At 49.6% G+C, this 42,003-nt stretch carries 38 protein-coding genes and 2 tRNA genes; 3 read left to right on the top strand and 37 right to left on the bottom strand.

Annotation, left to right across the window (positions count from 1 at the left end):
• Positions 1–304: 304 nt before the first annotated feature.
• The 27 genes from BZG74_RS14345 to rlmE form a co-directional block, all read right to left on the bottom strand.
• A complete protein-coding gene (locus BZG74_RS14345; RefSeq protein ID WP_158020667.1) occupies positions 305–916 on the bottom strand; it encodes an OmpA family protein in 612 nt (203 codons plus the stop codon).
• A 13-nt stretch (positions 917–929) separates the two neighbouring features.
• The gene (locus tag BZG74_RS14340) at positions 930–2,288 is read right to left on the bottom strand and encodes a TadE/TadG family type IV pilus assembly protein (RefSeq protein ID WP_077773211.1); all 1,359 of its coding nucleotides are present in this window, start codon (positions 2,286–2,288) and stop codon (positions 930–932) included.
• 3 nt (positions 2,289–2,291) lie between these two features.
• Entirely contained in the window at positions 2,292–2,849 is a 558-nt protein-coding gene (tadF, locus tag BZG74_RS14335) for a tight adherence pilus pseudopilin TadF (RefSeq protein WP_077773210.1), read from the bottom strand.
• Positions 2,830–3,342 (bottom strand): pilus assembly protein, encoded by a 513-nt coding sequence (locus BZG74_RS14330; protein ID WP_235605776.1) that lies wholly within the window; start codon positions 3,340–3,342, stop codon positions 2,830–2,832. Before BZG74_RS14330 ends, tadF begins: the two co-directional genes overlap by 20 nt.
• The gene (locus BZG74_RS14325) at positions 3,339–4,220 is read right to left on the bottom strand and encodes a tetratricopeptide repeat protein (protein WP_077773209.1); all 882 of its coding nucleotides are present in this window, start codon (positions 4,218–4,220) and stop codon (positions 3,339–3,341) included. Before BZG74_RS14325 ends, BZG74_RS14330 begins: the two co-directional genes overlap by 4 nt.
• Positions 4,213–5,082, bottom strand: a complete 870-nt coding sequence (locus tag BZG74_RS14320; RefSeq protein ID WP_077773208.1) for a type II secretion system F family protein — start codon at positions 5,080–5,082, stop codon at positions 4,213–4,215. Before BZG74_RS14320 ends, BZG74_RS14325 begins: the two co-directional genes overlap by 8 nt.
• Positions 5,083–5,097: 15 nt before the next feature.
• Positions 5,098–6,015: a type II secretion system F family protein gene (locus BZG74_RS14315; RefSeq protein ID WP_077773207.1), complete on the bottom strand. Its 918-nt coding sequence runs from the start codon at positions 6,013–6,015 to the stop codon at positions 5,098–5,100.
• A complete protein-coding gene (locus tag BZG74_RS14310) occupies positions 6,012–7,295 on the bottom strand; it encodes a CpaF family protein (RefSeq protein ID WP_101494715.1) in 1,284 nt (427 codons plus the stop codon). Before BZG74_RS14310 ends, BZG74_RS14315 begins: the two co-directional genes overlap by 4 nt.
• On the bottom strand, positions 7,292–8,542 hold the full coding sequence (locus BZG74_RS14305; RefSeq protein ID WP_077773206.1) for an AAA family ATPase: 1,251 nt from the start codon (positions 8,540–8,542) through the stop codon (positions 7,292–7,294). Before BZG74_RS14305 ends, BZG74_RS14310 begins: the two co-directional genes overlap by 4 nt.
• 14 nt (positions 8,543–8,556) lie before the next feature.
• The gene (locus tag BZG74_RS14300; RefSeq protein WP_077773205.1) at positions 8,557–9,060 is read right to left on the bottom strand and encodes a hypothetical protein; all 504 of its coding nucleotides are present in this window, start codon (positions 9,058–9,060) and stop codon (positions 8,557–8,559) included.
• Complete coding sequence (locus BZG74_RS14295; protein WP_077773204.1) at positions 9,057–10,385, bottom strand: type II and III secretion system protein family protein; 1,329 nt, start codon at positions 10,383–10,385, stop codon at positions 9,057–9,059. The genes BZG74_RS14300 and BZG74_RS14295 overlap by 4 nt, the downstream gene beginning before the upstream one ends.
• Positions 10,386–10,394: 9 nt before the next feature.
• Positions 10,395–11,198 (bottom strand): Flp pilus assembly protein CpaB, encoded by an 804-nt coding sequence (gene cpaB, locus BZG74_RS14290; protein WP_077773203.1) that lies wholly within the window; start codon positions 11,196–11,198, stop codon positions 10,395–10,397.
• A 162-nt stretch (positions 11,199–11,360) separates the two neighbouring features.
• The gene (locus BZG74_RS14285) at positions 11,361–11,804 is read right to left on the bottom strand and encodes an A24 family peptidase (RefSeq protein WP_235605778.1); all 444 of its coding nucleotides are present in this window, start codon (positions 11,802–11,804) and stop codon (positions 11,361–11,363) included.
• A 32-nt stretch (positions 11,805–11,836) separates the two neighbouring features.
• Positions 11,837–12,082: a Flp family type IVb pilin gene (locus BZG74_RS14280; RefSeq protein ID WP_077773201.1), complete on the bottom strand. Its 246-nt coding sequence runs from the start codon at positions 12,080–12,082 to the stop codon at positions 11,837–11,839.
• A gap of 438 nt (positions 12,083–12,520) precedes the next feature.
• Entirely contained in the window at positions 12,521–12,790 is a 270-nt protein-coding gene (gene rpsO, locus BZG74_RS14275; RefSeq protein WP_077773200.1) for a 30S ribosomal protein S15, read from the bottom strand.
• A gap of 155 nt (positions 12,791–12,945) precedes the next feature.
• Complete coding sequence (gene truB, locus BZG74_RS14270; RefSeq protein WP_077773199.1) at positions 12,946–13,902, bottom strand: tRNA pseudouridine(55) synthase TruB; 957 nt, start codon at positions 13,900–13,902, stop codon at positions 12,946–12,948.
• Positions 13,903–13,905: 3 nt separating this feature from the next.
• A complete protein-coding gene (gene rbfA, locus BZG74_RS14265) occupies positions 13,906–14,298 on the bottom strand; it encodes a 30S ribosome-binding factor RbfA (RefSeq protein WP_046075120.1) in 393 nt (130 codons plus the stop codon).
• 86 nt (positions 14,299–14,384) lie between these two features.
• Entirely contained in the window at positions 14,385–17,126 is a 2,742-nt protein-coding gene (infB, locus tag BZG74_RS14260) for a translation initiation factor IF-2 (RefSeq protein ID WP_077773198.1), read from the bottom strand.
• 21 nt (positions 17,127–17,147) lie between these two features.
• Positions 17,148–18,635, bottom strand: a complete 1,488-nt coding sequence (nusA, locus tag BZG74_RS14255; RefSeq protein ID WP_077578313.1) for a transcription termination factor NusA — start codon at positions 18,633–18,635, stop codon at positions 17,148–17,150.
• Positions 18,636–18,656: 21 nt separating this feature from the next.
• Positions 18,657–19,112, bottom strand: a complete 456-nt coding sequence (rimP, locus tag BZG74_RS14250; RefSeq protein ID WP_077773197.1) for a ribosome maturation factor RimP — start codon at positions 19,110–19,112, stop codon at positions 18,657–18,659.
• Positions 19,113–19,547: 435 nt separating this feature from the next.
• A tRNA-Met gene (locus tag BZG74_RS14245) sits at positions 19,548–19,624 on the bottom strand.
• 63 nt (positions 19,625–19,687) lie between these two features.
• Positions 19,688–19,774 (bottom strand) — tRNA-Leu (locus BZG74_RS14240).
• A 7-nt stretch (positions 19,775–19,781) separates the two neighbouring features.
• Positions 19,782–20,120 (bottom strand): preprotein translocase subunit SecG, encoded by a 339-nt coding sequence (gene secG / locus BZG74_RS14235; RefSeq protein ID WP_069362133.1) that lies wholly within the window; start codon positions 20,118–20,120, stop codon positions 19,782–19,784.
• Between the two features lie 177 nt (positions 20,121–20,297).
• Positions 20,298–21,635 carry a phosphoglucosamine mutase gene (gene glmM, locus BZG74_RS14230; protein WP_077773196.1) on the bottom strand — a complete coding sequence of 446 codons (1,338 nt, stop codon included), beginning with the start codon at positions 21,633–21,635 and terminating at the stop codon, positions 20,298–20,300.
• Positions 21,635–22,486, bottom strand: a complete 852-nt coding sequence (folP, locus tag BZG74_RS14225; protein ID WP_077773195.1) for a dihydropteroate synthase — start codon at positions 22,484–22,486, stop codon at positions 21,635–21,637. The genes glmM and folP overlap by 1 nt, the downstream gene beginning before the upstream one ends.
• A 60-nt stretch (positions 22,487–22,546) precedes the next feature.
• Positions 22,547–24,496, bottom strand: coding sequence for an ATP-dependent zinc metalloprotease FtsH (gene ftsH, locus BZG74_RS14220; protein ID WP_077773194.1), 1,950 nt, complete (start codon positions 24,494–24,496; stop codon positions 22,547–22,549).
• A 51-nt stretch (positions 24,497–24,547) separates the two neighbouring features.
• The gene (gene rlmE, locus BZG74_RS14215) at positions 24,548–25,177 is read right to left on the bottom strand and encodes a 23S rRNA (uridine(2552)-2'-O)-methyltransferase RlmE (protein ID WP_077578311.1); all 630 of its coding nucleotides are present in this window, start codon (positions 25,175–25,177) and stop codon (positions 24,548–24,550) included.
• 205 nt (positions 25,178–25,382) lie between these two features.
• Between rlmE and yhbY the strand changes: the two genes are divergently transcribed.
• A complete protein-coding gene (gene yhbY, locus BZG74_RS14210; protein WP_077773193.1) occupies positions 25,383–25,679 on the top strand; it encodes a ribosome assembly RNA-binding protein YhbY in 297 nt (98 codons plus the stop codon).
• Positions 25,680–25,782: 103 nt separating this feature from the next.
• Here the strand turns inward: yhbY and greA are convergent, their stop codons facing one another.
• Complete coding sequence (gene greA, locus BZG74_RS14205; RefSeq protein WP_046075110.1) at positions 25,783–26,256, bottom strand: transcription elongation factor GreA; 474 nt, start codon at positions 26,254–26,256, stop codon at positions 25,783–25,785.
• A gap of 277 nt (positions 26,257–26,533) precedes the next feature.
• On the opposite strand from greA, the gene dacB reads away from it, so the two are divergent.
• Positions 26,534–27,976 (top strand): serine-type D-Ala-D-Ala carboxypeptidase, encoded by a 1,443-nt coding sequence (gene dacB / locus BZG74_RS14200; RefSeq protein ID WP_077773192.1) that lies wholly within the window; start codon positions 26,534–26,536, stop codon positions 27,974–27,976.
• A 52-nt stretch (positions 27,977–28,028) separates the two neighbouring features.
• Here dacB and carB read toward each other — a convergent pair whose 3' ends face one another.
• From carB to murJ, 9 genes are all read right to left on the bottom strand, one after another.
• Positions 28,029–31,256: a carbamoyl-phosphate synthase large subunit gene (gene carB, locus BZG74_RS14195; RefSeq protein ID WP_077773191.1), complete on the bottom strand. Its 3,228-nt coding sequence runs from the start codon at positions 31,254–31,256 to the stop codon at positions 28,029–28,031.
• A 15-nt stretch (positions 31,257–31,271) separates the two neighbouring features.
• Complete coding sequence (gene carA / locus BZG74_RS14190; RefSeq protein ID WP_077773190.1) at positions 31,272–32,411, bottom strand: glutamine-hydrolyzing carbamoyl-phosphate synthase small subunit; 1,140 nt, start codon at positions 32,409–32,411, stop codon at positions 31,272–31,274.
• A gap of 466 nt (positions 32,412–32,877) precedes the next feature.
• Positions 32,878–33,681: a 4-hydroxy-tetrahydrodipicolinate reductase gene (dapB, locus tag BZG74_RS14185; RefSeq protein WP_077773213.1), complete on the bottom strand. Its 804-nt coding sequence runs from the start codon at positions 33,679–33,681 to the stop codon at positions 32,878–32,880.
• 135 nt (positions 33,682–33,816) lie between these two features.
• Complete coding sequence (ispH, locus tag BZG74_RS14180; protein ID WP_077773189.1) at positions 33,817–34,761, bottom strand: 4-hydroxy-3-methylbut-2-enyl diphosphate reductase; 945 nt, start codon at positions 34,759–34,761, stop codon at positions 33,817–33,819.
• 10 nt (positions 34,762–34,771) lie between these two features.
• Entirely contained in the window at positions 34,772–35,203 is a 432-nt protein-coding gene (gene fkpB / locus BZG74_RS14175) for an FKBP-type peptidyl-prolyl cis-trans isomerase (RefSeq protein WP_077773188.1), read from the bottom strand.
• 44 nt (positions 35,204–35,247) lie between these two features.
• Positions 35,248–35,757 (bottom strand): signal peptidase II, encoded by a 510-nt coding sequence (gene lspA / locus BZG74_RS14170; RefSeq protein WP_077773187.1) that lies wholly within the window; start codon positions 35,755–35,757, stop codon positions 35,248–35,250.
• Positions 35,757–38,582, bottom strand: coding sequence for an isoleucine--tRNA ligase (gene ileS, locus BZG74_RS14165; protein WP_077773186.1), 2,826 nt, complete (start codon positions 38,580–38,582; stop codon positions 35,757–35,759). The genes lspA and ileS overlap by 1 nt, the downstream gene beginning before the upstream one ends.
• Positions 38,583–38,612: 30 nt before the next feature.
• The gene (gene ribF / locus BZG74_RS14160; protein ID WP_077773185.1) at positions 38,613–39,554 is read right to left on the bottom strand and encodes a bifunctional riboflavin kinase/FAD synthetase; all 942 of its coding nucleotides are present in this window, start codon (positions 39,552–39,554) and stop codon (positions 38,613–38,615) included.
• Between the two features lie 91 nt (positions 39,555–39,645).
• Positions 39,646–41,217: a murein biosynthesis integral membrane protein MurJ gene (gene murJ / locus BZG74_RS14155; protein WP_077773184.1), complete on the bottom strand. Its 1,572-nt coding sequence runs from the start codon at positions 41,215–41,217 to the stop codon at positions 39,646–39,648.
• Between the two features lie 285 nt (positions 41,218–41,502).
• Between murJ and rpsT the strand changes: the two genes are divergently transcribed.
• Positions 41,503–41,763: a 30S ribosomal protein S20 gene (gene rpsT / locus BZG74_RS14150; RefSeq protein ID WP_046075100.1), complete on the top strand. Its 261-nt coding sequence runs from the start codon at positions 41,503–41,505 to the stop codon at positions 41,761–41,763.
• Positions 41,764–42,003: the final 240 nt, after the last annotated feature.

Genomic DNA, 42,003 nt, shown 5'->3' with positions numbered 1-42,003 from the left:
AGAGCAGGTCGAAAAGCGGGTAGGTTATCTTGGCACTCTGGCGGTTATCATCAACGGCGCTGAAGTAGTCTTTAAATGTATCGATATCCACGGTATCTATCCCGAACTATTTTAGAATCGGCCTATATGATCACAGCCAGAGGTGATCGTCAAACCGATCCTGTTTTGGTCAAAAAACGTTCGCGATCTCGCCCTGGTGTAAGTACACTTCCGAAAACAAAAAGCCCTAAATTGGGTAGAGCTGCTTGCTTAAAAAGCAGCCACTCCTTCTTTAGTAATAAAATGACTTTCGGCATAAAGGCTGCTAAAAAACATCAATCTCGACACGGCGATTAATAGCACGCCCTTGCTGGGTGTGATTGGTCGCAGCAGGCCGTGTTTCACCTTGGCCGCTTAGCGTCACTGTGTTGCGATCATCCGACGAAATAAAGGGGACAACCGCGTCCGCCCGTCGTTGTGACAGTTGCTGATTATAGTGTGCACTGCCGATATTATCAGTATGACCGGTGACCGAGATCTGTGATGGGTGTTTTGCTAACGCCTGCGCTAAGCGTTGCAGAATCGCTTGGCCTTGGGAAGAGACACGCGACGTATCAAAGTCAAAATGCACACGCGCTACCGGCGAGTTGGGCGCTTGGTGCCAATAGGCATGACTTTTAATAAAACTGGCACACTGTGGCGACACATCAAGTGCATCAATTTGTGCTACCAGCCACTGGTGATTGGCGGTGGTTTGGGGGGCAACCGAGAGTAGTTTATTACCCTGATAGGTGCGCGCGATGACGCCTTCACCGGTCGTCACCTGATAATGTGCAGACCCTTCTTGCATGACGCAGTAGGTATCAAATAAGGCGTCATTCGCCCACACGATATTGGGAAAGCTCAGCACGAGTGCAATATTGATCCATTTAATCATTGGATGCTCCTTGTTATGGGGCGAGATGGCCGATTTCTTCAGTAATAAGCTCGAGGATTTTATTGACAATCGCGTCTTTGTCCTGGGCTGAGAAAACATTATCTTTTCCAACACAAGATTCCATTTGAGGTGGAATAGTTTCACTCTCAGCGAAGCCTACTGCAGTCATCCTGGCTTTAACTGGCTCCCCATCTACATTTAAGCTGTTTAGGTGAGCAAAAATCTTACTACACATACCGGCTTCAATTAGTTTATCTGTTGTGTCAGAGTAAGAGTCTTGTCCATCGGAGAGTAGAATAACCAAACGCCTTGGGTTATCTCCTTGGGCTGCAATTTGGGCACCACGAATTATTCCCGAATAAGATGCAGTACCACTAATTTGGCTACCCGTGATATAGAATTGCGAAACCTTAGAGTTAATATCATCAAAATCACTTGTTAAATAGATATCATGGAATTTCGAAACATTCCAATCATTAAATTCAGAAGGCATTTCCATTGGCTGGTGGGCCGCATGACTATAATTAAAAATACTGTTAGTACTTGCTGCGTAGTCAACAGGTTGGTATTGATCTCCAGGTTTAACCCAAACACTCTGGCGACACCCCCACCAACGCCATGAAAGGCATTTCTTATAAAAGCGACAAGGGGAACCACTACAAATAAGGTGATTAAAATAATCTAAGCTTCCGCCTGTGTCTCGAGCAGTAAAATAATCAAATCCAACAACAGCAAGTTTGTTTTTTTTGGCTGTTTTTATATTATCATTAAAATTTTCCAGTTCATCAGAGATAGTTCGAATAATATCTTGCATTACGACATAACGAATCTCACCAGTTCCGTCCTCCCCACTCCATGGCCAGGCCATCGAGCCAGAGAAGTCTGCCACCAAGACTACATCAACCGTTTCTGCATGGTATTTCCTACTTACCGCACCGCTTGCTACATCATAGTTCTCTCCAAAACCAACAATGGCCTCGTTACCTGGGAACCATGTAGGCTGGTGAATTTTGGCTGATACTTGATACTCAAAAAAACGCTGCTCCGAGCCCTGACAAGCCGCGTTATTTTCGCAATTTATTTTGCGAATAGTTATATCGCTATCGTTGACTTCCGAGTAGGGAAAATAGTCCTGAATATAAGCCTTGGCCAATGTCTTATCATCCGACCCTGCTCCTGCAACAGCCAGGCTTGCCACTTCAACCGCCTCTGCCAGACGCGCCTTGTCCTGCACTGCTCGTGCTCCATCTGTCCCTAGGGTGAAAATACCAAACAGTATTGGAATAAATAGAGCGAATAGAATGGCCGCATGCCCTTGCTGCTGACGGTAGTAACCCGGGGCTGAATGAGCAAAACTTGGTTGTGAGCGCATAAACTATCTCCCCATTACTACGGCGCGCGACGATACCCGTGAGAAGTCTTCGCCAATCAGATTACCGTACCAATTCTCGGTGTCGTAGCACAAAGTCACTTGATATAAGGTAGCTGGCCGCCCAAAGGTGGTGGTAAAGCTGAGATCTTTACTCGGCGGCGCTGCCTGGCACAGAGTTCCAGAAGGTGCCGACCATTGGCTAATAATCTTGGTTTGGTCGTCTTCGTCCGTCTCTCCGACCCCTTGACGAACATGAAGCGCAAATCCGAACTTGGTACTGTCAAAGTTACTCATGGTGCGCGTGAGGGAGTTTTTGACAATGGTGTAAGCTTCTTCGGCTTGAGCACTACCCACTTCAAAATCGTCCTCACCAAACAGCTCTGTGCGCTCTTTAATGATATTGGCCGCAGATACAGTCATACGCTCGAGCTTACCTTTAACACTCAATTTAATGATGATATCGGCACTGAACACCAACAGCAGCGCAAAGAAAACCCCGACGATAGCAAATTCGACGGTAAAGTTGCCTTGCTGATGAGACTTAAAGCGCAAAGGTTTCACGTTGGTATTCCTGTATCACTATCATTTCACGGGAAAAAAGGGTGTTTTTATCCAAAAATAAGTTAAAGATAGGTTGATAGTCATAACTGACGTTATAAATAGCAATCGGCGCTTGCTCAGGTTCGCCACACACGGCTTCTCTATCGTCTTCATCTTCAGGCTCACACCCCTCAGTGATCGTGGCCAGTGTATTGTATTCATTCACATAATGGACACTGATCCGATAATTATCGACATCGATCAACGCATGCCAAAGGCTACTATCATCATTAAGGGTTTGTTGAAATACGGTCAGAAAATCTTCAGTTTTTTGTTTTTTCGCATGCTGTGCGGCTCTTGAGATAGCTAAATCCCCCAAAGCAGATACATACGACATAAAGCTCATTTCCACCCAAGCAGCACACATTAGCCAAAACGCAAAAAAGCCGCCAACAAATTCTATCGTTGCGACGCCAGAGTGCCGGTTGGGAGCGTTTCGCTTTGGTAACATCATTGATTAGCCTCTACCCCGTGCCTAGAGCGATCCGTCGGTGCTCCAGTGATCACGTCTGTCACTGCTTTATGAGGTGTCTTTACCGAACTATAATTCGCATTATCCCCAAGAATCGCCGGAAAATCCGCGACGGGAAGTGCTTGCAGTTGTTGGTAAAGCGATACACGATCACTCTCGGCCATATTGTCTGTTAACACCTCAAATGCCGAATATTGATCAGTTTTAGCATAGATCAACGATAGCGTAACACGTGTTCTATCTGACAATTGTCTCAAATCTGGTACAGGCTGCAGTCGGCGTAAAGCCTCTGTATAGCGTTCCTCAAACACATCAAGTAGCGCTAAATTGTTTTTGATAGTACGGTCATCCGCCATATTGCTGCGCGCATGGTTAAACCACTCTCGTGCAACCGTAAAGTTTCCCTCTCGAGCAGAGAGTATGCCAAGAAGGTTCGCTGATTCACTATTCGAGGGCGCAAGTTGCTGAACCTTGGTTAAGTGCTTTCTTGCCTCAGCCCACTGTTCTAGCCCCAGTGAAACCTTTCCAGCGAGTAGTAACACATTGCTAGCAGTTGGGTCTTTTGCGTCAAACTGTTGAAGAAGCGGTGCGAGGTAGAAGCGAGCCGAATCATAATCTTTAATCTCTAGATATCGCTTTACCAGCTTTATCCTCACTTCCTCCGATTCTTTTTCTTTCAGCTGGTTTTTGTACAAATCAATGATTTCAAGATCATTACCACTACTCTCCAGAACTTGCTCATTAGTTAATGTCTTTTCCTGAGGTGGGGCACTCCCCACACACCCTGCTATCATAAAAGCAAGGCTGAGGACCAGTAGCCGTAGAAATGGAAACGATCTCAATACGAAAAGGTTAAGCATTCGCTAACATCCTCATAATTCCTGGCGCTGCAATGAGAATAACTATCGGTACCATAATAAATACAATTAAGGGGATCGACATTTTTGCAGCCAATTGACCAATTTTTTCTTCTATTCGGAGCAATTGCACTTCGCGAATATCCGATGAAAGTGTCGTTAGCACACCATAAATAGACGTTCCATATTGCAAACTCTGGTTGAGAGTCATCACGAAGCTGCGCATTTCATTGGAGGGAACACGCATATAGAGCTCTTCTAGCGCTTGCTCTAGACCCACTATTCTTGAGCGTTCATTCACTCTTGTGAGTAAGAAACTCAGATCGCGGTCAAAAGCTGCCATTTCCCGCGATAAATAAGTAATAGATGCTTCAATCGTCATCCCAGTTTGTACACAGACCGCCATCAGGTCTAACATGTACGGAAGTTTGTTTGAAATCGCTTTTACCAATGCCTTTTTTCGAATATTCAAATAGGCATCAGGACCAATAATCGTCACCACAAGCCATAATATTTCTACAATGAGTAGCCATTTACTTGGCCACTGTTGCAATTGTCCAATTAGATATATTGCTGATGCACCTGCTATTAATAGCATATATTTAGCAGGCATAAAAAACTTGCTCAAGCGTGTGTCGTAGATCCCTGCCGCTAGGAATTTTTGCTCCATATCTTGCTTATCACTTGAGACAAGCTGACTAAGGATAGCTCCAAAGCGCTCCCAGAAATCAAACTTTTTCTCATCAGCCGAGTTTACGTTGAAATCTCGAAAACGCTGTTTTTTCATTGATTGGCGCAAACCACGAAGCGCTATTACACAACCGATTAGTATTAACGCCAAAAAAAGCCATTGCTGCTGTAGCATAGTTACTGCCCTGTATTAGCGAACGCTTTTCATTAATCCCCACACAATGGCAATGCCAATTGCTTCACTGATCAACACATAGTAAAGAATGACTTTTCCATCCGGGTCGAACATGACAAACTCAAAGTTTTCTGGGCTAAGGTACTGCAAAATAAAAAGAAAGAAAAAAGGAATCGCAGCCACTATTTTGGCGGATGTTCTCGCCTCAGAAGTGAGTGCATATTTTTTCTTCTCTATAGAGCGAGCATTAAACATCATGCGGTTTAACCGCATCATGATCTCTTTCAGCTGTCCACCCCTTTGCATATTGGCACGCAAGGTAATAACAAAAAAGTAAAAGGATGGGTAAGGGTAACGTCGACATGACTTGCGAAAAACCTCATCCGGCGACTCACCTAACTGTAAGCGCTTGCCCATTATACGAAACTCGCGGCCAATATCACCTTCCAGCGTATTTCCTACATATAAGATTGCATGCATAATGCTCTCCCCCGCTGACACAGCACTCGTCATCATATTGAGCGCGTCAGGGAATTCAGTTTCGAACATTTTGCGCTCTCGACCTTGTAACCAGCGATAGAAAACCAACATGCCCACTAGCACAATAACAGGCGTGACAAGCCATAGAGGCTCACGCAAAAACTGGCGATTAAAATAAACGGAGGCGAAAATGAGTCCACAAAGTAACGCCGCCAGCTTTAAAATTGGTCGGGCTCCTAATTGCTTCTTAAAATTACTCCAACGAAGTAATAACTCCTCCCACAGGCTTCTATCGGCCAGTGATCTCAAGTCTACAGCCTGTTGGTTTGCGACTACCGATTCAACAAACTCTGTTTGATTAAACTCCTCAAGGTAGTCATAGCGCTTGCGTTTTTTAAGCCAAGGAATAATGAGCAGACCGATACCGATCACAAGCATAACCAAGTAAATCATCTTTCCTCCCCAGCTTTGAACGCAGATGAGAGCTTGTCTTCTAGGCCAAAGAAGCGGGCTTTTTCCATCAATACTGACCGTTGCATCAAACCAGCAGTCACGTAGTTACCGCGCACTTTCCCATCAGAAGATTGCTGATACATAGGCTGAAAACGGAAGATTTCTTCCATGACGACATTACTTCCCTCTAGCCCAACCACTTCGGTTATGCTCATCACCTTACGACTTCCATCATGCAGCCGGCTGATTTGTATTACTAAATCAACAGCACTGACTATGGTACGCCTGATCGCTTCAAGCGGTAAGTTGCTATTAGCCATCATCACCATCGACTCAACCCTGGCTAATGCATCACGCGGTGTATTGGCATGAAGCGTCGACATTGAGCCATCGTGGCCAGTATTCATGGCTTGGAGCATCTCAAAGGCTTCAGCACCACGGCACTCGCCAACAATGATTCTATCTGGGCGCATCCGGAGTGAGTTGATAACCAGATCGCGCTGATCCACTAACCCAGTATTCTCAATGCCCGCGGTACGCGTTTCTAAGCGAACAACATGTGGTTGTTGTAAGCGTAATTCAGCCGCATCCTCTATCGTAATAATGCGCTCGTTTTCACCGATAAATTGTGATAACGCATTGAGCATCGTCGTTTTACCCGACCCGGTACCGCCTGATATCAATACATTTAGGCGACAATGTGCGGCAATCATTAACAATTGCGCCATTTCAGGGCTCATAGCCCCAAATTCACAAAGCTTCTGGAGATCGATACTTTGTTTTTTAAACTTACGGATAGAAATCGCCGTTCCATCAATCGATATCGGTGGAATAACGATATTCACTCGGCTACCATCTTCTAGGCGCGCATCACAAGTGGGTGAGGATTCATCAACTCGACGCCCGACGCGAGAGGCAATACGCTTTGCAATTTCTCGTAGCTGGTTTTCATCGATGAAGGTAACAGGCGCCCGCTCAACCAGGCCATTGCGCTCAATATAAACGGAATCAGGGCCATTGATCATAATGTCTGTGATCGTTTCATCGTCCATCAGGTTTTGTAACGGACCTAAGCCAATCAGCTCATCCGTTAAGTATTTAACAAATTCTTTTTTTACCGTACTACTCAGCGGCCATTGCTCTCGGTTGATCAATAGCTCAACAGCACTTTCTAATTGTTTCTCAAGCTCCTCTCGCGAAACATCGGCGACAACATTTGGATCCAAAGCATCAAAAACCTGTTTGCGAATCTTGACATAAACTTCTTTGGTGCCAATCACTCAGCTTGCCTCTTTCTGCTAAAAAGATTGGTTAGCTTTGCTAAGGTTGAAGATGCTTCCACTGATTCGCCCACAACTAGCGAAGCGAGTTTGTGTAGCGGCCCGGAGGCATTGACCTTTGCTCGTGCTATACGCTCTCCCTCGAGTAATAATTCGCCTATTTTCCCATTAAAAGGGATATTCACATCGACAGCGCATTGCAAAAACTTTTCAATGTCATCTTCGGTAACTGTTGCAAACTTTCCAGGAAAATTATTGTTTACAACAAGGATCAAACGAGGTCGCGCATTTTCATCCATCGAATCAATGCTTAACTTTAACCTACCAGCATCTCGCAAGGCCGCAACCGTTGGCGTAAGAACCAGAATAATACAATCACTGCTAAGCCAACGCTGCTGATTCCGATGCGTAAAACCCGATGATCCGGATACATCCTCGATAATAAAGTTACATTCAGACGATAGGATGTCGGCGGCGCTATTGTGATAATCATTCAACTCATCAGCGCTATACTGCGAGGAGGACAATGCGAGGACAGAGAGCATCTCATTGTGTTTGGTCAGTAGGCTCTGAGCGGAAGATAAGTCAAGACTTGATGAAAATGCGCCTTTTTGCACCTCCCGCTTTTCAAATTTTTTAATACCGAGCATGATATCCAAATCACCACTGGTGTAGTTGTGATCCACAACGATACAGGATGCCTTTTTTTCTGAAACCAGTTGATGGGCTAATTCAGAGGCAACTAGTGTTGTGCCTACCCCTCCTTTTGCGCCAACCACAGAGATCCGCTTGGCACGCCTATTTTGTCCTACACCGCGATTTCTCTGCCGATTATCACTCACACTACGAACAAAATCGATTAGCTCTTGCTTAGTGATGGGCCAGAACAAGTAATAAAATCCCATCTCTTTGAGGTTACGAATCGTTGAGATTGCATCTTCACTACCAATGACTATCACCGAGGCATGACTAGGTAGTAAGTGGCTAATTCGACGCGCATCACCCGTCACATCTTGGCTACTATTGAGCTCAACCAAGACAATCTCAACACTTTGCTGGCGGACATGATCCGTAATGACCATATCTGAGTTTTTACATATTTCAGGCGCAGAGACGCCTTCAAACCTAAAGGCCTCTTCAACAAGAGAGCGGCAAGGCTCGGTTTGATAGAAGAGAACTGACGTTATCTTATCTTTGTCATCTTGCTGCGACTGATTGCTCTTTAGTATATCAACGAGATCAAACATCAATAATTGCCTTGTTAATGACTAGTAACTGGGGCACTAATCCCTTTTTCAGGATGCACTTTTGACAGCCATTGATTGTGGGTTAATACACAACCGCTTTTCTTTGGGTGAATATCGGCGATTGTTACTGGCTCACAACTCTCAGTCTGTACTTGATAAGAACGCAAAGCTACTTGCCAATCGCCCTCTCGCAGCGGCATTGCCTTTTCGTGGATATTATTTTTATCAACCCCTTGAGCCAGAAGGTAGTTGCGCGCTTTTTCAGTTTTCTTAGCGCCTGCTTTCGAGCTATAACTTAAGTGTATGGGTTGGGTTAATATCAGTGACTGATGGTGGGAAACAAAACGGATAAACTCATTAAAACTGGTATCGCCAGTGCTAGACTGTGCGGTTAAAGACAATTTATACGTCACTGGGGTGACGGAAACTCCCACACCTTCTGTTTGATAGGCAGGCGTACAAGCAGTGAGCCCAGTCACTAACACAGTAAAAAGAACCCATATTATTGGACTTTTCATTGGATAAAGCCTCCTTTACGTAGCCATTGTCGCAATGGCGCCTGCTCAGGCACAGCATCCAGCGCGAAGAACCGTTCTAGCGTTGACGTACGCTGAATACGAGGGATAACAACTTGGTCAGATTCAATTGGCTTGACCAAATTCACCTTAGCAATGATAACAAGTTCGGTTTTATTGCGCTGCGTTTCTGTATGACGAAATAGCGCACCTAAGATAGGTATATCACCGACAAAAGGTATCTTGGATAGTGACTCCCGCTCTTCGCTATTGAGCAAACCACCCAGGACAAAGCTCTCACCATCACCCAGCTCAACCGTGGTCCGTGCTCTGCGGGTTTTTAAGGCAGGCAAATCGTAAGCATCGTTGCTAAATTGCTGATCGAGCGAGCTCACTTCAGGCATCAATGCGAGTTTGATCTTGTCATCACGCCGCACATCCGCTGCGAGCTCTAACTTAACCCCATACTCGCGGTATTGAACGTTTACGCCGCCATCAATACGTGTGACAACAGGCAGTTCACCACCGACGAGAAAGCTAGCGGTTTCACCAGAAAGCACTGACAAATTGGGCTCTGCGAGAACCTGCCCAACACTATCATCACCGACAGCACTGATTACTGTGATAATGTCGCTGGCACTAAAACTTTTTAACGGATTAACAAAGATCCCACTGCCTTGGCCACCAGAGCTAAAGTCAACCCCAAACTTTTCCATGAACGAGTTTGATACCTCTGCCACCGTGAGCTGAACATTCACTTGCTTGGTTGTCGCGACTTCTAAGTTGTTGACAATACCTTCGTATCGGTAACGGCGCATAAACCCAAGGTTGTACGTTTCTTCTCCTGTGTCCCACTCTATCTCGTCTTGGGTAGAAGGTTTGGCTAACAATTCTCCAACGAGTCGCTCGATATCTTGTTTTTGCTCCTCACTCGCAACAAGACCACTTAGCACCACTTGCTCTGCTAAGTTATATATAGACACGTCTAGTTCGGGATAACGAAGCTGTATTTGTTGTTGAATATGAACCATGCTCTGATTCACAATCAACTGTCGTGACACTATGGTCTTTCCTTCTTCATCAAAAACCAGCAAAGATGTGGAACCGACCGCTTTGCCGAATGCGACCACTTTCTGTTTATCAATAACCTGATAATCAGCGATAGCAGGGTCAGCAACGAATACCGAGCCAATCACTTTATTGACATGAAACGCTTTCGCCTGTCCCTTAGACAAATTCATTACAGTTGCCGAGGCCTGGGCTGCAAATACGGCCAAGCTTATCACCAGTAACCCCGTCCATCGGAGGTAGAAGCATGTTGTTTTCATCAGGATCCCTTACTTTATTACCGCTGAATCGGCACGAAACTCTTTTATAGCGCGGTAGTCCTCTAGCACATCCCCCGCGTTGGCAGACATGTCTTGCTCTGGTGTGTTGCCAAAAGATTTGTGTACTTCAAGCTGAGCAATCCGCTTAGCAATGGTCATGGTCGCCACTTGTTTACGAGTTAATTCTAAAATCAGCGTGGTATCTGTTGATGCTGGCTCGCTTCGTGTCGCCTCTTGCTGCTGTTGGTCAACTTTCAGCACCTTTACCCCAATTAATACAGGCGATAAAGAAACGCCACGAAAGCTGCGAACCGTGGTTTCATTGGCTAAGTTCTGGTCAGTAGATGCTAACGCCATAATATCCACCAATGTGCCTGCACGCACAGCCCCCCCTACTACGGCAGTCGGAGAAACCTTTATCGGGAAAGGAATGCGATCGGCACGAGTCACATAGTCAAGATAGTCTGGGCTTTCTGGCGATACAATTTTATCGGGGTATAAGATATCACCTGCGGCAAGCGCTTCTCTTGCGAGCAAGGGGCTACCACCTGATTCAGGCAGAGCCATATCACTATCGATTCCCATTTGGTTAGCCTTACTCTCTGGCCAGGTTTCAATGATTAATTTGCTACGTGTGATCGAGTCACCCCGATTGAGAGGCGCTTTTAGCGTGATGACTTTGTAAGTCACTTCAGGGGGAGGTGCACCCGCCTCTGCCTGAGAAGAGGTTTCAGGCTGGTCACTTTGGAGTAACCCGTATAAACCAATCGAGATGGCGACGATTGCAAGAATAGAGAGTAATTTTGAGTTCATAGTCCCTTTGACCAACCTAAGATAATAAGTAGAGGGTGCGACGCGCTAAGGTATTTGTAGTCATTCTCCGCAATAGTAGATAGTTAACGCTATGGATGGAGAAGTAGATAAACCCGCTAATATTGTCATAAAAAGAGCCTGTTTAGTGGGTCATCGCCTACGTTACGTTGCACTGAGTAGCGTTAGCCAAATCGCCAATCCACCCGAGGGAGCAATGGCTAGCGCATAGGGAACCCCCATTGCTCGCCATTCCGGCTTGCCTAATCCACTCACCAGCAAAAGCCCTAGTGCGACAATGCCACCCAAGACAGCGGTTAAAAGCAACATCCACGGCCACCACTGTTCGCTGACTGCAAGGCTTATCGCCGCGAGTAACTTGACGTCTCCCGCGCCACACACGCCGAGCCAAAATAGAATAAAGCCGACCATTAAAACCAGGCCGGCTTGTACCAACGCGTTCCCGACAGGGAGCTGAGCCCAATAGGTGGCGCTCCCTGCTAGCACAGTCATTACTGCTATTAGCCAATGTTCAATAACACGTCGTCTGATATCACTGGCCACGCATGTCAGCAAACCAAGACTCAGTAACAACTGAAGAGCAATCACTGCCAACAGGCTTTCACCTTGAGTTTGTGGCCCTAGTCAGTACCACCACTACTGTCAGGAAGGGTTTCCGCTGAGGATATATTGTTAGTGATTGCAGTAATCGCGTTATCTAGTGCACCTCTCAAGCCGCCGCTTCCTTCTTCACCTTGGAAAACGGCTAAGACGATAGCAGAAATTGCCACACCGATAATCGCATACTCGATAGCGGTGACACCACGCTTGTCTTTAGCAAACGATTCCAGCGCAAGGCGGGTATTCACGAATAGTTTAGTTAACATAAGCATCTTCCTTCTCAAAAGACTGGGCTACTGGAACCCATTCCACATTTTATGATTAAAGTTTAGCACCTAAGTGCAAAGCAACAAATAACCAGTTGACAAAAAGTCGACGTATAGCATATTGCCAGCAAGTACTGAGCACCCGTACAACGGACAAGCAATAAACAAGCCGCTACGTATTACCATCAGAGCAGTAGATTACCCTCTGATTCGTCCCTATTACTGTCTCAATTGTGAGACAAACAAGAAGTCATCCGTTTATTTAGCAGCCATTACCGCTATCAGCATAGATTACTGCAGAAAAAGGCAGGGATTTCAATAGTTCAGTAAGAAGGACAAAAGCAATGAATGGAAGACTAAGCTCGGAGGGAGGTACAAAGAGAGTAAGAACTAGCAGAAAAAAGAAAAGGGAGCCTGAGCTCCCTTTTATCCAGAATCTTAGCGACGGATGCCTAGACGCTTGATAACGTCCAAGTAACGGTCAACGTTGTTCTTTTTCAGGTAATCAAGCAGCTTACGACGACGTGAAACCATGCGTAGCAGGCCACGACGGCTGTGGTGGTCACCTTTGTGCTCAGAGAAGTGCGATTGCAGATCGTTGATTGATGCGGTCAACAGGGCGATTTGAACTTCTGGTGAACCCGTATCGTTCTCAGTTTTACCAAAATCAGCAACGATTTGTGCTTTTGCTTCTGCAGTCAGAGACATAATGCTCTCCTAATAAGAGTGTGTGATTATCATGCACCAGCCAATCTCTGATTCAGCCGGTGCCCGAAGGCGCGTATTCTACTGACTTTCGTCTAAGGTAGCAATCTATCCACGCCTCTTTTCCTGTAAAAACACGCGCCGAAGCGTCGGGCCTTTTAGCGCGCTTCAGGCTGACGGCTCGCCACCAAGCGACGTGGGGCGACCAAACCATCGGCGTCGATTTCTCCCACACCAATGAAGTGGCGCTCATCACCGGCAGTGAGGCGAACAAAACCACTTGTGGGTGCATTGGGTACTTGAACCGCTTGCCCTTGCAGCGCATAGCTCGCCATCACCGGCAGCAAGTTAATTTCGCGCAAATCTTGCACCGCGGTATCAAGGGGCAGTAGCAAAGGATCGAGCAGCTGCTTGGGCTGGATCTCTTGCTCTCTCGCTTGATGGAGCAAGCTTTCCAGTTGCTCAAGCGTCACCATCTGGCGCGTTGGGTACGCCGATACACCGGTACGACGCAAGGCAGTGACGTGCGCGCCACAGCCCAACATTTCGCCCAGATCATCGACGATCGTGCGAATATAAGTGCCCTTAGAACAATGCACTTCCATTTCAATCTCATCACCTTCAAAGCGCAACAGCTCAATCTGATACACCTTGATAGTACGCGCTTCACGCGGCACCTCGATGCCTTGGCGCGCGTATTCATACAAAGGTTTTCCTTGGTATTTCAGCGCCGAGAACATAGAAGGAATTTGTTGGGTTTCACCGCGAAATTTAGCGATGCAACGCTCAAGTAGTCCCAAGTTGACTTTGACATCACGGGTTTCTACCACTTCGCCATCGGCGTCAGAAGTGTTCGTCCGCTCACCCAGTTTTGCCACGACGCGATAACGTTTGTCGGAATCAAGCAGGAACTGGGAAAACTTGGTCGCTTCGCCCAGGCAAATTGGCAACATACCGGTTGCGAGCGGATCAAGCGCCCCCGTGTGGCCTGCTTTTTCGGCAAAAAAGATACGTTTTACTTTTTGTAAGGCATCATTAGAGGTCATGCCCGTGGGCTTATCAAGCAGGATAATCCCATCAACGGGGCGACCTCGACGACGTTGACGACGCGCCATCTGTTACTCCTCACCTTTGTCATCTTCACCACGGCGCTCATCATCGCTGCGCACCGCTTTGCTTACCAAGTTGGAAATACGAATTCCCTCAGTGAGTGACTCATCAAACACAAACGTCAGCTCAGGGGTCACACGCAAACGAATAGCCTTGCCAACCAATGAACGAATGTAGCCACTGGCTTCGTTCAGCGCCTTTAGGCTCTCGGTAGGGGCTTGCTCGTCAACGGTTAAAAACGTGACGAAAACCTTCGCGTACGCCAGATCACGTGAAATCTGAACATCAGAGACAGTGACCATGCCAATGCGTGGGTCCTTGATTTCGCGCTGCAGTATCAGTGCAATTTCTTTTTGCAGCTGATGGGCGACGCGATCTGTGCGGCTAAAATCTTTACCCATTTTCTTTTCTCTCAATAAAATGGGGGTAAGCGCATGCGCCTCCCCCCACGGTGTATCCAAACAACCTGGTTGATTGATACGCTTAATCAGTCGATTGAGCGCTGAATTTCAACCGTTTCATAGACTTCGATCTGGTCTCCCACGCGAACGTCATTGTAGTTCTTCACGCCGATACCACACTCGTAGCCTTTCTTCACTTCGTTGACATCATCTTTGAAACGACGCAGTGATTCTAGCTCACCCTCGTAGATAACCACGTTTTCACGCAGTACACGGATTGGGTTGTTACGCTTAATCACACCTTCAGAAACCTGACAACCAGCAATGGCGCCCAGTTTCGGTGATTTGAACACGTCACGGACTTCTGCCAAACCAATGATTTCTTGTTTGAACTCAGGCGCAAGCATACCGCTCATCGCTTGTTTCACTTCATCAATCATGGTGTAGATGACAGAGTAGTAGCGCAGATCCAAGCTTTCATTTTCAATGGTCTTGCGTGCTGCGGCATCGGCACGCACGTTAAAGCCACAAATGATCGCATTGGATGCGGCAGCCAAGACAGCGTCAGTTTCAGTGATACCACCGACACCTGAGCCGACGATCTTCACTTTCACTTCATCCGTTGACAGTTTCACCAGTGAATCTGCAATCGCTTCGACAGAGCCTTGTACGTCCGCCTTGAGAACGATATTCAGCTCAGCCACTTCACCTTCAGCCATGTTCGAGAACATGTTCTCCAGTTTAGCTTTTTGCTGACGCGCCAGTTTCACGTCACGGAACTTGCCTTGACGATACAGCGCCACTTCACGGGCTTTCTTCTCGTCACGCACGACCGTGGCTTCGTCACCCGCAGCTGGCACACCAGACAAGCCGAGGATCTCAACCGGAATCGACGGACCAGCATGCTCTACATCTTGGCCATTCTCATCACGCATCGCACGAACACGACCATATTCCAGGCCACACAGAACGATATCACCTTTGTTCAAGGTACCTTCTTGAACCAGTACTGTCGCGACAGGACCACGGCCTTTATCAAGACGTGATTCAACCACCACACCGCGCGCCATGCCTTGCTCGACAGCCTTCAGCTCAAGGACTTCTGATTGCAGCAAGATAGACTCAAGCAGGCCGTCAATGTTCTGACCTTGTTTTGCCGAAACATGCACGAAGATGTTTTCACCACCCCACTCTTCAGGGATAACGTCATACTGCGCTAGCTCGTTTTTCACGCTGTCAGGGTTAGCGCCTTCTTTATCCATCTTGTTGACGGCAACAATCAAAGGCACACCTGCCGCTTTCGCGTGCTGGATAGCTTCTTTGGTTTGTGGCATCACGCCATCATCAGCGGCAACCACCAAGACAACGATATCCGTTGCACCCGCACCACGTGCACGCATGGCGGTAAACGCGGCGTGTCCAGGGGTATCTAAGAAGGTGATCATGCCATTGTCGGTTTGTACGTGATACGCACCGATGTGCTGGGTAATACCACCCGCTTCGCCCGTCGCAACGTGCGCTTTACGGATGTAGTCAAGTAGCGAGGTTTTACCGTGGTCAACGTGACCCATGATAGTCACCACTGGCGCACGTGGTGCGACAGGTGCATCGCTATCACGATCCGAGAGTACAGCCTCTTCCAGCTCGTTCTCTTTACGTAGGATAACCTTGTGACCCATTTCTTCCGCGACCAGTTGCGCGGTTTCTTGGTCGATCACTTGGTTAATCGTCGCCATCGCACCCATTTTCATCATGGTTTTGATGACTTCGGCGCCTTTAACAGCCATCTTGTTGGCCAGCTCCGCCACGGTGATGGTTTCGCCGATTTCAACTTCACGGTTTACTTTCTGCGCTGGCTTTTTAAAGCCATGCTGCATCGATGATGGCTTAGCCATACGGCCTTTGCCTTTCCCACCTTTGCCACGACGGCCGCGAGTGGTTTTGTCCTCGGCTGCATTGGCCTTTTTCTTCTTCTTACGACGCGGGGCGGCACTCTCTTCGCGACGATCCGCCTCGTCTTCTGCCTCACGGGCGTACTCGGAAGTGACTGTATGGTGATCAGCCGCCTCCATGGTATTGAGTGCTTTGTCTTGATCTGACCAGCGTTCTTGGTTTGCTTCTGCCATTTTGCGTGCCTCTTCTAACTGCCGCTGACTTTCTTCTTCAGCTTTACGCTTGGCTTCCTCTTCCTGGCGACGCTTAAGTTCATCAGCTTCTTTCTTCGCTTGCGCATCAGCAGCTTGAGCTGCAGCAGTATCCGCTGCGTTTTCTTTAGACTGCTCAGTTTTCGGTTGCGCTTGCGGCTTGGCTTCACGCTTAGCTTTTTCTTCGGCTTCGCGTTTGGCTTTCTCTTCTGCTTCACGTTTGGCTTTTTCTTCCGCCTCACGCTTAGCTTTCTCTTCTGCTTCGCGTTTCGCTTGCTCTTCTGCTTCGCGTTTCGCTTGCTCTTCGGCTTCTAGACGCGCTTTTTCTTCGGCTTCGCGTTTCGCTTGCTCTTCCGCTTCTTGCGCTGACTTTTGCTCTTCAAGCTCGCTACGCTTCACATAGGTACGCTTCTTACGCACCTCAACTTGGACATCTTTGTTCTTTCCGCCAGCCCCTGACACGCTCAGTGTGCTACGTTTCTTGCGCTGAAGCGTCAGACGCGTCGGAGCATTGCCGTTATCACCATGCTCACGCTTTAAGTGCGCAAGCAAAGCTTGTTTCTCATCTTGGCTTACCTGATCGTCAGCCGACTTTTGCATACCAGCTTCTTTAAACTGCTTCAGCAGACGATCGACTGGCGTATCAATTTCCTTCGCCAGCGTATGTACTGTAACCTCTGACATTCTGCTCCTCCTTTGCCGTCTTTACGCTTCGTCGCTGAACCAGCAGATATTACGCGCGGCCATAATCAGCTCGCCCGCACTGGTTTCGTCTAATCCGTCGATATCTAACAGATCATCAGTGCCTTGATCAGCCAGATCTTCCAGCGTCTTCACGCCCTTCGCGGCCAGCTTGAAAGCCATTTCGCGAGAAAGACCATCGAGAGCCAGTAAATCTTCGGCAGGTTCAACGTCTCCCAGCGACTCTTCTTGTGCCAGCGCGATGGTGGTCAACGCTTCTTTGGCACGTGCGCGCAAAATTTCGACGGTGTCTTCGTCTAGACCATCGATTTCGAGCATTTCGCTGGTTGGCACATAGGCCACTTCTTCAAGGGTGGTAAACCCTTCTTCTACCAAGGTTTCGGCAAAGTCTTCGTCAATGTCGAGGTATTTTACAAACAACTCGACGGAGGCTTGCGCTTCTTCTTGGTGTTTTTTCTGTAGATCTTCTACTGTCATCACGTTCAGCTCCCAACCGGTCAGTTGAGACGCCAAACGAACGTTTTGACCGTTACGGCCAATGGCTTGCGCCAAGTTATCCGCCGCGACAGCGATATCCATGGAGTGCGTGTCTTCATCGACGATGATAGAGGCTACGTCGGCCGGTGCCATGGCATTGATCACAAATTGTGCAGGGTTATCGTCCCAAAGCACGATGTCAATGCGCTCGCCACCTAGCTCGGTCGATACGGCTTGTACACGTGCACCACGCATACCCACACAGGCGCCGACAGGGTCAATACGCTTGTCGTTCGTTTTCACCGCAATTTTCGCTCGTGACGCTGGGTCACGCGCCGCGCCCATTAGCTCGATCATTTCCTCGCCAATTTCTGGCACTTCAATGCGGAAAAGCTCACTCAGCATTTCCGGCTTTGAGCGGGTCATAAACAGTTGGAAACCGCGTGCCTCTGGACGAACAGCATACAGTAAGCCACGTACACGGTCGCCTGGACGGAAGTTTTCACGAGGCAGCTGATCTTCACGCTGAATGACCGCTTCCGCGTTGTTGCCCAGATCAACGATGATCACATCGCGATTCACCTTCTTAACCACACCGGTCACCAGTTCACCTTCATTGTCCATGAACTGCTCAACCACCTGCGCACGCTCAGCTTCACGTACTTTTTGTACGATCACTTGCTTAGCCGTTTGGGTGGTAATACGGTCAAAGGCAACAGATTCAATCTGATCTTCAACGTAACCACCTAACTCTAGGGTCTCGTCTTCGTACTGTGCTGCTTCCAACGTGATTTCACGCGTCGGCTGGGTCACTTCATCAACCACGAGCCAACGGCGGAATGTATCGAATTCACCGGATTTGCGATCAATGGCGATACGTACATCAATGTCGGCTTCGTACTTCTTTTTAGTTGCCGTTGCCAGTGCGGTTTCTAGTGCCTCAAAAATACGCTCACGGGGAACGGCTTTTTCGTTTGAGACCGCTTCGACAACAGCCAAGATTTCTTTATTCATCTACTAATGCCTCATTTACTCTTAAAATGAAGGAACCAGGTTTGCTTTGGCGATATTACTCAAGGCAAACGCCTCATCTTGGCCGTCAACGCGAACCGTGATGGTATCGCCATCGACAGAAAGGATCTCTCCTTTCCACTTACGGCGGTTTTGCATAGCCATTTTCAGCACGATGTTCACTTCATGCCCGATGAATTGCTGATAATGATCAGCGGTGAACAGTGGACGGTCAACCCCAGGTGATGATACCTCAAGGTTGTAAGCCACTGTGATTGGGTCTTCTACATCCAACACTGCACTTACCTGACGGCTCACATCGGCACAATCGTCCACCGTGATACCATTGTCGTGGTCAATAAAAATACGCAATGTTGAATGTTGGCCAGCTCGAACAAATTCAAGCCCAACCAACTCGTAGTCCAACGCCTCAACCGGCGCGGCCAAAAGTTCAGTCAGTTGTTTCTCTAATCCTGTCATTCCAAACCCCAGAAATAAAAAAAGGGCTTAAAAGCCCAGTTACTATCCGAATGGTCTTCTTCAGATAACAAAAAACCCCGAAGATCGGGGTTTAATGTAACTGGACCCTGATGCCATGCTATCAACATAAATCGCTAGCATAGCCGTTATCGCTGGTGTCGGAACCATCTCAGCAATAACGAGAGAGTAACTCTCTGCACAAAGGCTTATTGGTCCGCTTTGTGCTGCCCCGAGGGCAAAAAGGCTAGCACATGGCTAGCCCGGTTAGCGTGGCTTTAATAAGAAACGCTAACGCGTTATTCAGTTTAGCCGTTATGTTAACAACAAACTTGAAATTGGTTGTGGGAAGCGGATTTTATCGCGCCGTGCAACGGTGCCGACCGAAAGTCGTGTTGATTGCGTTCAACCTGATATTTCACTTCACCAACCTAAAATTGGTTGCGGGAGACGGATTTGAACCGCCGACCTTCGGGTTATGAGCCCGACGAGCTACCAAACTGCTCCATCCCGCGTCCGATTGCGATTATTATATCGCTTTTTGCAACAAAGGTGCAAGCTGATGCCCTTTGTGAACTTGGTGCCGAGAGCGGGACTTGAACCCGCACGCCTATAAAGGCACTACCCCCTCAAGATAGCGTGTCTACCAATTCCACCACCTCGGCTCAATTTTTACTGAGGGATCTCGCTGTTATCAACAGGGATTTCGTCCTCTTTTGGCGTCGCTTGCTGTTGTGTAGCAGGCTCGCTTAAATCTTCAAAACCGCCTTTTGCCTCAGGTTTGTGCGCGGTGAGGTTACCAAGCACCAAACTTAACGCAAAGAATGCAATTGCAAAACCGGTTGTCATTCGGGTTAAAAAGTTTCCAGAGCCGCCAGAGCCAAATACTGTATTTGATGCTCCAGCCCCGAACGAGGCTCCCATATCTGCGCCTTTACCTTGCTGAACCAGAACCAGGCCAATTACACCGATTGCGGCCAACAGATAAATCACAAGTAGAATTTCGTACATGGTTCCACCTATGCTCCAGGTTGTTGAGCCGGCAGTGTTACTTTTCAGCCAGCGCAGCCCCCTTCGTTGGGAGCGGGTGAATACTAGCGAAAGCGCGGTGACGAAACAAGAGAAAATTACAAAAAACCTTGATTTCGACGCTGTTTGCGCAATCTATAACCACCCGCTCGAGGTTTATCAACAATTCGCCTTCACGGCTTCTGCGATTTCAAGCGCGTACGCTTGAACGTTATCGGCCTCAGGCCCTTCCACCATCACTCGGATTAAAGGTTCAGTGCCCGATTTACGTAACAGTACACGCCCTTGCTCGCCCAGCTTTTGCTCTACATTGGCTTTCGCTGCCAGCACAGGCTCGCTTTGTAACGGGTCAACTGAGCCACTGAAACGGACGTTCTCTAATACCTGAGGCAACAAGGTCATCCCGTCACTCAAGGCTTTGAGATCCATGCCAGTCGCTGCCATGCTGGCTAATACTTGTAACGCGGCGACAATGCCATCCCCGGTGGTGACCTTATCTAGCACGATCACGTGGCCCGAGTTTTCTGCACCGATCCGCCAACCTTTCTCTTGCAGCATTTCCATCACATAGCGGTCGCCCACTTTGGCGCGGGCAAACGGAATGCCGAGAGACTGAAGTGCGAGCTCCATCCCCATGTTGGTCATCAAGGTGCCAACGACGCCACCCTTTAATTCACCACGACGAAGGCTTTCTCGAGCAATAATATACGCAATTTGGTCACCGTCGACTTTGTTACCAAGGTGGTCAACCATGATGACGCGGTCGCCATCACCATCAAACGCTACTCCTAAATCGGCTTTTTGCTCGAGAACGTGTTTTTGTAACGCACGAACGTCGGTGGCCCCCACCTCATCGTTGATATTGGTGCCGTTGGGGGCACAGCCAATGGTGGTCACCTCCGCACCCAGCTCACGAAACACAGAAGGCGCAATGTGATAGGTAGCACCGTGGGCACAATCGAGCACAATTTTTAAGCCACTGAGGCTTAAAGCGCTCGGGAAGGTACCTTTACAAAACTCGATGTACCGCCCTGCCGCGTCGTTAATCCGGCTAGCTTTACCTAACTCCGCCGACTCGACACAAGTCAATGTTTTTTCCAGCTCAGCTTCAATCGCTAACTCAACCTCATCCGCCAGTTTGGTGCCTTCTGAGGAGAAAAATTTAATCCCGTTATCATAATGCGGGTTATGCGACGCCGAAATGACAATCCCGGCTTCTGCGCGGAACGTTTGGGTTAAGTACGCAATCGCAGGTGTCGGCATGGGGCCGGTAAAGGCCGCTTCCAGTCCCGCCGCAGATAACCCTGATTCCAACGCCGACTCTAACATGTACCCAGAAATACGCGTATCTTTACCAATCAATACCTTACGTGTGCCTTGTTGTGATAACACACGCCCAGCAGCCCAACCAAGCTTGAGCATAAACTCTGGTGTAATGGGAAACTCGCCCACCTTGCCGCGCACACCATCGGTGCCAAAATACTTACGCTCTGTCATTATTTTTCTTCTCCTAATCCATTTTTTACACGCGCTGTCATGGCGACCACCTTGAGTGCATCAGCGGTTTCTTTCACATCGTGGACGCGAATAATCTGTGCGCCTTTAGCCGCGGCTAAGGTAGCACAGGCAAGGCTACCGCCCAGAACATCCTGCGGTGTTTTATCTAGCATCTTATAAATCATTGATTTGCGTGACATGCCTGCTAGTACAGGTAACCCGAAGTCATGAAAAGCATCAAGGTCAGCAAGAAGCTGATAGTTGTGCGCCAACGTCTTACCAAAACCAAAACCAGGATCCAGAATGATATTCTGTCGATGGATCCCCGCGTCAGTGCAAGCATCGATACGTGCCGCTAAAAACGCTTTCACCTCACCAACGACATCTTGGTAGTCAGGGGCCGCTTGCATTGTTCGTGGCTGCCCTTGCATGTGCATGATGCACACAGGCACTTGCAGATCCGCTGCCGCTTCTAGCGCCCCAGGCTCTTGTAATGCACGTACATCATTAATGAGATTGGCACCCGCTTTCACTGCAGCACGCATCACGGCTGCTTTGCTGGTATCAATTGAAATCCAACAATCAGATTGCGCACGAATCGCTTCAATGACGGGAACAACACGATTGATCTCGTCTTGCTCGTTTACATCGGCCGCGCCTGGGCGCGTCGACTCGCCACCAATATCGAGAATGGTGGCGCCATCTGCGAGCATTTGTATCGCACGTTCGACCGCTTTATCACAGTGCTGAAATTGGCCACCATCGGAAAAGGAGTCCGGTGTGACGTTTAAGATCCCCATGATGACAGGGCGGGTCAGAGAGAGCGTGAGGTTATTGTGTGTTATTTGCATGCGTTTTTCCAAGCACGATCAAAAAAACCCCGACGTGTCGGGGTTTGTATTCATGGGTATTTACGCTTCAGACTGGTTTTCTGAATCAAGCGGCTTTTGTTTTTTGTCGTCAGATTGCTCGTCAGACTCGCTCGCTTTTGACGCATCTGGTTTGCTCGGCGTGTCATCTGACGATGAGCCACCATCGCCACCTTCCCAGCCTGCAGGCTCTCGTACATCACGGCGAGCCATCAAATCATCGATTTGTGCCGCATCAATGGTTTCGTACTTCATCAACGCATCTTTCATCGCGTGCATAATATCAAGGTTGTCTTCCAAGATTTGCTTGGCGCGATCGTAGTTGCGGTCAATGATGCCACGAATCTCAGCGTCGATGAGTCGAGCCGTTTCATCGGAGATGTGCTTGGTCTGTGCCACAGAGCGACCTAAGAAGACTTCACCTTCCTCTTCTGCATACAGCAGTGGACCTAATTTCTCTGAGAAGCCCCATTGCGTCACCATCTTGCGGGCAATATCGGTCGCACGCTCGATGTCGTTCGACGCCCCTGTCGAGACTTTTTCTTTGCCGTATATCAGCTCTTCCGCCAAGCGGCCACCGTACAGGCTCGAAATCATCGAATCGAGATGCTGACGCGACATGCTGATCCTATCTTGCTCAGGCAAGTACATGGTCACACCCAATGCACGTCCACGCGGGATAATGGAGACCTTGTACACAGGATCATGCTCAGGCACCAAGCGACCAACAATTGCGTGACCCGCTTCGTGATAGGCGGTTGACTCTTTGGTTTCTTCCGACATCACCATTGAGCGGCGCTCGGCGCCCATCATGATTTTGTCTTTGGCAAGCTCAAACTCGACCATCGATACCACACGTTTATTACCACGCGCAGAGAACAATGCCGCTTCGTTAACAAGGTTAGCAAGATCAGCCCCTGAGAAGCCCGGCGTACCGCGCGCAATCAGTGACGCATCGACATCATTGCCTAGCGGAACTTTGCGCATGTGTACTTTGAGGATATGCTCACGGCCACGCACATCTGGCAAGCTCACCACCACTTGACGGTCAAAGCGACCAGGACGCAATAGCGCAGGGTCCAATACGTCTGGACGGTTGGTCGCCGCAATGACGATAACGCCTTCGTTGCCCTCAAAACCATCCATTTCGACCAACATCTGGTTCAAGGTTTGCTCACGCTCGTCGTGACCGCCGCCAAGCCCAGCGCCACGTTGACGACCGACAGCATCGATTTCATCGATAAAGATGATGCACGGCGAGGCTTTTTTCGCTTGCTCGAACATATCGCGGACGCGTGATGCACCCACACCCACGAACATTTCCACGAAATCAGAGCCGGAAATGGTAAAGAATGGCACTTTGGCTTCACCGGCAATCGCTTTCGCCAGCAAGGTTTTACCTGTACCTGGAGGACCGACCATCAATACGCCGGTTGGGATTTTACCCCCTAGCTTCTGGAAACGGCTTGGATCGCGCAGGTAATCCACCAGCTCCTTCACGTCCTCTTTGGCTTCATCACAGCCGGCTACGTCAGTGAAAGTAGTTTTTACCTGCTCCTCACTCATCATTTTGGCTTTCGATTTACCAAACGACATGGCGCCTTTGCCGCCACCGCCTTGCATCTGGCGCATGAAGAAAATCCATACCCCGATAAGCAGTAGCATTGGGAACCAAGAAATGAAGATCGATGCCAACATACTTGGCTCTTCAGGTGGCGTCCCTTTTACGCGCACGTTTTTGTTAAGCAAATCATCCAAAAGCTTTGGATCATTCATCACAGGCATAAAGGTGACATAGCGTGAGCCGTCACGTCGGGTGACACTCAGCTCACGATCGTCAAATTTTACTTCCTGTATTTGATCGTTGCCGATTTCGCGTACGAAAGAGGTATAGTCGACTTGACGACCGGCGCTGTCCCCTGGTCCAAAGCTTTGGAACACAGACATTAAGACAACGGCGATAACCAGCCACAGAATCAAGTTTTTTGCCATGTCACTCAAGGTGTTAGCCTCGCATAACTGAGATAGATAAATGTAAGGGTACTACAGTTTATAACCTGTAGCCACAATGTAGACTTCTCGCGACCTTGCACGGGATGAGTCGGGTTTTCGAATTTTGACCGCTGTAAACATTTTACGCACCTCGGCCAAATACTGATCAAAGCCTTCGCCCTGAAAAACTTTTACCACGAAGCTGCCTTTCGGCCCCAGCACTTCACGGCACATCTCTAATGCCAGTTCGACCAAATACATCGCTTTGGGTTGATCGGCCGCCTGATTGCCGCTCATGTTTGGCGCCATGTCAGACATCACCACATCAACTTGGTTGGGTTGAATGCGCTCGAGCAAGGTGTCGAGCACCGCTTGTTCGCGAAAATCCCCTTGAAGAAAGCTAACACCTGGCATGGGATCCATGGGCAGGATATCGCAAGCAATTACTTGCCCGTCGTCACCGACTTGTGTCGCTGCATATTGTGACCAACCTCCAGGAGCAGCACCCAGATCGACCACGGTCATTCCCGGTTTCAAGATACGATCTTTTTGCTGAATCTCTTCTAGCTTAAAAATGGCCCGAGACCGATATCCTTTTTTCTGCGCTTCATGAACGTATTTATCGTCGAAGTGTTCTTTCAGCCAGCGTCCTGAGCTGGCAGAGTGTTTTTTATTCGCCATGTTGTTCCTACTACGCCCACCAACCGCACCACATTCATATAAAATTCAGACAATTGTGTGCGTTAGCTTATTCTCAAAGACAGACTCGCTCCCACCCAGCAAACGACGTGCTTGCCATCTGCCCACTTTCTACTGTTTCAGTTTGTGGTGAGATGGCGTTAGAATGGCATGTTTTCAACCCCTAGCAAATAGAAATCGAGCCAACATGAAACTCAGCACCAAACAAAAACAGCATCTCAAAGGACTGGCTCACCCGCTTAAGCCTGTCGTCTTAATGGGCGCCAACGGTTTAACTGAAGCCGTGGTCGCTGAAATTGAGCTTGCGCTTGATCACCACGAGCTGATTAAAGTGAAAGTCGCTTCGGAAGACCGTGAAACCAAAAACCTGATTGTCGACGCGATCCTTCGGGAAACAGGCGCCGAAAAAGTGCAGGTAATCGGTAAAACCTTAGTGATTTATCGCCAAAGCGAAGAGCGCAAAATTGAATTACCACGCAAATAATCACGTGTGTGATCAGCGACGTGCTGTAGCATAACAAAAAGGCCGCATTGCGGCCTTTTTACTGTGTCAGCATCGGAGAAAAGTTACATTCAGTAACACTTTCCTATACGTAATCGACACTATCAATTTCGAACTCTTTGACGCCACCTGGGGTGGTGATGCTCACTTCTTCGCCTTCTTCTTTACCAATCAGACCGCGCGCGATGGGAGAATTCACCGAAATTAAATTCGCTTTGATGTCGGCTTCGTCATCACCCACGATCCGATAGGTCACTTCTTCGTCAGTGCTCACATCAATCAAGGTGACCGTCGCGCCAAAAATCACTTTGCCATTATTCGGCATCTTAGTGACATCAATCACCTGTGCCACCGACAGCTTGTATTCGATATCACGGATTTGCGCCTCACAAATGCCCTGCTCTTCACGAGCCGCATGATATTCTGCGTTTTCTTTTAAGTCACCGAGTTCACGCGCCTCTGCAATGGCGTTGGAGATCTCAGGGCGACGCTTGATCAACTTGTCCAGCTCTTCTCGTAGCAGCTGCTCACCGCGTACGGTCATTGGCACTTTATCCATAAATGACATTACCTCTTTCAATCCACAGCAAAGGGATTTTGGCAAAACAAAGCCACGCCCAAACAGAGTATCTGGGCGCGGCGGAATTCAACGCTTTTCTTAGATTGTAAACAAGAATTCGCGCAAAATCATCTCTGATCCGGTGATAGCATAAGCCGCCCATCCACTATCCGCTTAATCTCCAGCCCAACTCATGCATTGGTCACCCCCGAACGGCTTGTCTTCAAGGCTAGACAGGGTAGGATGGCATGCATGCGCAAACAAAAAGGCTTTTACCATGCTGTCCGCTCTTTTCCGCCGCCTCGCCCCCATGGCGATTTTCCTCGTGCCGTTTGCGTCGGCCTCCGCGCCGTCGTTAACACTGGAAAAACTAACGCCGTTACTTCCCCAAGGCAGCCAAGTCGCGCTATGGGTCAGTGACGGACAACACAATCAGCCACAAATCAGCCTGCAAGCCGATGCGCTGCTGCCTCCCGCTAGCACACAGAAACTGCTCACCGCTTTGGCTGCACGGCTTTATTTGCCCAACACCTTTCGTTTCTCTACGCGATTGGTGCAAACCGGTGATGACGTCGCCCTTGTTTTTAACGGTGACCCCTCACTGACTCGAAAAGATATTCGTCAACTGCTAAGTCAATTACCGCGTCGTGGCCTCGATACCATTAACAACCTCTATCTGGATGGGCATGCGTTTGCTGGTCGCACCCGCGCGCCTGGCTGGCCTTGGGATATTTTAGCCGTTTGCTACAGTGCACCTTCCACGGCCATTACTCTCAATCATAACTGCGTGCAAGGGGCGATTTATAGCCAGCCTGATAGCACGTTGACACGCGTGCATGTCCCTAACCACCAGCCAATCTCGGTAGAAAACCAAGCTCGTGCGGTGAGCAAAGAGGAACAAGAAGCTAGCCATTGTGGTCTCGATCTAAGCGCAACACGACAAAATACATACTACTTTTCTGGCTGTCTTCCCCATCGAAAACGCCCTCTACCGCTTAACTTTGCCGTACAGACCCCTTCGACCTACGTCAAAGCGATTGTGGCCGATGAGCTCGCGCGCCTGAATGTGCGCGTGAAAGGCGATATCCGAGTGGCGCGCGCGCCCAGCCAGTCTCGCGAGTTGGCTCGTCACCAGTCAGCGCCCCTTACCTCCCTGCTCACCACGATGCTGCGCGACTCTGACAACCTCATTGCCGACAACCTTCTCAAAGCCTTAGGGCGCCGCTACTTTCAGCAGCCAGGCTCCTATCGCAATGGCGTCGCGGCAGTGAAAGCGATATTGCAGGAGGCTGGGATTGACCTATCACAGGCCGTGCTGGTCGATGGGTCAGGGCTGTCTCGTAATAATCGTCTCAGCGCTCGTCAACTGGCCGAGGTGATTCATTACATCACTCGTCATCCTGAGCTTGAAATGACCCAAATGCTGCCTACATCCGGTGTAGACGGCACCCTCAAATACCGTCAGAGCATCCGCCATGCGCCAATAAAAGGGCGTTTAAAGGCCAAAAGTGGCTCGCTGTATGGCAGCTTTAATCTAGCTGGGATTCTGGAAGATGATTCAGGAAAACAGCATATCGTGGTGCAACTGGTCAGTCATTATCATCCCGAGGAAGACGCGCAACCGGAGAATGTTCCCTCGCCGATTACTCAGTTTGAGCGTGAATTTTATATGGCGTTGATCCGCGGTCAGTTACAGCCTACACTGGCACAGTCTCACTGAACAAAAAAAGCCCGCCTAAATGGCGGGCTCATAGTCGTTGCCAAGCATACTGTTATGATTTGGTCAGCACTCGTGCATGCAATGATTGCACGGGGTTGACCTTGCTCATGTCGGCGGCCGTTAACGCCATGCACGTGGCGAAGGCAGCGTTCAGCGTAGTGGTATAATTCACCTTGGCTGCGAGCGCGCCGCGGCGCAAGACTTTTGAGTCTTCAATCGCTTGGCGCCCTTCTGTGGTGTTGACAATATAGCTGTACTCACCATTTTTGATGCGATCAAGAATGTGTGGCCGCCCTTCGTGCACCTTATTGACCAGACGTGGATTAATGCCCGCCTCACCAAGGATCACCGCGGTGCCGTGGGTCGCGTCTAGCTCAAAACCAAGCTTGAGTAACTTCGCTGCCAAATCCACCACGCGCTGTTTGTCATTATTGCGCACCGATAACAACGCTCGTCCGCCTTCGCTATAGGCTTTACCGCAGGCGAGATCCGCTTTGGCAAACGCCTCGGCAAAGGTGTCGCCCACGCCCATCACCTCACCGGTCGAGCGCATTTCAGGGCCCAGCAGCGGGTCAACCCCTGGGAATTTGTTGAACGGCAGCACGACCTCTTTCACCGAGTAATAAGGTGGAATCACCTCTTTAACAAACCCTTGCTCAGCCAAGGAGCGACCAGCCATGACGCGCGCGGCGATTTTCGCCAGAGGGACACCCGTCGCTTTAGAGACAAATGGCACCGTTCGAGCCGCGCGAGGGTTCACCTCGATGAGATAGATTTCATCATCCTTCACCGCAAACTGGGTGTTGACCAACCCATTCACGCCTAACTCCAACGCCAGCTTGCGCACCTGTTCACGCATGCGATCTTGGATATCGTCACTTAACGTATACGCGGGCAGCGAGCAGGCAGAGTCGCCAGAGTGCACGCCAGCTTGCTCGATATGCTCCATGATGCCGCCAATCACGGCCGTTTCACCATCGCACACCGCATCGATATCCACTTCCGTCGCATCATCCAAGAAATGGTCCAGCAGGACTGGCGACTCATGCGACACACTCACCGCCTCGTTGAAGTAGCGGCGCAGATCGGTTTCATCATAGACAATTTCCATCGCCCGTCCGCCCAATACGTAAGACGGACGTACCACCAGCGGATAACCAATTTCTTTGGCCTTCTCCACCGCTTGCTCCAGTGCGGTGACTGTCGCGTTAGCAGGCTGCTTAAGGCCGAGGCGCTGCACTGCATCTTGGAAGCGCTCACGGTCTTCGGCGCGGTCAATAGCATCAGGACTGGTACCAATAATCGGCACGCCAGCGGCCTCTAAGTCACGTGCCAGCTTAAGTGGTGTTTGTCCGCCGTACTGAACAATCACGCCCTCTGGTTTTTCAACGTTCACGATCGCCAACACATCTTCTAGAGTGATGGGTTCAAAGTACAAACGGTCAGAGGTGTCATAGTCGGTAGAAACGGTTTCTGGGTTACAGTTAACCATGATGGTTTCGAAACCGTCCTCACGCAGGGCCAATGACGCGTGAACACAGCAGTAATCGAACTCGATCCCTTGCCCAATTCGGTTTGGCCCACCGCCAATAACCATGATTTTCTTCTTATCTATCGGCTGTGATTCACACTCTTCATCGTAGGTGGAATACATATAGGCCGTATCAGACGAGAACTCAGCAGCACAGGTGTCGACACGTTTATAGACAGGATGAATCTGAAATTTGTCACGCAACTTGCGCACTTCGATTTCTGATACACCCAACAAGGCGGCCAAACGCGCATCAGAGAAGCCTTTGCGCTTTAACTGACGCAATGCGGCTTTATTGAGCCCTGCGAAGCCCTGCTCACGCACTTGCTGCTCATGTTTGACGATGTCTTCGATTTGCACCAAGAACCAACGGTCGATATTGGTCAGGTTAAACACGCCATCAACCGACATCCCCGCACGGAAAGCATCGGCAATATACCAAATCCGCTCTGCGCCTGGCTCTTTGAGCTCATGGCGGATTTCGGTCAATGCCGTATCGTCATCCAGGTTCACCATTTCGTCAAAGCCTGCCGCACCGACTTCTAGGCCGCGCAGTGCTTTTTGCAATGATTCTTGCTGGTTACGTCCAATCGCCATCACCTCGCCCACTGATTTCATCTGCGTGGTTAAGCGGTCGTTGGCGCCGGCAAATTTTTCAAAGTTAAAGCGTGGGATCTTAGTGACCACATAATCAATGGTCGGCTCGAACGACGCTGGCGTCGCGCCACCGGTAATATCGTTCATTAATTCATCAAGGGTAAAACCCACCGCCAGTTTGGCCGCCACTTTGGCAATTGGGAAGCCGGTTGCTTTTGACGCGAGCGCAGAAGAGCGTGACACACGTGGATTCATCTCGATGATCACCATGCGGCCATTTTTGGGGTTAATACCAAACTGTACGTTCGAGCCACCGGTTTCAACGCCAATTTCGCGCAGCACCGCCAGTGATGCATTGCGCATTAATTGATATTCTTTGTCAGTCAGGGTTTGCGCCGGTGCGACCGTGATAGAGTCACCCGTGTGAACCCCCATGGCGTCGAAGTTTTCAATCGAGCAGACAATGATGCAGTTGTCGTTTTTATCCCGCACCACTTCCATTTCGTACTCTTTCCAGCCAATAAGTGACTCATCAATCAACAACTCATTGGTGGGAGATAAATCGAGCCCGCGCTCACAAATCTCTTTAAACTCTTCTTGGTTGTAGGCGATCCCCCCGCCAGTGCCCCCCATGGTAAAGGAGGGACGGATAATACAAGGGAAGCCCACTTCGTCGAGCACCTTGTGCGCCTCATCCATGCTGTGGGCGATGCCCGCGCGTGGGCAATCTAAACCGATGCTTTGCATCGCCTCATCAAAGCGATGACGGTCTTCGGCTTTATCAATCGCATCAGCAGTGGCGCCAATCATTTCCACGCCAAATTCTGCCAACACACCATGGCGTTCAAGATCCAGGGCGCAGTTCAAACCTGTCTGGCCACCCATGGTTGGCAGCACGGCATCCGGACGCTCTTTCTCGATAATGTGTTTCACCACTTGCCACTGAATAGGTTCAATGTAAGTGGCATCCGCCATCTCTGGGTCGGTCATGATAGTGGCTGGGTTAGAGTTCACCAGAATGACACGATACCCCTCTTCGCGCAGGGCTTTACACGCTTGTGCCCCTGAGTAGTCAAATTCGCAGGCTTGGCCAATGATGATAGGGCCTGCACCCAGGATAAGAATGCTTTTTATGTCTGTGCGTTTTGGCATGCTCAACGACTCCGATTAGGCGCGATGTTGTTTGATAAGATCGATAAAGTGATCAAAAAGAGGGGCAGCATCATGCGGCCCTGGGCTTGCCTCGGGGTGTCCTTGGAAGCTAAATGCGGGCTTTTCGGTGCGATGAATCCCTTGCAAACTTCCATCAAATAAAGACACATGGGTAGCTCTTAATGTGTCTGGCAGGCTGTCTTTATCGGCGGCAAAGCCATGGTTTTGGCTAGTGATCATCACCACACCACGGTCTATGTCTTTCACCGGATGGTTAGCGCCGTGGTGGCCAAATTTCATTTTCACTGTCTTCGCGCCGCTCGCCAGCGCCAATATCTGATGGCCCAAGCAAATACCAAAGACAGGCACGCCTTCTTCTAAAAACGCTTGTGTTGCCTCGATGGCATAATCACATGGCGCGGGATCGCCGGGACCATTGGATAAGAAAACCCCATCCGGGTTCATCGCCAACACCTCATCAGCCGGTGTCATCGCCGGCACCACAGTCAAGCGACAGCCTCGGTCAACCAGCATGCGCAAGATATTGCGCTTGGCGCCAAAATCGTAGGCGACCACATGATAGGGCAACTCGCTCTCTGGTGCGGCATTAGGCAAGCCTTGATGAAGCTGCCACGAGCCTTGCGTCCAGTGGTAACTTTCTTTGGTGGTCACCTCCTTGGCAAGATCCATCCCCTTCAAGCCAGGAAAGTCCTGCGCTTTCGCCAGCGCCAATGCCTCATCAACACTCTCTCCAGCTACAATACAACCATTCTGAGCGCCCTTTTCACGCAATAATCGCGTAAGTTTGCGCGTATCAATATCGGCAATGCCGAGAATGTTGTGATGTTTGAGGTAATCAGAAAGGGATTGTTGATTGCGGAAGTTGCTGGCTAACAGAGGGAGATCACGAATGACGAGGCCTTGGGCGTGGACTTGGCTAGATTCTTCGTCTTCGGTGTTGGTGCCGGTGTTGCCAATGTGGGGATAGGTGAGTGTCACGATCTGACGGGAATAAGAGGGGTCGGTTAGTATTTCTTGATACCCCGTCATCGAGGTATTGAAAACCACTTCTCCCACCGCGGTGCCATCAGCGCCGATCGGGGTACCGTGGAACACTGTCCCATCTTCTAGGACTAAGAGCGCAGACTTGCTCAAGACAACCTCCAGTTATATAGAAATGCACTTTTTACGACTAACGTTGCATTCACGTATTCCATCTAAGATCAAAACCCGCGTCAAGCTGAATTTTGACAAATTGCGCGCATTCTATGGATGCATCGGCTACCTGTCAATCGAAGCACAACATTTTTCTTTATTTTATTAGTCACTCACTAACAAAGCACCATCAAAGCACTATAAAAGCAAACTTAAACCACGATTTACGGGCAAAAAACATCCAAATGGTGCATTGGGATTTCTTTCTTGCTCGTTTTTTCTCTCTTTAAAATGAAATCAAACTCGCAAACGTTTACCTTGCATGACTAAATGCTTATGAAAGCAACTTTGTCACCTAAAGCTCACGAGAGGCGTGTAAAGAACAAGAAACAAAGAAATGAAAAGCAAATATGGAAAAGCAAACACGAGAGGATAAAAAAACATCGCGCCGAAGCGCGATGAATAATTATTTAAGATTGAGGACATCTTGCATCGTGTATAAACCGCGTTGATGCTGATTGAGCCATACCGCGGCACGTACCGCCCCTTTAGCAAAGGTATTGCGGTTAGAGGCCTTGTGCGTGATTTCTACACGCTCGCCAATATCGGCAAACATCGCTGTGTGTTCGCCGACAATATCACCGGCTCGAATGGTCGCAAAGCCAATCTCGTCTTTACTCCGCTCGCCAGTGATTCCCTCACGGGCATAAACCGCCACGTCACTAAGCTGGTTCCCCATCGCACCGGCGATCGCTTCCCCCATACCTAATGCAGTACCTGATGGGGCGTCCACTTTATGGCGATGGTGCGCTTCAACAATTTCAATGTCGCACTCACCTCCCATCACTTTCGCCGCCTGCTCCAGCAATTTGAAGACAAGGTTCACACCAACACTGTAGTTGGGTGCCATCACCATGGCTGTTGAGGCTGCAGCCTCTTCAATGGTTTGTTTTTGCGCCTCATCAAAGCCTGTGGTACCGATGACCAGTTGCTTACCGGCTTCTTGGCACAGCGTTAAATTAGCCAAGGTCGCAGCGGGAGCAGTAAAATCAATCACCACGTCAAAGTCGTCACTGACTTTACGCAAATCGTCCACCACATTCACTCCCAAGCGACCGATCCCTGCCAGCTCGCCTGCATCGGTGCCAACTAAGCTAGATTCAGGCCTTTCGCTCGCCGCCCCTAACACGGCGTCTGGATACTTTGAAACCGCTTGAATGAGGTTGCGCCCCATGCGTCCGGCCGCACCGGCTATGGCAATACGTACCATGATTTTCCCCTTTGTCACTCTGCCAGTGATACTGGCTCCTTCTTGGTAGCCAATCACTCTAGCGCGTTCCTTGCCACTTGTATATTGGCGAAAAAAAGGGAAGCGTTCGCTCCCCTATCTTTATTGATTATCAACCTAAGTGACTTCACGAATTTGTAGCTCTTTAGGCACTTCAAAAAACATGTTTTCTTCACGCCCAGCAAGGTTATCAACATGGGTGGCACCCAGCTGCTTGATTCGCTCGATAATTTGATCCACTAACTCTTCTGGTGCCGACGCGCCGGCCGTGATCCCAACCGTATGCTTGCCTTCAAACCAGGCCGGATCAATATCTTCTGCCGTGTCAGTTAAATAACCTGGCGTTCCCAGTTTTTCTGATAACTCACGCAGACGGTTTGAGTTAGAGCTATTTTTTGAGCCGACAACCACCATCACGTCACAGCTTTGCGCTAGATCTCGCACCGCATCTTGGCGGTTCTGGGTGGCGTAACAAATGTCGTCTTTGCGGGGTCCTTGGATATTAGGAAACACCTTACGCAGAGTATCAATCACATCCGCCGTTTCGTCGACCGACAGGGTGGTTTGACTGACATAATGCAGGTTATCCGGGTCGTTCACCTCCAAGGTATACACATCCTCTGGGGTTTCGACCAAATACATCCCACCGGTTTCACTGGCGTATTGTCCCATGGTGCCTTCCACTTCAGGGTGACCAGCATGGCCTATCAGTACCACTTCCATGTTCTTACGGCTGGCACGGGCCACTTCCATATGCACCTTAGTTACCAGCGGACACGTGGCGTCAAACACGGTTAACTGACGCGATTTGGCCTCATTGCGTACGGCCTGAGACACGCCGTGGGCGGAGAAAATCACAATATTGTCGTCGGGCACTTCACTGATCTGCTCAACAAAAATCGCCCCACGCTGTTTTAACCCTTCCACCACAAAGCGGTTATGTACCACTTCATGACGGACATAAATGGGAGGTTGATAGATTTCCAGCGCTCGCTCAACAATACTGATGGCACGGTCAACCCCTGCGCAAAAACCACGGGGATTGGCAAGTAAGATCTTCATGTGTCCGCCTTTATTGCACACTTATAATTTCAACGTCAAAAATGACGGTTTTTCCAGCCAGTGGGTGATTAAAATCAACCGTAACAGAATCCCCAGTGACTGCGGTAATGATCCCTGGGATCTCCTGTCCTTGAGGCCCACTAAAGGCGATGATCGCCCCTTCCTCTGCCGGCGTTTCTCCACCAAAGTGGCGGCGATCCATGTGATGGATATTATCCGGGTTAGGTTGGCCGAATGCATCCTCTGGCGCTAAGGTGAAGCTGCTCGACTCACCTTCTTTTAACCCAAGAAGGCACGTTTCAAAGTTTTCCGTCAAGCTGCCATCGCCCATGACCAGCTTCGCCGGTTTACCGGCATTATGGGTGGTGTCGGCGACCGAACCATCTTCAAGTTTGATGGTAAAGTGCATAATGACTTCGCTAGTCGCTGTGATTGCTGTCATGATTCATCCTTTTAGAACGTCGCGGTAATGGGAATAGATACGCATCATCCTTGTTTAGTCGATGACTGGCCTTGGCGAAAACTATCCAAGATGATTAATGCCGCTCCCACGCAAATCGCCGAGTCGGCGAGGTTAAACGCTGGCCAGTGCGAATTACCGAGGTAAAAATCAAGAAAGTCAATCACATAACCATGAACAAGGCGATCAAACAGGTTACCTAGCGCCCCGCCAATGATCATGGCATAAGCGATATTGATCATGCGTTTATTGGCCGGAGTATGCCGCATCCAATACGCCAATAGCCCGCTGACACCCAGCGCAATGATACTGAACAGCCAGCGTTGCCAGCCACCCGCATCACTTAAAAAGCTGAACGCCGCGCCATGGTTGTGCACATACGTCAGGTTAAAGAAAGGCAATACTTCGATGCGGTGAGCAAACCCATATTCCATGGTTTGCATCACTAGCCATTTACTGCCGATATCGAGTGCAAAGACCAGCGGCGCCAGCCAAAGCCAGCGCCAACCTGATTGCGAGAGGGAAAGAGTCTGCATCACGCAAATTGGCGGCTTTCGCCTTCTCCTGCAATATTAGTCACACAACGGCCACAGATCTCTTCATGACCGGCAATGGTGCCGACGTCAGCAACATGGTGCCAACAGCGCTCACATTTAGCCGCACTCGATGCCGCCACTTCCACGGCTAAACCGTCAAGCTCCGTCTGCGTGGCAGACGCTGGCGCGTCACCGGCAACCACGGTCGCTTTCGAGGTCAGTAATACAAAGCGAAGCTCATCACCCATCAAGCGCAGCTTCTCGGCAAAATCAGCAGGTGCATAGAGCGTGACTTCCGCTTCTAACGAGCCGCCAATGACTTTCTCGTTGCGCGCTTGCTCCAAGGTCTTGTTCACCGCATCACGCACATCAAGCAATTTCGCCCAGAACGCTTGGTTGAGCACAGCCTGCTGTTCAAGGTCAAATAAGCCGTCGTACCAAACTTCGGTGAAGACAAACTGGTTGCGCTCACCCGGCATTTCATTCCAGATTTCATCGGCGGTAAATGACATAATCGGTGCCATCCAGCGTACCAGTGCTTCCACGATGTGGAACAGCGCCGTTTGACAGCTGCGGTGCGCATGGCTGCCTGCTTTGGCCGTGTACTGGCGATCCTTGATGATATCGAGGTAGAACGAGCCCATTTCAATCGAGCAGAACTGCATCAAACGCTGCGTCACTTGGTGGAAGTTACACGCATCATACGCAGCAGTGATCTCTTGTTGCGCCTCAAGTGCGCGGCTCACTGCCCAGCGATCAACCGCCACCAAGTCTTCTGGCGCAACCAAGTCAGTTTTAGGATCAAAACCGTGTAGGTTAGCGAGCAAGAAGCGCGAGGTATTGCGGATACGACGATAAGCATCGGCACTGCGTTTTAGAATTTCATCCGACACGCTAATTTCGCCAGTGTAATCGGTTGATGCCACCCACAAGCGAAGAATGTCAGCCCCAAGCTTGTTCATCACATCTTGCGGCATGATGGTGTTACCCAGCGACTTCGACATTTTGCGACCGTTACCATCAACGGTGAAGCCATGCGTCAGTACGCGGCGGTAAGGCGCTTGCCCTTTAATTGCCACTGACGTCATCAGCGATGACTGGAACCAGCCGCGGTGTTGATCCGAGCCTTCCAAGTACATATCGGCTTCTTGACCGTTAAACTCATCACGCTGATTAACCACAGCATAATGCGTTGCACCAGAGTCAAACCACACATCTAGGGTGTCCAAAACTTTCTCGTACTGGTCAGCGTCATCGCCTAGCAGTTCGTTAAGATCGAGATCCCACCACGCTTGAATACCGGCTTGTTCTACGCGCTGAGCCACCTGCTCAATCAGGTTGAGCGTATCCGGGTGTAGCTCGGAGGTTTCTTTATGCACGAACAGGGCGATGGGTACGCCCCAAGTACGCTGACGAGAAATACACCAGTCTGGACGCCCTTCCACCATCGACTCAATGCGGCTTTGTCCCCAGTCTGGGATCCACTCAACGTTCTGAATCTCTTGCAACGCTTTGTCACGCAGACCCGCTTTGTCCATAGCAATAAACCATTGCGGCGTCGCGCGGAAAATGATCGGTGTTTTGTGGCGCCAGCAATGCGGGTAGCTGTGCTCATACGCGTGATGATGCAGCAACGCGCCGTGCGTTTTCAGCGCTTCAATCACATTGTCGTTGGCTTTGAACACGTGTTGACCAGCAAACAGTGGCGTATCCGGCAGATAAACACCATTGCTGCCAACCGGGTTAGCCACTTCGAGATCGTATTTTTGTCCTACCACAAAGTCTTCTTGACCATGACCCGGCGCTGTGTGAACCACACCCGTACCGGACTCGGTGGTGACATGATCACCTAGGATCACTGGCACATCAAAATCGTAAAAAGGATGCTGCACGCGTTGAAGCTCTAGCGCTTCACCTTTACAGAAACCAAGGTTGTGATAGTGCTCAATACCCGCGCGATCCATCACATCTTTTGCCAGCTCTGCGGCAAGGATCAAGCGCTGTGGCTGGTCACCTTCAACCTGTACTAAGACATATTCCAAGTCCGCCGCGACCGCGACCGCACGGTTCGCCGGCAAGGTCCAAGGGGTGGTGGTCCAGATCACCGCTGACACTGGGCCTTCACCTTGGTGGTCGCCCGCCAGTGTAAATACGTTGACCAATGCTTGCTCATCGACCGCTCGGAAAGTCACGTCAATAGACGGTGAGGTCTTATCTTGGTACTCAACTTCGGCTTCAGCGAGTGCCGAGCCACAATCTGTACACCAATGCACAGGCTTGAAGCCTTTGTGTAGGTGGCCATTACCGGCAATTTTACCCAATGCACGGATAATATTGGCTTCGGTATTAAAATCCATGGTCAGGTAAGGCTTATCCCACTCACCTAACACGCCAAGACGTTTAAAGTCCGCTTTTTGGCCTTCCACTTGTTTGGCGGCATATTCACGGCACTTTTCACGGAACTCAGCGGTAGAAATCTTCTGACCTGGCTTGCCGACTTTTTTCTCTACCATCAACTCGATAGGCAGACCGTGGCAGTCCCAGCCAGGGACATACGGTGCGTCATAGTCCGCCAGCGTTTTCGATTTAATAATAATGTCTTTGAGAATTTTATTAACAGAGTGACCAATATGAATGTTGCCGTTCGCGTACGGAGGACCGTCGTGCAAAATAAATGTTTTTTTGCCTTTCTTCGCTTGACGGATTGCACCGTAAAGATCTTCATCGTACCAACGCTTGAGCATATCAGGCTCACGCTTAGCAAGATTACCTCGCATCGGAAACGCGGTTTCCGGCAGGTTTAAGGTATCTTTGTAGTCACTCATTGATTATTGATTCCGTATGGAGGTTACACTCTAGACATTATTGGCATCAGCCAGCCACGCACGCGCGGCTGATGCATCTCGTTGAATTTGCATTTTCAAAGCGTCAACTGACGCAAATTTGGTTTCATCACGCAACTTATGTAATAAGCTCACTTCAAGCTGTTTGCCGTATAAGTCGAGCGTGTGATCAAAAAGGTGTACTTCGAGTTGCTGGCGCGTGCCGTTGACCGTAGGACGGTTTCCTACATTCGCGACCCCTGGTAGCGACTGACCTTCAACGGCACCGGCTACGCTGACCGCATAAACGCCAGAAACGGGCGAGACCCGGCGCTTAAGCAACACATTCGCCGTTGGAAAGCCAATGGTTCGTCCTAGTTTGCGCCCGTGGGCAACCCGGCCACAGATACTGTATGGGCGCCCCAGCATATCGGCTGCGGCTTTCATCTCACCGGCGGAAAGCGCATCACGAATCGCGGTGCTACTCACGCGACGATCGCTGACACAAAAGCTTTCAGTGCTGACAACTGCAAAGTCATGCTCTTGTCCGGCTTGCGCTAAACGGGAAAAATCGCCCGCTCGCTTAAGACCAAAACGAAAGTCATCACCCACTACCAGAAACTTAACACCCAATTGATTGACCAACAAGCGGTCCACAAAGACATCAGGGCTCATCGCAGCGAATGCTGGGGTAAAACTCACGCACAACAGCCTATCGACTCCCAGTTTGGCAAGCTGGGTATATTTATCGCGCAATCGCGATAGGCGAGCGGGGGCATGTTCACCCAAAAAAAGCTCAAGCGGTTGTGGCTCAAACAGCATCACAGTCGCAGGCAGCCCGAGCGCTCTCGCTTTTTCCACCACTTGACGCAAAACCGCTTGATGGCCCAAGTGGACGCCATCGAAATTACCGATGGTCAGTACACAGCCTCGGTGTTGCGTCCGGATGTTGTGGATGCCGCGAATTAATTCCATTGCCTGCTGACTATTTGAACTATTAAAACTGGCGGATTATATACTAGTCAGCGCTGGCAATCAGCCCTGGATTGATAATCCGCGTTTTCTATCACCCATGATGGCGAATGTCACTCAATCTCACTCCCGCCAACAACGCCGTGACAAGGTACAGTGTCCCACCACCTACAATCAGTCCTGCGAGCATGACGCTACGCGATAGCAAAGACATCGATACCCACTGAGACAGCGCTGGCATCACAAGGTACAACCCAATGATCATCACACTTACCGCCAAGAGCAGCTTAACGATAAAGCCAATGGTTGCCCGTGATAACCGGTAAATCCCCTGACGGTGCAGTCCTTGATAGAGAAGGCCAGCGTTGATAACCGCCGATAATGCGGTGGCCATCGCAAGCCCGACATAACTAAATAAGTAAGCAAAAATGGCGTTAAAAACCATGTTACTCACCATGGCAATGACCCCGTATTTAACAGGCGTTTTGGTGTCTTGACGGGCATAGTAACCAGGCGCAAGCACCTTGATCACCATAAAGTTAACCAGGCCACAGGCATATGCCATCAGTGATAGACTTGCCGCCTGAACATCCGGTACACCAAATTCCCCCCGCATAAAGAGTACCATCAGCATCGGTTTTGCTAGCACGATGAGTCCTGCCATCGCTGGGATCCCAAGCAAAAGCACCATGCGTACCCCCCAATCCATCGTGGCTGCGAACTGTTGCGGAGACTGGTCGACATGCTTTTTCGATAACGCAGGGAGAATAACAGTCGCGATCGCGATGCCAAATAAGCCGAGTGGAAACTCCAGCAAGCGGTCGGAGTAATACAGCCAACTGATCGAGCCGGTCATCAAGAAACTGGCGATAAAGGTATCGAATAATAGGTTAATTTGGCTTACTGAAACCCCAAACAATGCAGGGATCATAAGCTGGCGTATTTTCACAACCCCAGGATGACGCCATCCCCATTTAGGTTTGACCAACATCCCCTCTTGCGACAAAAAAGGCAGTTGAAATAAAAGTTGCATCGCGCCCCCAACAAACACCCCCATCGCCAGGCCGATTTCTGGTTGGGCAAGATGCGGGGAGATCCCTATCGCCGCTGCAATAATGGCGATATTCAAAAAGACCGGAGTAAAGCTTGAGACCGCAAACTTATTGAGGGTATTGAGGATCGCCCCTGATAGCGCCACAAAGGTAATAAACCACAAATAAGGGAAGGTAATCTTGAGCATCAAGCTGGCAAGCTCGAATTTAGCCCCATCAGGTCGCCCTTCTAACCAATCAACAAACCACCCAGTACCAAACAGCGCCGCTAACACTGGCGAGCCGATCACCCCGAGCAAGGTGACAAGGGTGACCAGCCCTCCCAAGGTTCCGACCACATTCGCCACCAGCTCACGCGAGTGCGAGCGAGTGTCATCATCTTTATCTCGCGCTTGGTATTCCGTTAAGACAGGGACAAACGCTTGCGAGAAAGCCCCTTCCGCGAACAAACGGCGCAGAAAGTTCGGAATTTTATTGGCAAAGAAGAACACATCGGCGGCCGCCCCTGCACCCATTAAGTTCGCGATGACCACATCGCGCACCAATCCTAAAACTCGGGACACCAAGGTCATGGTGCTCACGATGAGCCCAGAGCGTAAAAGTCGCTTACTCACGGTTACCTCTTGAAAACACGTGCCCAATGCGCGTCACTGTCACGCCTTCTTTTTTCTTCGCCACGTCGCCCAACCGCTGACAGAGAGAAGAAATGGAAATATAGGTGACGTCGGGGCTGAAATGCTGATAGAATCAGCCGCCATATTAACTGTGATAACCCCGCAGCGCCAACACATCGTTGGAGCGGCGGATCTTTGCACAAATGAATTGACAATAGAGGTAAAAAGAGGCATAGTCCTCCGCCTTGAAATGTCACCGAACAAAAAGATTTGGGAGTTAGACCCTTGGCGAATATCAAATCTGCTAAGAAGCGTGCGATCCAGTCTGAGAAGCGTCGCCAGCACAACGCAAGCCGTCGCTCTATGATGCGCACTTACATGAAGAAAACTGCTTCAGCTATCGCTGCAGGCGACAAAGAAGCGGCAACTGCTGCTTTTGCACAAGTTCAGCCTATTCTTGATCGTTCAGCCACCAAAGGCCTGATCCACAAGAACAAAGCAGCTCGTTACAAAGCAGCATTCGCAGCACAAATTAAAGCGCTGTAATTTTGCTCTTTGCAAAGCGATAAAAAAAACCGGCTTCGGCCGGTTCAGATTGCTGACGAACCCCGCCTTTTTAGGCGGGGTTCTTTTTGATAAGCGGCCGTAGGCCGCGATCGCGATATTTTTTGTTAGAGAGTGGTCGCTACCGACCAACGCCCAAATTGGCGGATAGAAGCCAGTATTTGCCTTATATCCGCCATGTTAAAGCCACATTTTCTTAGATAGCTCACCACTAACGCTATC

The organism is Salinivibrio sharmensis (assembly GCF_001995985.1).
Taxonomy (GTDB): domain Bacteria; phylum Pseudomonadota; class Gammaproteobacteria; order Enterobacterales; family Vibrionaceae; genus Salinivibrio; species Salinivibrio sharmensis.
Note: the sequence above shows the minus strand (reverse complement) of the source record. Positions and strands in the feature narration are given on the sequence as shown.

What these genes read in the sequence shown, in the direction of transcription:
- BZG74_RS14345 (WP_158020667.1), bottom strand. Translation starts at nt 916, where the DNA reads ATGATTAAATGGATCAATATTGCACTCGTGCTGAGCTTTCCCAATATC.
- BZG74_RS14340 (WP_077773211.1), bottom strand. Translation starts at nt 2,288, where the DNA reads ATGCGCTCACAACCAAGTTTTGCTCATTCAGCCCCGGGTTACTACCGT.
- BZG74_RS14330 (WP_235605776.1), bottom strand. Translation starts at nt 3,342, where the DNA reads ATGATGTTACCAAAGCGAAACGCTCCCAACCGGCACTCTGGCGTCGCA.
- BZG74_RS14325 (WP_077773209.1), bottom strand. Translation starts at nt 4,220, where the DNA reads ATGCTTAACCTTTTCGTATTGAGATCGTTTCCATTTCTACGGCTACTG.
- BZG74_RS14320 (WP_077773208.1), bottom strand. Translation starts at nt 5,082, where the DNA reads ATGCTACAGCAGCAATGGCTTTTTTTGGCGTTAATACTAATCGGTTGT.
- BZG74_RS14315 (WP_077773207.1), bottom strand. Translation starts at nt 6,015, where the DNA reads ATGATTTACTTGGTTATGCTTGTGATCGGTATCGGTCTGCTCATTATT.
- BZG74_RS14305 (WP_077773206.1), bottom strand. Translation starts at nt 8,542, where the DNA reads ATGTTTGATCTCGTTGATATACTAAAGAGCAATCAGTCGCAGCAAGAT.
- BZG74_RS14300 (WP_077773205.1), bottom strand. Translation starts at nt 9,060, where the DNA reads ATGAAAAGTCCAATAATATGGGTTCTTTTTACTGTGTTAGTGACTGGG.
- BZG74_RS14295 (WP_077773204.1), bottom strand. Translation starts at nt 10,385, where the DNA reads ATGAAAACAACATGCTTCTACCTCCGATGGACGGGGTTACTGGTGATA.
- cpaB (WP_077773203.1), bottom strand. Translation starts at nt 11,198, where the DNA reads ATGAACTCAAAATTACTCTCTATTCTTGCAATCGTCGCCATCTCGATT.
- BZG74_RS14280 (WP_077773201.1), bottom strand. Translation starts at nt 12,082, where the DNA reads ATGTTAACTAAACTATTCGTGAATACCCGCCTTGCGCTGGAATCGTTT.
- rpsO (WP_077773200.1), bottom strand. Translation starts at nt 12,790, where the DNA reads ATGTCTCTGACTGCAGAAGCAAAAGCACAAATCGTTGCTGATTTTGGT.
- truB (WP_077773199.1), bottom strand. Translation starts at nt 13,902, where the DNA reads ATGGCGCGTCGTCAACGTCGTCGAGGTCGCCCCGTTGATGGGATTATC.
- rbfA (WP_046075120.1), bottom strand. Translation starts at nt 14,298, where the DNA reads ATGGGTAAAGATTTTAGCCGCACAGATCGCGTCGCCCATCAGCTGCAA.
- infB (WP_077773198.1), bottom strand. Translation starts at nt 17,126, where the DNA reads ATGTCAGAGGTTACAGTACATACGCTGGCGAAGGAAATTGATACGCCA.
- nusA (WP_077578313.1), bottom strand. Translation starts at nt 18,635, where the DNA reads ATGAATAAAGAAATCTTGGCTGTTGTCGAAGCGGTCTCAAACGAAAAA.
- rimP (WP_077773197.1), bottom strand. Translation starts at nt 19,112, where the DNA reads ATGACAGGATTAGAGAAACAACTGACTGAACTTTTGGCCGCGCCGGTT.
- secG (WP_069362133.1), bottom strand. Translation starts at nt 20,120, where the DNA reads ATGTACGAAATTCTACTTGTGATTTATCTGTTGGCCGCAATCGGTGTA.
- glmM (WP_077773196.1), bottom strand. Translation starts at nt 21,635, where the DNA reads ATGACAGAGCGTAAGTATTTTGGCACCGATGGTGTGCGCGGCAAGGTG.
- folP (WP_077773195.1), bottom strand. Translation starts at nt 22,486, where the DNA reads ATGCAAATAACACACAATAACCTCACGCTCTCTCTGACCCGCCCTGTC.
- ftsH (WP_077773194.1), bottom strand. Translation starts at nt 24,496, where the DNA reads ATGGCAAAAAACTTGATTCTGTGGCTGGTTATCGCCGTTGTCTTAATG.
- rlmE (WP_077578311.1), bottom strand. Translation starts at nt 25,177, where the DNA reads ATGGCGAATAAAAAACACTCTGCCAGCTCAGGACGCTGGCTGAAAGAA.
- yhbY (WP_077773193.1), top strand. Translation starts at nt 25,383, where the DNA reads ATGAAACTCAGCACCAAACAAAAACAGCATCTCAAAGGACTGGCTCAC.
- greA (WP_046075110.1), bottom strand. Translation starts at nt 26,256, where the DNA reads ATGGATAAAGTGCCAATGACCGTACGCGGTGAGCAGCTGCTACGAGAA.
- dacB (WP_077773192.1), top strand. Translation starts at nt 26,534, where the DNA reads ATGCTGTCCGCTCTTTTCCGCCGCCTCGCCCCCATGGCGATTTTCCTC.
- carB (WP_077773191.1), bottom strand. Translation starts at nt 31,256, where the DNA reads ATGCCAAAACGCACAGACATAAAAAGCATTCTTATCCTGGGTGCAGGC.
- dapB (WP_077773213.1), bottom strand. Translation starts at nt 33,681, where the DNA reads ATGGTACGTATTGCCATAGCCGGTGCGGCCGGACGCATGGGGCGCAAC.
- ispH (WP_077773189.1), bottom strand. Translation starts at nt 34,761, where the DNA reads ATGAAGATCTTACTTGCCAATCCCCGTGGTTTTTGCGCAGGGGTTGAC.
- fkpB (WP_077773188.1), bottom strand. Translation starts at nt 35,203, where the DNA reads ATGACAGCAATCACAGCGACTAGCGAAGTCATTATGCACTTTACCATC.
- lspA (WP_077773187.1), bottom strand. Translation starts at nt 35,757, where the DNA reads ATGCAGACTCTTTCCCTCTCGCAATCAGGTTGGCGCTGGCTTTGGCTG.
- ileS (WP_077773186.1), bottom strand. Translation starts at nt 38,582, where the DNA reads ATGAGTGACTACAAAGATACCTTAAACCTGCCGGAAACCGCGTTTCCG.
- ribF (WP_077773185.1), bottom strand. Translation starts at nt 39,554, where the DNA reads ATGGAATTAATTCGCGGCATCCACAACATCCGGACGCAACACCGAGGC.